This window comes from Enorma phocaeensis, assembly GCF_016901575.1.
In the GTDB taxonomy this organism is placed as follows: domain Bacteria; phylum Actinomycetota; class Coriobacteriia; order Coriobacteriales; family Coriobacteriaceae; genus Limicola; species Limicola phocaeensis_A.
The window spans coordinates 1-55,692 of the sequence record NZ_JACJKQ010000005.1 but is presented as its reverse complement, the minus strand read 5'-3'; the positions used below and the strand labels follow the sequence as shown (position 1 = coordinate 55,692).

At 64.8% G+C, this 55,692-nt stretch carries 53 protein-coding genes and 1 pseudogene (1 of these 54 only partly in view); 19 read left to right on the top strand and 35 right to left on the bottom strand.

Annotation, left to right across the window (positions count from 1 at the left end; translation table 11 throughout):
- Together H6A15_RS05100 and H6A15_RS05095 are read right to left on the bottom strand one after the other, a co-directional pair.
- A protein-coding gene (locus H6A15_RS05100; protein WP_204672676.1) for a flavodoxin crosses the window boundary here: on the bottom strand, positions 1-360 show its 5' portion. 108 nt of this gene lie to the left of the window's left edge; the window shows 360 of its 468 coding nt (coding positions 1-360); its start codon is at positions 358-360; its stop codon lies off the left edge, out of view.
- A gap of 99 nt (positions 361-459) precedes the next feature.
- Positions 460-1,635 carry an iron-containing alcohol dehydrogenase gene (locus H6A15_RS05095; RefSeq protein WP_204672675.1) on the bottom strand — a complete coding sequence of 392 codons (1,176 nt, stop codon included), beginning with the start codon at positions 1,633-1,635 and terminating at the stop codon, positions 460-462.
- A 267-nt stretch (positions 1,636-1,902) separates the two neighbouring features.
- On the opposite strand from H6A15_RS05095, the gene H6A15_RS05090 reads away from it, so the two are divergent.
- Complete coding sequence (locus H6A15_RS05090) at positions 1,903-2,544, top strand: TetR family transcriptional regulator (RefSeq protein WP_204672674.1); 642 nt, start codon at positions 1,903-1,905, stop codon at positions 2,542-2,544.
- A 10-nt stretch (positions 2,545-2,554) separates the two neighbouring features.
- The gene (locus H6A15_RS05085) at positions 2,555-3,427 is read left to right on the top strand and encodes a LysR family transcriptional regulator (RefSeq protein ID WP_204672673.1); all 873 of its coding nucleotides are present in this window, start codon (positions 2,555-2,557) and stop codon (positions 3,425-3,427) included.
- Positions 3,428-3,616: 189 nt separating this feature from the next.
- Here H6A15_RS05085 and H6A15_RS05080 read toward each other — a convergent pair whose 3' ends face one another.
- From H6A15_RS05080 to H6A15_RS05060, 5 genes are all read right to left on the bottom strand, one after another.
- Positions 3,617-5,014, bottom strand: a complete 1,398-nt coding sequence (locus tag H6A15_RS05080; RefSeq protein WP_204672672.1) for a 6-phospho-beta-glucosidase — start codon at positions 5,012-5,014, stop codon at positions 3,617-3,619.
- A 261-nt stretch (positions 5,015-5,275) separates the two neighbouring features.
- Positions 5,276-5,617 (bottom strand): PTS lactose/cellobiose transporter subunit IIA, encoded by a 342-nt coding sequence (locus tag H6A15_RS05075; protein ID WP_204672671.1) that lies wholly within the window; start codon positions 5,615-5,617, stop codon positions 5,276-5,278.
- Between the two features lie 137 nt (positions 5,618-5,754).
- Positions 5,755-6,054, bottom strand: coding sequence for a PTS sugar transporter subunit IIB (locus H6A15_RS05070; protein ID WP_204672670.1), 300 nt, complete (start codon positions 6,052-6,054; stop codon positions 5,755-5,757).
- 191 nt (positions 6,055-6,245) lie between these two features.
- Positions 6,246-7,622 (bottom strand): PTS sugar transporter subunit IIC, encoded by a 1,377-nt coding sequence (locus tag H6A15_RS05065; protein WP_204672669.1) that lies wholly within the window; start codon positions 7,620-7,622, stop codon positions 6,246-6,248.
- 194 nt (positions 7,623-7,816) lie between these two features.
- On the bottom strand, positions 7,817-9,223 hold the full coding sequence (locus H6A15_RS05060) for a glycoside hydrolase family 1 protein (protein WP_204672668.1): 1,407 nt from the start codon (positions 9,221-9,223) through the stop codon (positions 7,817-7,819).
- A 371-nt stretch (positions 9,224-9,594) separates the two neighbouring features.
- On the opposite strand from H6A15_RS05060, the gene H6A15_RS05055 reads away from it, so the two are divergent.
- The gene (locus H6A15_RS05055) at positions 9,595-10,350 is read left to right on the top strand and encodes a GntR family transcriptional regulator (protein ID WP_204672667.1); all 756 of its coding nucleotides are present in this window, start codon (positions 9,595-9,597) and stop codon (positions 10,348-10,350) included.
- A 75-nt stretch (positions 10,351-10,425) separates the two neighbouring features.
- Here the strand turns inward: H6A15_RS05055 and H6A15_RS05050 are convergent, their stop codons facing one another.
- The 4 genes from H6A15_RS05050 to dnaK form a co-directional block, all read right to left on the bottom strand.
- Entirely contained in the window at positions 10,426-10,839 is a 414-nt protein-coding gene (locus H6A15_RS05050; protein ID WP_204672666.1) for a heat shock protein transcriptional repressor HspR, read from the bottom strand.
- 128 nt (positions 10,840-10,967) lie between these two features.
- Positions 10,968-11,927, bottom strand: coding sequence for a DnaJ C-terminal domain-containing protein (locus H6A15_RS05045; RefSeq protein ID WP_204672665.1), 960 nt, complete (start codon positions 11,925-11,927; stop codon positions 10,968-10,970).
- Between the two features lie 136 nt (positions 11,928-12,063).
- Entirely contained in the window at positions 12,064-12,864 is an 801-nt protein-coding gene (locus H6A15_RS05040; RefSeq protein ID WP_289545061.1) for a nucleotide exchange factor GrpE, read from the bottom strand.
- Positions 12,865-12,935: 71 nt separating this feature from the next.
- Positions 12,936-14,831, bottom strand: a complete 1,896-nt coding sequence (gene dnaK, locus H6A15_RS05035) for a molecular chaperone DnaK (protein ID WP_204672663.1) — start codon at positions 14,829-14,831, stop codon at positions 12,936-12,938.
- Between the two features lie 530 nt (positions 14,832-15,361).
- Between dnaK and H6A15_RS05030 the strand changes: the two genes are divergently transcribed.
- A complete protein-coding gene (locus H6A15_RS05030; RefSeq protein WP_143757918.1) occupies positions 15,362-15,592 on the top strand; it encodes a 4Fe-4S binding protein in 231 nt (76 codons plus the stop codon).
- A gap of 176 nt (positions 15,593-15,768) precedes the next feature.
- Here H6A15_RS05030 and H6A15_RS05025 read toward each other — a convergent pair whose 3' ends face one another.
- The 5 genes from H6A15_RS05025 to H6A15_RS05005 all read right to left on the bottom strand — a co-directional run bounded on the left by H6A15_RS05025 (position 15,769) and on the right by H6A15_RS05005 (position 20,669).
- Entirely contained in the window at positions 15,769-16,344 is a 576-nt protein-coding gene (locus tag H6A15_RS05025; protein ID WP_204672662.1) for a transcription repressor NadR, read from the bottom strand.
- A gap of 57 nt (positions 16,345-16,401) precedes the next feature.
- Positions 16,402-17,259, bottom strand: a complete 858-nt coding sequence (gene nadC / locus H6A15_RS05020; protein ID WP_204672661.1) for a carboxylating nicotinate-nucleotide diphosphorylase — start codon at positions 17,257-17,259, stop codon at positions 16,402-16,404.
- Positions 17,256-18,737 (bottom strand): L-aspartate oxidase, encoded by a 1,482-nt coding sequence (locus tag H6A15_RS05015; RefSeq protein WP_239462364.1) that lies wholly within the window; start codon positions 18,735-18,737, stop codon positions 17,256-17,258. The genes nadC and H6A15_RS05015 overlap by 4 nt, the downstream gene beginning before the upstream one ends.
- Before the next feature lie 5 nt (positions 18,738-18,742).
- Positions 18,743-19,735, bottom strand: a complete 993-nt coding sequence (gene nadA, locus H6A15_RS05010) for a quinolinate synthase NadA (RefSeq protein ID WP_239462363.1) — start codon at positions 19,733-19,735, stop codon at positions 18,743-18,745.
- A 349-nt stretch (positions 19,736-20,084) separates the two neighbouring features.
- Positions 20,085-20,669, bottom strand: coding sequence for a hypothetical protein (locus H6A15_RS05005; RefSeq protein WP_204672660.1), 585 nt, complete (start codon positions 20,667-20,669; stop codon positions 20,085-20,087).
- A gap of 208 nt (positions 20,670-20,877) precedes the next feature.
- Between H6A15_RS05005 and trxA the strand changes: the two genes are divergently transcribed.
- From trxA to hypE, 7 genes are all read left to right on the top strand, one after another.
- A complete protein-coding gene (gene trxA / locus H6A15_RS05000) occupies positions 20,878-21,198 on the top strand; it encodes a thioredoxin (protein ID WP_204672659.1) in 321 nt (106 codons plus the stop codon).
- Between the two features lie 304 nt (positions 21,199-21,502).
- Complete coding sequence (locus tag H6A15_RS04995) at positions 21,503-21,751, top strand: hypothetical protein (RefSeq protein ID WP_204672658.1); 249 nt, start codon at positions 21,503-21,505, stop codon at positions 21,749-21,751.
- Between the two features lie 3 nt (positions 21,752-21,754).
- Positions 21,755-22,195 carry a nickel-responsive transcriptional regulator NikR gene (gene nikR, locus H6A15_RS04990; RefSeq protein ID WP_204672657.1) on the top strand — a complete coding sequence of 147 codons (441 nt, stop codon included), beginning with the start codon at positions 21,755-21,757 and terminating at the stop codon, positions 22,193-22,195.
- 8 nt (positions 22,196-22,203) lie between these two features.
- The gene (locus H6A15_RS04985) at positions 22,204-24,885 is read left to right on the top strand and encodes a carbamoyltransferase HypF (RefSeq protein ID WP_204672656.1); all 2,682 of its coding nucleotides are present in this window, start codon (positions 22,204-22,206) and stop codon (positions 24,883-24,885) included.
- Between the two features lie 112 nt (positions 24,886-24,997).
- The gene (locus H6A15_RS04980) at positions 24,998-25,333 is read left to right on the top strand and encodes a HypC/HybG/HupF family hydrogenase formation chaperone (RefSeq protein WP_204672655.1); all 336 of its coding nucleotides are present in this window, start codon (positions 24,998-25,000) and stop codon (positions 25,331-25,333) included.
- On the top strand, positions 25,330-26,499 hold the full coding sequence (gene hypD, locus H6A15_RS04975; protein ID WP_204672654.1) for a hydrogenase formation protein HypD: 1,170 nt from the start codon (positions 25,330-25,332) through the stop codon (positions 26,497-26,499). Before H6A15_RS04980 ends, hypD begins: the two co-directional genes overlap by 4 nt.
- A gap of 52 nt (positions 26,500-26,551) precedes the next feature.
- Positions 26,552-27,577, top strand: coding sequence for a hydrogenase expression/formation protein HypE (gene hypE / locus H6A15_RS04970; RefSeq protein WP_204672653.1), 1,026 nt, complete (start codon positions 26,552-26,554; stop codon positions 27,575-27,577).
- A gap of 150 nt (positions 27,578-27,727) precedes the next feature.
- Here the strand turns inward: hypE and H6A15_RS04965 are convergent, their stop codons facing one another.
- A complete protein-coding gene (locus H6A15_RS04965) occupies positions 27,728-27,973 on the bottom strand; it encodes a hypothetical protein (protein WP_204672652.1) in 246 nt (81 codons plus the stop codon).
- Positions 27,974-28,108: 135 nt separating this feature from the next.
- A complete protein-coding gene (locus tag H6A15_RS04960) occupies positions 28,109-28,837 on the bottom strand; it encodes an AEC family transporter (RefSeq protein WP_204672651.1) in 729 nt (242 codons plus the stop codon).
- 252 nt (positions 28,838-29,089) lie between these two features.
- Between H6A15_RS04960 and H6A15_RS10720 the strand changes: the two are divergent.
- Positions 29,090-29,263 (top strand): annotated as a pseudogene (locus tag H6A15_RS10720) (HTH domain-containing protein); the annotation flags it as partial.
- A gap of 128 nt (positions 29,264-29,391) precedes the next feature.
- On the opposite strand, the gene H6A15_RS04950 reads toward H6A15_RS10720, so the two are convergent.
- Positions 29,392-29,583, bottom strand: coding sequence for a hypothetical protein (locus H6A15_RS04950; protein WP_204672650.1), 192 nt, complete (start codon positions 29,581-29,583; stop codon positions 29,392-29,394).
- 87 nt (positions 29,584-29,670) lie between these two features.
- Between H6A15_RS04950 and H6A15_RS04945 the strand changes: the two genes are divergently transcribed.
- Positions 29,671-30,099 carry a PTS sugar transporter subunit IIA gene (locus H6A15_RS04945; RefSeq protein WP_204672649.1) on the top strand — a complete coding sequence of 143 codons (429 nt, stop codon included), beginning with the start codon at positions 29,671-29,673 and terminating at the stop codon, positions 30,097-30,099.
- Between the two features lie 391 nt (positions 30,100-30,490).
- Positions 30,491-31,150: an HAD family hydrolase gene (locus H6A15_RS04940; protein WP_204672648.1), complete on the top strand. Its 660-nt coding sequence runs from the start codon at positions 30,491-30,493 to the stop codon at positions 31,148-31,150.
- Positions 31,151-31,289: 139 nt separating this feature from the next.
- On the opposite strand, the gene H6A15_RS04935 is transcribed toward H6A15_RS04940, so the two are convergent.
- Entirely contained in the window at positions 31,290-33,872 is a 2,583-nt protein-coding gene (locus H6A15_RS04935) for an acyltransferase family protein (protein ID WP_239462362.1), read from the bottom strand.
- A gap of 272 nt (positions 33,873-34,144) precedes the next feature.
- Here H6A15_RS04935 and H6A15_RS04930 point away from each other — a divergent pair, with 272 nt between their 5' ends.
- Complete coding sequence (locus tag H6A15_RS04930; protein WP_239462361.1) at positions 34,145-35,125, top strand: ribokinase; 981 nt, start codon at positions 34,145-34,147, stop codon at positions 35,123-35,125.
- 181 nt (positions 35,126-35,306) lie between these two features.
- Here the strand turns inward: H6A15_RS04930 and H6A15_RS04925 are convergent, their stop codons facing one another.
- The 11 genes from H6A15_RS04925 to H6A15_RS10555 all read right to left on the bottom strand — a co-directional run bounded on the left by H6A15_RS04925 (position 35,307) and on the right by H6A15_RS10555 (position 46,338).
- Positions 35,307-35,861: a hypothetical protein gene (locus H6A15_RS04925; protein ID WP_204672647.1), complete on the bottom strand. Its 555-nt coding sequence runs from the start codon at positions 35,859-35,861 to the stop codon at positions 35,307-35,309.
- Positions 35,862-35,918: 57 nt separating this feature from the next.
- Positions 35,919-36,599: an orotate phosphoribosyltransferase gene (gene pyrE, locus H6A15_RS04920; protein WP_204672646.1), complete on the bottom strand. Its 681-nt coding sequence runs from the start codon at positions 36,597-36,599 to the stop codon at positions 35,919-35,921.
- 112 nt (positions 36,600-36,711) lie between these two features.
- Positions 36,712-37,950: an Nramp family divalent metal transporter gene (locus H6A15_RS04915; protein ID WP_204672645.1), complete on the bottom strand. Its 1,239-nt coding sequence runs from the start codon at positions 37,948-37,950 to the stop codon at positions 36,712-36,714.
- Positions 37,951-37,963: 13 nt separating this feature from the next.
- Entirely contained in the window at positions 37,964-39,871 is a 1,908-nt protein-coding gene (locus H6A15_RS04910) for a magnesium transporter MgtE N-terminal domain-containing protein (RefSeq protein ID WP_204672644.1), read from the bottom strand.
- A 383-nt stretch (positions 39,872-40,254) separates the two neighbouring features.
- Entirely contained in the window at positions 40,255-41,661 is a 1,407-nt protein-coding gene (locus tag H6A15_RS04905) for a polysaccharide deacetylase family protein (RefSeq protein ID WP_204672643.1), read from the bottom strand.
- Positions 41,662-41,721: 60 nt separating this feature from the next.
- Positions 41,722-42,483: a PRC-barrel domain containing protein gene (locus tag H6A15_RS04900; protein ID WP_204672642.1), complete on the bottom strand. Its 762-nt coding sequence runs from the start codon at positions 42,481-42,483 to the stop codon at positions 41,722-41,724.
- Positions 42,483-42,866 carry a YtxH domain-containing protein gene (locus H6A15_RS04895; RefSeq protein ID WP_204672641.1) on the bottom strand — a complete coding sequence of 128 codons (384 nt, stop codon included), beginning with the start codon at positions 42,864-42,866 and terminating at the stop codon, positions 42,483-42,485. Before H6A15_RS04895 ends, H6A15_RS04900 begins: the two co-directional genes overlap by 1 nt.
- A gap of 138 nt (positions 42,867-43,004) precedes the next feature.
- A complete protein-coding gene (locus H6A15_RS04890) occupies positions 43,005-43,673 on the bottom strand; it encodes a cyanophycin synthetase family protein (protein WP_204672640.1) in 669 nt (222 codons plus the stop codon).
- A 22-nt stretch (positions 43,674-43,695) separates the two neighbouring features.
- On the bottom strand, positions 43,696-45,102 hold the full coding sequence (locus H6A15_RS04885) for a hemolysin family protein (protein ID WP_204672639.1): 1,407 nt from the start codon (positions 45,100-45,102) through the stop codon (positions 43,696-43,698).
- A gap of 109 nt (positions 45,103-45,211) precedes the next feature.
- Entirely contained in the window at positions 45,212-46,129 is a 918-nt protein-coding gene (trhA, locus tag H6A15_RS04880; RefSeq protein ID WP_239462360.1) for a PAQR family membrane homeostasis protein TrhA, read from the bottom strand.
- 74 nt (positions 46,130-46,203) lie between these two features.
- Complete coding sequence (locus H6A15_RS10555; RefSeq protein ID WP_275060833.1) at positions 46,204-46,338, bottom strand: hypothetical protein; 135 nt, start codon at positions 46,336-46,338, stop codon at positions 46,204-46,206.
- Between H6A15_RS10555 and H6A15_RS10550 the strand changes: the two genes are divergently transcribed.
- Entirely contained in the window at positions 46,337-46,465 is a 129-nt protein-coding gene (locus H6A15_RS10550; RefSeq protein WP_275060832.1) for a hypothetical protein, read from the top strand. The two genes, H6A15_RS10555 and H6A15_RS10550, sit on opposite strands and share 2 nt — an antisense overlap.
- A 249-nt stretch (positions 46,466-46,714) precedes the next feature.
- Here the strand turns inward: H6A15_RS10550 and H6A15_RS04875 are convergent, their stop codons facing one another.
- The 4 genes from H6A15_RS04875 to H6A15_RS04860 all read right to left on the bottom strand — a co-directional run bounded on the left by H6A15_RS04875 (position 46,715) and on the right by H6A15_RS04860 (position 51,412).
- Entirely contained in the window at positions 46,715-47,902 is a 1,188-nt protein-coding gene (locus H6A15_RS04875; RefSeq protein WP_204672638.1) for a DUF362 domain-containing protein, read from the bottom strand.
- Positions 47,903-48,027: 125 nt separating this feature from the next.
- Entirely contained in the window at positions 48,028-49,218 is a 1,191-nt protein-coding gene (locus H6A15_RS04870) for an ABC transporter permease (protein ID WP_204672637.1), read from the bottom strand.
- Entirely contained in the window at positions 49,205-50,452 is a 1,248-nt protein-coding gene (locus H6A15_RS04865; protein ID WP_204672636.1) for an ABC transporter permease, read from the bottom strand. The genes H6A15_RS04870 and H6A15_RS04865 overlap by 14 nt, the downstream gene beginning before the upstream one ends.
- Before the next feature lie 3 nt (positions 50,453-50,455).
- The gene (locus tag H6A15_RS04860; RefSeq protein ID WP_204672635.1) at positions 50,456-51,412 is read right to left on the bottom strand and encodes an ABC transporter ATP-binding protein; all 957 of its coding nucleotides are present in this window, start codon (positions 51,410-51,412) and stop codon (positions 50,456-50,458) included.
- Positions 51,413-51,736: 324 nt separating this feature from the next.
- Between H6A15_RS04860 and H6A15_RS04855 the strand changes: the two genes are divergently transcribed.
- From H6A15_RS04855 to H6A15_RS04845, 3 genes are all read left to right on the top strand, one after another.
- Positions 51,737-52,885, top strand: a complete 1,149-nt coding sequence (locus H6A15_RS04855) for a sensor histidine kinase (protein WP_204672634.1) — start codon at positions 51,737-51,739, stop codon at positions 52,883-52,885.
- A 63-nt stretch (positions 52,886-52,948) separates the two neighbouring features.
- Complete coding sequence (locus tag H6A15_RS04850; RefSeq protein WP_204672633.1) at positions 52,949-53,635, top strand: response regulator transcription factor; 687 nt, start codon at positions 52,949-52,951, stop codon at positions 53,633-53,635.
- Positions 53,636-53,758: 123 nt separating this feature from the next.
- Positions 53,759-55,360: a UDP-N-acetylmuramoyl-L-alanyl-D-glutamate--2,6-diaminopimelate ligase gene (locus H6A15_RS04845; protein WP_342635818.1), complete on the top strand. Its 1,602-nt coding sequence runs from the start codon at positions 53,759-53,761 to the stop codon at positions 55,358-55,360.
- The last annotated feature ends 332 nt before the right edge of the window (positions 55,361-55,692 follow it).

Below are 55,692 nucleotides of genomic sequence, written 5' to 3'. Positions count from 1 at the left end.
GCCGATGCCGCTTCCGCCTGACGTGGCAAACGGAATCACCGTCTTGCCCGCAAGCCCCGCCTGCTCGATAAACGTGTCAACGATTCGAGGCTCCACGTACCACCAGATGGGAAAGCCCAGCAGTATCGCATCGTATCCCGAGACATCGGGCACCGGCGTCGCCAGAGCCGGTCGACATGCGGCGTCCGCCATCTCGATCGAGCTTCGACTGCTCTTGTTTTGCCAATTCAAGTCCGCACGCGTATAGGGTTGCTTGGGCTCGATCTCAAAGAGGTCTGCCCCGACCGCTTCTGCCACCTCGCGTGCAATGCGGCGCGTCACGCCGCTCGCCGAGAAATACGCGACCAATACCTTGCCCATATCTTGCTCCTCTCATGTAAGCCGGGACGAGACCTGACCCCGCCCCGGCAACATCCTTGCTCTGCTGCCGGCAAGTGCCTGCACGCCCGCGCGGGCCGCCTATAGGCTCTCGCGCAGCACCTCGAGAATCTCGCTTCGGCTCAGCACGTGGTAGCCGCCCTGCATAACCAGCGTGCTGTCTGCAATGGCTTCAAGCATGTCCTCGGTAGCGCCAAGCTCGGAGATGCTCATGACGCATCCGATCTCGCGCATCCAGGCCTCCATGGCGTCCAGGCCCGCCGCCGCAAGCTGGTCGGCCGTCTTGCCCTCGGGGTCCACGCCCCACACGTTGGTTGCGAAGCGCGCGAACTTCTCGACGCCGTAGGGCATGACCAGGCGGTAATACGGCAGCGCCACAGCTGAGAGCGTCATACCATGCGTGGCATCGGTATGTGCACCCACGGCCTGGCCGAGCATATGGACCTCCCAGTCGGTGGCCTTGCCGCAGGCGACGAGCGTATTGAGCGCCCAGGTCGCGCACCACATGATGTTGGAGCGCGCCTCGTAGTTCTCGGGGTCGCGCACGGCGATGCGGCTTGCGCGCACGAGCGAGCACATGAGGCCCTCGGACAGATAGTCGCTCGTGTTGTCGTCTGTGCCGGAGAAGTACTGCTCGGTGATGTGGTTCATGATGTCGAAGATGCCCGCCACCATCTGATAGCGCGGCAGCGTGAAGGTGAACCGGGGGTTGAGCACCGCAAACTTAGGAAATACGTCCGGATTCGAGAATACGTGGCCCACCTTCATCTTGGCGTCGTGGTTGGTGGTGACCGAGCCGCAGTTCATCTCAGAGCCCGTTCCCACCATGGTGAGCACGGCGCCCACCGGCACGACCTCGCAGGTAGGCTCGTCAAAATCGACCCAGTACTTCTGCCAAGGGTCGGTGTCCTCGGGCAGATGCACCGAGACGGCGACGCCCTTTGCATAGTCGATGACCGAGCCGCCGCCCACGGCAAGGATGAAGTCCACATGGTTCTCACGCGCGATCGCGACGCCTTCGCGCAGCTTCTCGATCGTGGGATTAGGCATGACGCCCGCGTCTTCCACCACGGTCTTGCCCGCCGCTTTGAGCGCCTCTGTGACCTGATCGTAGATGCCGTTGCGCTTGATGGAGCCGCCGCCGTAGACCAGCTGCACCGTCTGGCCATAGCCCGCCAGCTCATCTGCCAGCATGTCCATGGCGTCCTCGCCAAACAAGAGCTTTGTAGGGTTGTGATAGGTGAAGTTGCCGAGCATTGCATTCCTTTCTCGCGTTGGTGCGGGCGGGCGCCACGGCAGTTGAGCGACGTATCCATCTGACGCCCGCCCACGTCGAGCAATGGCGTCCCATGCGGCTGCCAGCGATGGCTATCGGTCGCAGGCAATCCGCATGAGCAAACGCTCTATTGCTTGCCTATAGATTACGCAACGTCACGTAACTTGTAAAGAGTTTAGTAACGTCTTTTCTCTTATTTTTCTTATAAGTTGCTTTATAATCTTTGTCGTATCTACGGAGGACGTGTTATGGCAGAATTCATTCGCGCGCGAAGCGCCGAGCAAAAGGAACAGCGGCTCGCGGAGATCAAGCAGGCGGCGAGCCGGCAGTTCCGCTCCCACCCCTATCACGAGGTCACGCTCACCACCATCGCGGACGAGCTGGGATGGTCGCGCGCCAACTTATATAAATATGTCACCACCAAGGAGGAGATCTTCCTGCTGCTTGCAGGCGACGAAATGGACTCCTACTTTGAAGCGCTGCTCGCCGCGCTACCCGAAGGCTGCGGACTCGCACCCGACACCGTGGCAGAGGTGTGGGCCGGCATCGCCAACGCCCACCAAGAGTACTTCCGCCTCGGCGACATCCTCTCCACCATCATCGAGACCAACGTCACCGTCGAGCGCCTGGCGGAGTTCAAGCGCGCATACTATGGTCACGTCAACCGCATGGTGGAGCGCCTGCCGCGCATTTTGAACATGAAGTCGGAAGATGTCGACCGCCTGCTCATGGCGGTGTACTACCACGCGGTCGGCTTTGTAAGCGGCTGCCGGCGCAACCCCCTCATCGCCCAGGCGCTCGAGCTTGCCGGCATCGAGCGGCCCGAGATCGATTTCCGCATCGAGATGCGCGACTTCATCAGCATGTGCCTCGAACACTACGTGCGATAGGGCGAATTCCATGGAGCTCCGCCACCTGCAATACTTCCTCATGATCGCCCGCGAAGGCACCATCTCGGGCGCCGCTCAGGTCCTGCACCTCTCGCAGCCGTCGCTCTCGCGCCAGATGCAAGACCTCGAGCAAGAGCTGGGGTGCAAGCTCTTCGACCGCGGACGCAGGCATATCGAGCTTACCGAGGCGGGCATGCGCCTGCGCAAGCGCGCCGAGGAGATCGTCGATTTGGTGGGGCGCACCGAGGCGGAGTTCCACCTCTCTGCCGACACGCTCGCGGGCGAGGTCCGCATCGGCGGCGGGGAGACGCCCGCCATGGGCATGATCGCCGACATCATCGCCGAGCTGCAGGCGACCTATCCCCTCATGCGCTTTGCCCTCTATAGCGGCAACGCGCCAGATGTCTCAGAGCGCCTCGAAACCGGTCGCATCGACTTTGGCGTATTCATCGGCAACGCCGACCTCAACCGATATGAGAGCCTGCAGCTGCCGGCTCGCGACCGCTGGGGCGCCTTCATGCGCGTAGACGACCCGCTTGCCTCGCAAGAGGTCGTCCACCCCCGAGACCTCGTCGACAAGCCGCTCGTCTTCTCGGCGCAGGCGGGCCGCGAGATGCAGATCTGGCTCAAGCGCGACCTCGCCGACCTCGACGTGGTGGCGACCTACAACCTGCTCTACAATGCCTCGCTGCTTGCACGGCGCGGCATTGGCTACGTGGTGAGCCTCGAGGGCATTGTGGACACCTCGCCCGAAAGCGGCCTGGCATTTCGCCCCCTCCAGCCCGAGATCACGGCGGACATCCACATCGCGTGGAAGCGGTACCAGACCTTCTCGCCCGCGGCAGAGGTCTTTCTTCAGCGCATCCGCGAGCTCTGGGGCTAGGCTTCGCGAGCCCGGGCAGGCATCGCCAAAACTTTGAGGCGCATTTCGATCTTTTTGAGCTTTTTGCTTAAGCTTGAAATGCATGTTAACCATATGTGACAAATCGAACGGCACCGCGCGCAAACGCGCCCGCCGCCGAAGCCGGCAGCGGGCGCGTCCCGTTTGGGCGAGTGCGGCCGGATGCCTGCGCTACGCCAGGGCGCAGACCTTGGACGTGAGCGCCTTGGCCTCGCGCTCGTCCTTGGGCGTGCCGTCGGCGTTAAAGAACTGCGGCAGATAGTCCTTGTGGGCCTCCATGAGCTCGTCGACCACCTCGTTGGCCACGGCATCCGAATCGCAGAGCTTGTTGGCCACGAGCGCGGCGACCACCAGGTCCTTGTTGCCGGTCACGGCAGCCTCGGCGACCATGCGCTCGAAGGTCTTGATCATCTGGATGGTGCCGTTGATTGCTACGGGGAGCTCGCCGATCGCGATGGGCTTCGGCCCATCGGCGGTGATGACGGCGGCGCACTCGATGGCGCTCTCCTCGGGCAGGCTGCTCACCGCGCCGCGGTTGCGCACGTCGACATACTGGATATCGCCGCGGTCGTTGTAGATGGAATCGATCACGGAGCACGCCGCGTCGGAGTAATGGGCGCCGCCGCGCTCCTCGAGCTGCTTGGGCTTCACGTGCAGCTCGGCGTCCTTGTACAGGTCGAAGAGCTCGGCCTCGACCTGCTTGACCACCTCGGCGCGCACGCCATGGGCCTCGTAGTCGGCCGTGAGCTGCTTGAGCTCCTCGCGCGTGGAGAAGTAGTAGTTCAGGTACGACACTGGAATGGCATGCAGGCCGCGGATGAGGCGGTTGGACCACGGGATGGCCATGATGTTCTTCATGGTTCCCAGCTCCTCGACAGGAAGCTCGCAGTAGCGCTCGAGCACCTCATCGAAGCAGCTCTTGCCGTCGATGAACACGTCGGTCACGAAGAAGTGATGGTTGAGGCCGGAGAGCTCCATGCGCACGCGGTCGGGGTCGACGTCCATCCACTTGGCGATGCCGAAGCGCATCGAGATGGGGCAGTTGCACAGGCCGATGATCTTGTCCCAGTCCGTGTAGCGCAGCACCGCCTCGGTCACGATGCCCACCGGGTTGGTGAAGTTGACGAGCCACGCGTCGGGGCACAGCTCCTGCATGTCGCGAATGATGTCGAAGATCACCGGAATGGTGCGCAGCGCCTTGAACATGCCGGCGGCGCCGTTGGTCTCCTGGCCGATAAGGCCGTGCTTGAGGGCGATGCGCTCGTCCTTGATGCGGGCGTCGAGCTGGCCCACGCGGAACTGCGTGGTGACAAAGTCGGCACCGGCGAGCGCCTCGCGACGGTCAAGGGTGAGATGCACCTCCATGGGCAGTCCGGCAGCCTTGACCATGCGCTGGGCAAGGCCGCCCACGATCTTGAGCTTCTCCTCGCCCTCAGGAACGTCTACAAGCCACAGCTCGCGCACCGGCAGCTCGTCGTAGCGCTTGATGAAGCCCTCGACCAGCTCAGGGGTATAGCTCGAGCCGCCGCCGATCGTGGCGATCTTGACGGTGCGCTTGGTATCGGTCATGTCGTCATCCTCTCTTTCTCCTTGGACCTGTCGCCCGTGGTGGGGGCACGGGTCCCAGATCCTCGGTCGATGGTATTCAAAAAGGGCATCGTCGTCTCCGGCGATGCCCTTCCTGTGCTGTGCGTATTCGGTTCCAATGTTTTTGCCCTCGCACCGGGCGAAACACGACCCCAAAGGGGTACCTGGGAAAGCACGAGCAACGCCCGAACGCCCTCCCGCGCGGGCGCCCGCCGAGGCGGGCACCCGCAGACGCAATCGGCCTTAGGCCAGCTTGGCCTTGAGGTCCAGCAGCTCACGATAGGTGTCGATGAAGTTGAGCGCCATGAGCTTGCAGGTCTCGGTGCCGGCCATCTGGTCCTCGGCGTGCAGCAGGATGAGGGGGGCCTCACCGTTGCGCTCGCCGGCGGCGTCCGCCTGCAGCAGCTTCATGTGCACGTCGTGGCCGCCGTTGTAGGCCTCGTCGCCTTCCTTGATGAGCGCCTCGGCCTCGTCGAACGCGCCCTCCTTGGCCTTCGCGATCGCGTTGATGTAGCAGCTCTTGGCAGTGCCCACATACCCGATGATCTCGAAGCAGGTCATCTGCAGCTCTTCCATCTCGTCCATCGGACATACCTCCTTGCGGCAGCAAAAGGGGCTGGGCGCGCCATGCCGGACGCAAAGCGGCGTCCCGCCCTTCTCAGTGTTCGGTGCCCTGCGGACGTGGTGCCCGCTCGGGCGTGCGTGGTGTGGGAGACGAACCCTTAGGCCAGCGCAGCCTTGACGTCGTCGAGGATCTTGGCGGCGTTCATGCGGCCATAGTCGGCCATGGGGATGACCATGACGGGCTTGGCGCCGTCGACGGCCTTCTCGAAGTCACCCTTGGCATAGCCGATCTGCGGGCCAAGCAGGATGATGTCGGCCTCGCCGATGTGATCCATGGCCTCATTCATGGGGCGAGCCTCGATGGCGGTGTCCTCACCGCGAGCGGCGACCTCCTTCTGCATCTTCTGGACGAGAAGGCTCGTGGACATACCGGCGTTGCAGCAAAGCATGATCTTCATTTCGAGTCCTTTCCGGCCGGGATTGCCGGCCTAGCACGCGGGCGCACGGCCATGGGGACGCTCGCCCTGAGATTTTGCGGCGCCGCGACGCTTGACGGGGCGGCGCCCCGGGTGCGGCCGGTTGTCCGACCGCACCCAAACAACCTAGCGGTTGGTATTCCCTCGTGGGTTACGCTATCAGCATAAACCCGTTACTCGGACATCTCGAACTGCTTGCGCTGAGCGGTCTCGGAAGCCTTCATGAACGGCAGGTAGATGACGACGAAGAGGGCGAGCAGGACGACCTGCAGGACAGCGGCGCGCCAGTCGCCGCCGGTGGACAGGAAGCCGGAGGCGATGATCGGGGTGGTCCAGGGCACCTGGATGCAGGTCGGGTTGACCAGGCCGATCACGGTCGCGCCGTAGGAGATCAGGATGCCGAGGGCGGTGTTGAGCACGAACGGGACCATCAGCGGGATGTTGAAGACGATGGGGTAACCATAGATGACAGGCTCGTTGATGTTGAAGATCGAGGGCAGAATGCCGAGCTTGGCGATCTCCTTGGAGGGCTGCCACTTGCCCCAGATGAACGTAGCGATGAGCAGGGCCAGGGTGCAGCCGGAGCCGCCCATGAGCGCGTACACGTTGATAACGTTCATGTTGAGGTACAGGTCGGGGCGAGCGATGACCGCGTCGATGCCGCCGGTGGTGTAGACCTCCATGGCCTCCACGAGCACGATGGTGAGAACGGGCTCAACGAGCACGCCGTTGATCGTGGACTGGTGAATACCGAGGGTGAACAGGAAGACGCCGAGCGAGTAGATGAACACGAGGCCGGCGGGGTTGGTGGTAAGGGCACGCAGCGGGGTCTGAATCCAGGTGTTGATGAGCGCGGTGATGTCGGTCTGGAAGCCGGCGAACAGGATCATCGAAACGAGGCCGAAGGCGCCGAGGGAGATCAGCATCGGGATCAAGACGTTGAAGGACTTCTCAACCGCGGGGGGCACGCCCTCGGGCATCTTGATGCGCAGCTGGTCGACGCTGGAGACCTTGATGAACAGCGTCGGCGCGAGCAGGCCGATGATGATGGCCGTGAACATGCCGTTGGTGCCGGTGTAGTTGGTGATGAAGGCGCTCGTCACCTCAGCGGTCGTGACCTCGTCGGTCAGCAGCGGAGAAGAGGCGGCGAGGCTCGCCGTCACGGACTGCGGCATCATGATGAAGAACACCGCGAGCGACACGACAACGCAGGAAATGGGGTTGTCGAAGCGCTTGTTGGTGGCCAGGCTATAGCCGACCATGCCGCAGAGCAGGATTGCCGAGATGGAGAGCGCACCCTGCGAGAGCGCGTTGCCCCAGTACTGGGCGGTCGCCAGCAGGTCGGCGTTCGGGAACAAGCCGAGGCTCGCCGGGTCCGTGCTCCACAGACCCTTGAACACCACGTTGTTCAACAGTGCCGCGATACCGGCGAGGATGAAGACCGGCATGATGGTGGCGAAGCCATCGCGCAGGCTGCGTAGGTGCACCTGGTTACCGATCTTGGCGGATACTTCCGCGAACTTATCGAGGAAGCTCTGTCCATTAGCCATGTTTTCCACTCCTTACGTAAAACATGCCTACCTCGAGTGCGCCCCCTTCCAAGCGGCACACCCCTTGCTATCCCGGCGGCATCCCCGCCCCCTGTCCGCGGCGCTGCAGAAAGCGAACGGAGACGCTGCCAGGCAGATGGTCGACGGCCCCCCACAGGCCGTCGTCCCATTCCCTAAAAGGGCGAATGCGGTGGCTACTTCACCACGTGCGAGGTCGCGACCTCGGTGAGCCAGGCCGCCGACTTCTTGGGACGGCGCTCATAGTTCTCCATGAGGTCGACCTCCACGAAGCCGTACCGGTTCTTGAAGGCGTTGGACCAGGACCAGTTATCGATGAGGCCCCAGTAGTGATATCCCACGCAGTTGGCGCCATCCTGGATGGCCTTGGCGATCCAGGTGAGATGGTCGCGCACGAAGTCGATGCGGTAATCGTCCTGCACCTGCTGGGTCTCGGGATCCTTGTTGAGGTACTCGCGCTCGATGCCGATGCCGTTCTCGGAGACGTACCACTCGAGCTCGGGGTACTCCTTCTTGCACTTCATGCCGAAGTCGTAGATGCCCTTGGGATAGATCTCCCAGCCGCGGCTCTCGTTCATGACGCGCTCGGGCCAGATGTAGGGCTCGGCGAACAGCGGGTTGCCCCACTCGTCGTGGCTCTTGCTCGGCGCCTGGACGCGGCTCGGCTGGTAGTAGTTGCAGCCGAGCCAGTCGACCACGCCCTCGGAGAGCACGGCGTCGTCATAGGGGCGAATGGGCAGCACGATGCCCAGGTCGTTGGTAAGGGTATCGATGACGTCCTGCGGCAGATGGCCCTTGGTCACGAGGTCGAGCCACCAGCGGTTGGTGAGGCCGTCGTTCATGCGCAGGGCCTCGAGGTCGGCCGGCGTGGGGTCGTCCTTGGTGTAGGAGGGGCTGAAGTTGCAGATCATGCCGATGCGCGCGTCGTCGAGCATGCGGCCCTCGGAGACGGCCTGGCGATACTTGGCAACGGCGAGCGCGTGCGCGATCGAGATGTTGTACTGGGTGGTGCAGGCCTCCTGGAAGCTGTGATGCTGCGGATACCAGATGGGATGCCAGTAGCGGTTCTCGGGCTCGACGATGGGCTCGTTGAAGGTGAACCAGCAGCGAACCTCCTTGCCGAACTCGCAGAAGGCCTTGTAGGCGTAGTTTGCGTAGGCCTCGCACACCTCGCGGTTCTCCCAGCCGCCGCGGCGGAAGAGATAGGTGGGCATATCGAAGTGATACAGGTTCACGAAGACCTCGAGGCCAGCCTCCTTGGAGGCGGCGAACAGCTCGTGATACCACGCGGCGCCCTCGGGGTTGATGTTGCCGTCCTGGTCGAGCAGGCGGCTCCACTGGATGGAGGTGCGGTAGTTGTTCATGCCGAGGCTCTTGAGCAGGGCAAGGTCCTCTTTGTACAGGCGCATGAAGTTGTTGCCCACATAGGAGCCCACGCGGTTATAGAACGCGTCGATATCCTCGATCGACCAGGTATCCCACAGGTTCTCCAGCTTGCCGCCGACGTTCCAGCCGCCCTCCGTCTGCGGGCCGGACATTGCCGCCCCGAAGAAGAAGTCCTTGGGCAATGTCAACTCTGCCATGGCGCCTCCCGTTCTTGTCACGCGCACCGCGTGCGCCGGTATGTCTTCGCGCGATAGTTAGTTTTATGTACCGCGCTTTTATCTAAAGTATAGCGCTCTAATTTCTTTTTTGAATATACCTTTTTGCGTAAGAACAGGCATACTTTGGGAGATAATAAGGCTAGCGGATGGAGATAGGCGCTGTACCAGCGCAAATGGTAACCAACTCGCAGAGACTCCCCCGCCGGGGTGTTTCTACAATCGGCGAACGTTTGCCTCGACTGCCGTTCATCCCCAAAAAGCTACCGTTCACGGGGCGTCGCCCTATGCGCCTTTTGGAACCCGGCGGTATCGCCGCGCATCTGTAGGCCTCGATGGGAGAGGGGGTTGTCATGTTGAAATACCAAGCAATTGCTGCTGATATCCAACGCAGCATAGAGGACGGCTCCCTCAAACCCAACGACAAGCTCCCCACGGTAGTCGAACTCTGCCAGATATATGACGTCAGCAAGATCACGGTGAAGCGCGCCTTCGACATCTTGGTCGAGAAGGGCCTCATCGCCAGCCGCCGCGGATCGGGTACCTTTGTAAAGAGCTCTCAAGACATGTCCGACCCTCGGGGAACGGGCGCCTACATCAAAGGCGATGCGCGAACGCTGGGCTTCACCCGCTCAGACCGTGCGCGCGGCTTTACCGTCGAGCATCAGGATGAGGGCGCGATCACCTCTGTGGTCTATGACTTCTCCATCGTGACCCCGCCCGAAAAGGTGGCGCGCCACCTGGGCATCCAGCCAGACGACTTCACCTACCACCATTGCCGCGTGCGCTGCCTCGACGAGCACCCCATCGTCATCGAAAGCACCTATATGCCGCTCGACCTGATCCCAGGCCTCAAAAAGAGCCAGCTGTACAAGTCGGTCTATAGCTATATCCAAGAGACCCTTGGCTACAAGATCTCGAGCTTCCACCGCATCATCCGCGCGGTGGCGGCGACCGAGGAGGAAGCCGAGCGCCTGCAAACCGCGCCGGGCGCTCCCCTGCTCGAGCTGGAGCAGATCGGCTTTTTCGACGACGGCACCGCATTCGAGTATTCCGTGTCGCGCAGCGTGGGCGACCGTGCCGAGCTCCGCGACGTCAACGTGCTGTAACGGCGTGGGGGCCGGCAGCATGCATACGCTGCCGGCCCCCACGTGAAAGCAACCGTTACATAGGTCAAGCCTTGCCTACAGGCCGCCTCCACCGAGCAGGCCTCGGAGCACCTGTTCTGGATCGGCAGAGCCGCCCCGCGGGACAAGCGCGGTGATCTTCTTTTGCACCTTGAGCTCGTGGACTTCGTCCTCAAGCTCGCGTACGCGGGCGCGGAGCTGTTCCATCTCGGCGTCGCGCTTCTCGGCGCGCTCCTTCATGTCGAGGATGCGCACCACGCCGGCAAGGTTGATGCCTTCGTCCGTAAGCTGGTTGATGAGCTCGAGCCGCTCGATATCGGCGCGCGAGTACAGGCGGGTGTTGCCGCCCGAGCGCTTCGGGTTCACCAGACCCTTGGACTCATAGACGCGCAGGGTCTGCGGGTGCATGCCCGTCAGCTCTGCAGCAACGCTGATCATATAGAGCGGTTTGTCCCGATCAGACTGGCTCATCGCTACCCAACTCCTCACTCTTCCCAAAGAGGGGCTCCTGCCGAGGTGCGGCAGACGTCCGAAGACGACGCCCCCACGTGCCGCAAGGCGGCTGCCCCATGCGGGACAAGCCGCCTCGCCAACTTAGCCTATACCTTCGCGCGATAGCGGTCCACGCTCGCTCGGTAATCGCGCGTGTCCGCCGAGCGCAGCCTCTCGAACGCCTCCTGTTCGGCGACCGAAAGCTGGGTGGGCACGCGGACCTCGACGGTCACCAGCAGCGCGCCTGTGCGCCCGCGACGCTTCACGTCGGGGGCTCCCAGGTCCTTGAAGCGGAAGGTCTTGCCGGTCTGCGTGCCCGCCGGCACCTTAAGACGCACCGTCGCGCCGCCTGGCGTCGGAACGTCCACCTGGCATCCCAGCGCCGCCTCGTACACCGAGATGGGCAGCGTCATCTGGACGTCGGCGCCTTTGCGCTTGAACAGCGGATGCTCCGCCACATGCGTGGTCACCACCAGATCGCCGCGCTCGCCGCCGTTCATGCCGTATTCGCCGCGACGCTTGTAGCGCAGCTTGCCGCCGTCGACGGCACCAGCCGGCACCGAGACGGTGATGGTCTGCTGCTCGCCGGTCGAGGGAATGCGGTAGGTGACCTTGTGGGTCACGCCGCGGAACGCGTCCTCGGCGGAGACGTCGACGGTGAGCGACAGGTCGCCGCCCTTGCGCGGCCGGCTCGCCGCGCGGGCGCCTCCGCCCATGCCGCCGAAATTCGTCGCCCAGTCAGAACCAAAGGCCCCGTCTCCGTTGAAGATGCTGCTAAAGATATCGCTCCATCCGCCGGGTGCGCCGGCGCCCCCCGCATAGGTATAGGCGCCGCCCGGACCGCCCGCGCCCGGCATGCCGCCGAACATGAGCAGCTGGTCGTACTCCTTGCGCTTCTTGGGATCGGAAAGCGTCTCGTACGCCTCGCTGATCTCCTTGAACTTCTGCTCGTCGCCGCCCGCATCGGGATGATACTTCTGCGCCAGCTTGCGGAAGGCCGTCTTGATCTCCTTGTCGGAGGCGTCGCGCTTCACGCCAAGGACGTCGTAAAAGTTCTTTTGTGCCATCGCCTGCCTCCTCTCTTGAGTATTTCGCCACCTTGGGGGCGGCGAATCCGTGCGAGGCGCCGCACGGCGCCGCGCCTCGCCGGCATGTGCTCAACCTAAAAAGGGCCCCGGGGAAAGACCCGGAGCCCCGTTCGCGTTACTCCTGCGTCGCCTCAGACGAATCGTCGGCGGGGGCTTCCTTTGGCTCCGCCTCGCCCTCGGCCTTCTCCTCAGGCGCGGGCCGCTTGGCGCCGCCGTAGGTCACCGTGACCATGGCCGAGCGCAACACGCGGTCTGCCATGCGGTAACCCTTCTGGTACACGTCGTGCACCGTCTCATCGTACTGCTCGGCGTCCTCCACGCGACCGACGGCCTGATGCTCAAGCGGGTCGAAAGCCTCGCCCTTGGGGTCGATCGGCTCTACGCCCTCATGCGAGAACACGTCGAGCATCTTGGTATGGACCGCATCCACGCCGTCAACGAACTGCGAGAACGCCTCGTCCATCTCCTGCGAGCGAGCGTGATCGATGGCGCGCTCCATGTCGTCGAGCACGGGCAGCAGCGCGGTCACGAGCTTCTCGGTCGCACGGCTCTGCTCGGCGAGGCGCTCGGCAGCGGTGCGGCGGCGGAAATTCTCCCAATCAGCCTGCAGGCGAGCCATGCGGTCGACCGCGTCGCGAGCGCGTCCCTCGGCGGCCTCTTTTGCCTCGACCGCGCCGGCGAGCTCGCGCTGGGCGTCCGCCGCCTTCTGCTCTGCCTGCTCATACTTGAGCTTGAAATCGTTCTCCGCCGCCTCTTCGCCTGCGCGGATGGCCGCCTCGATCATCTCCTCTTCGGTCAAAGCCTGCTCGCGCTCGGCCTGCTCGACCGTCTGGGCTTCATCGACCTCGGGCTTTACGTCGTCTGTGGTCTGGGCCGCGTCCGTTGCCTCGTCGGCGGCCTCTACGGGAATCTTCACGTCCTTCTCCTCAGAGTCAGCGGAGGCGGCAGCGGCGGCCGCCTCCGTGCGAGTATTCCGGGCGGGCATGATTACTTCGCCTGATCGTCGTCGACGACCTCGTAGTCGGCATCGACCACGTCGTCGTCGGCGTTGCCGGACGGGGTCTCAGTGGCCTGCTGGGCATCGCTGTAGACGATCTGCGCCAGCTTGTAGGCAACCTCCTGCAGCCTGTCGCCGGCGGCCTTGATGGCATCGACGTCGGTGCCGTCGAGCGCCTTCTTGGCGTCGGCGATCGCGGACTCGGCGTCGCTCTTCACGTCGCCGGGCACCTTGTCTCCCAGGTCGGACAGGGTCTGCTCGGTGGAGTAGCACAGGCTGTCGGTCTGGTTGCGAACCTCGACCTCCTCCTTCTGACGCTTGTCCTCCTCGGCATGGGCCTCGGCGTCCTTGACCATGCGGTCGACTTCCTCGTCGGAGAGGGCGGTGGAGCCGGAGATGGTGATCTGCTGCTCCTTGCCGGTGCCCTTGTCCTTGGCGGAAACCTTCACGATGCCGTTGGCGTCGATGTCGAAGGTGACCTCGATCTGAGGCACGCCGCGACGGGCTGCCGGGATGCCGGTGAGCTGGAACTTACCGAGCGACTTGTTGTCGCGCGCCAGCTCGCGCTCGCCCTGCAGGACGTTGATCTCGACGGAAGTCTGGTTGTCGGCGGCCGTGGAGTAGATCTCGGTCTTGGAGGTCGGGATCGTGGTGTTGCGGTCGATCATCTTGGTCATGATGCCGCCCATGGTCTCGACGCCGAGCGACAGCGGGGTCACGTCGAGCAGCAGGATGTCCGAAGGGCCGTCGCCAGACAGGATCGCGCCCTGCACGGCGGCGCCGGCGGCGACGACCTCGTCCGGGTTCACGGACATGTTGGGCTGCTTGCCCGTCATCTTCTTCACGAGATCCTGGACGGCGGGCATACGGGTGGAGCCGCCGACGAGGATGACCTCGGTCAGGTCGGAGAGGCGCAGATTGGCGTCACGCAGCGCGTTGGTCACAGGGGCCTTGCAGCGCTCGAGCAGGTCATGGGTGATGCGCTCGAACTCGGTGCGGGTCAGCGTGTAGTCGAGGTGCTTGGGGCCGGTGGCGTCAGCGGTGATGAAAGGCAGGTTGATGGTGGCCTGCTGGGCGGCGGAGAGCTCCTTCTTGGCGTTCTCGGCTGCCTCCTTCAGGCGCTGCAGCGCCATGGCGTCCTTGCGCAGGTCGATGCCGTTGTCGGCCTGGAACTTGTCAGCGAGCCAGTCGATGACGCGCTGGTCCCAGTCGTCGCCGCCCAGGTGGTTGTCGCCCGAGGTGGACAGCACCTCGAAGACGCCGTCGGCAAGGTCGAGGATCGACACGTCGAAGGTGCCGCCGCCCAGGTCGAAGACGAGGATGCGCTGGTCAGCGCCCTGCTTGTCGAGACCGTAGGCAAGGGCGGCCGCAGTCGGCTCGTTCACGATACGCTTCACGTTGAGGCCAGCGATCTTGCCGGCGTCCTTGGTTGCCTGGCGCTGGGCGTCGTTGAAGTATGCCGGGACGGTGATGACGGCGTCGGTGACGGTCTCGCCGAGGTACTTCTCGGCGTCGGTCTTCATCTTCTGGAGAATCATGGCGCTGACCTGCTCAGGCGTGAAGTCCTGGCCGTCGATGCTGGCGACGGCGCGGCCGCCCTGGCCCTCCTTGACGGCATACGGGACGGTCTTGATCTCGGAGGAGACCTCGGAGAACTTGCGGCCCATGAAGCGCTTGATGGAGAAGACGGTGTTCTTGGGGTTGGTCACGGCCTGGTTCTTGGCGGCCTTGCCCACGACGCGATCACCGTCGGCACGGAATCCGACCACGGACGGGGTGGTGCGGTCGCCCTCGGCGTTCACGATGACCGTGGGATTGCCGCCCTCGAACACGGCCATGGCGGAGTTGGTGGTACCGAGGTCGATACCCAAAATCTTGTTGCTCATGGATAATCCCTTCCTTCGCCGCCGGGCTTCCTTTCGCGCGCGCCCGGCACGTCTGTCGTTGTTCGCTCTCTATCATATCCCCTTGAGCGCCAAGATATACAAAATCTAAGTCATTTCATATAAGATTTTTTGTTTTCTGGACATGCAGGTTATTTGCCTGCACAAAACGCGGGCGCTGAGCACCGCAAACACGGCAATCGCAGAAGCGATCGCACCTCCCCTACATGACGACCGGACGCGTCCCGCACGGGCTCCAAGGCGTCCGTTCTGCAACAGAAGTTAACCGGAGAAGGCAGCACTTCAAAAGGCGATGCCAGACGACGCGGAGGCCCACGCCAGGGCGCACAACCAGAGATGGTGCGCGTAACACGCGGAGTGGAGGCACGTCCACGCCCCATCGCCCTGTTATGCTGCGCAAACGGCATAACCGCAGATGGTAAACCGCGGCTGACTCGGCGAACGGTATGAAAAGGTGGGCACAAGGGCTTGCAATGAGGTCGTCTCGGGGTATATTGAAGCCACACGACTCGATGTCACATCGCCTACGGCATCGGGCACGAACAGAGGAGGAAACTATGGCACATCCTGTTATCGATGCCGATGAGTGCATCGCCTGTGGCGTCTGCGTTGACGACTGCCCCCAGGGCGTTCTTGAGGTCCAGGACGTCGCGACCGTAGTCGACGAGGATTCCTGCATCGCCTGCGGCGTTTGCCAGGAGTCTTGCCCGGCTGGCGCGATCACCGAGATCGCCGAGGACTAGCATCCCGCGCCATCACGCACTTTGGGGCTCCCCTCGGGGAGCCCCTTTTTGTTTGAGAAGCCACTCGAAAACGTGACCACACGCTTGAGAAAGCCGCCTGAAGTCAACGCCGCGTGAAACGGCCTGCCCACGAGACAGCGAGCCCATATCGGCGCGCCGCCATGCGCCACGTCGCCCTACGAAGACGCAGCGCCCCGCGCAGCAGCCGGCACCATGGCGTCTCGTTCATAAGGCAGCACCGGCGCCAGATAGCCACGTGCGCGCAGGGCGTCCTCGACCTCGTCGAGGACCTCGGTGGAATCCGCTGCGATGCGATGATAGTGATACCCGCTCGTCACGGTCATGAGTGGGGAGCTCTTGCCGGTCCGGATCCCCTCGAGATAGCGCTCGACGTCTCGGCGGCTGCGCACGTGCAGCGGCGCCGTGATCTTGCCGTACACGCGATGGCTCACCGTCACATCAAGCACCTCGCCGCCCAAGTCGACCACACAGGTCAGCTCGTCTTCAAGCTCGTCGGCGGTGTGTAGAACCTTGAACAGGCGTACGGGGCGTGAAGTCTCCTCGCCCTCATGCAGCACGTAGCCGCGATTGGTCGCCGCAATGTCATGGCCGTCCGCGCGCAGCAATGCGACATCCTGCACAACGACCTGCCGGCTCACGCCGACAGACCGCGCGAGCGCGCCCCCCGAGAGCGGCTTGGCAGATGCACGCAGCGCCCCCAGGATAACGTCCCTGCGTTCGACCCCTGTCATGTGCCCAACCTCCCGCAACGAACCATTCCCTCACCATGCGACGCCGAAGGCCGACGCTCACGCGTCCAGCATGCGCAGGTGCTTGAGCGACACATCGAGGATCGGGGCCGAATGCGTAAGCGCTCCCGATGAGATGTAGTCGACCCCGAGGTCGGCGAGGGCCCGAATGTTCTCGGCGTCCACGTTACCCGAGACCTCGGTCTTCGCCCGACCCGCAATCAGCTTGATCGCCGCCGCCATTTCGTCGTGCTCCATATTATCGAACATGATGATATCCGCGCCCTCCTCAAGCGCCTCGCGCACCATGTCCATGCCTTCGCATTCCACCTCGACCATGCAGGTGAACGGCGCCCGTTCCCGCGCCGCACGCACGGCCGCGCCGACGCCGCCCGCAGCGTCGATATGGTTGTCTTTGAGCATCACGGCGGTCGAGAGGTTGAAGCGATGGTTCTGCCCTCCGCCCAGACGCACCGCCTCGCGCTCGAAGACCCTGAGGCCGGGCGTCGTCTTGCGCGTGTCGACCAGCACCGTATCGGTGCCGTCAAGCGCGGACGCCATGCGGCGCGTATAGGTCGCGATGCCGCTCATGCGCTGCAAGAAGTTCAGCGCCACGCGCTCACCCGAAAGCAGGGCGCGCGCGTCGCCCCGCACCATGGCGAGCAGCTGCCCCGCTTTGACCTCGTCGCCATCATGCACCTTAGGACATACCTCTGAAGAGGGGTCGAGCAGCTCGAAGGTGCGCGCGAAGACGTCGAGCCCCGCAATGACGCCGTCTGCCTTGGCGATCAGCTGCACCTCGGCGGCGCGCGCCTCGGGACACACCGCCTGGGTGCTCACGTCCTCGTATGTGATGTCTTCCTGCAACGCCCGCAAGATGATGTCGTCCCCCACGAGCTTCATCGTCACTGGATTCATCTGGCACACTCCTTCTTTCGTGCCGCAGGCGGCACTTCCACGGCGCCGCCGGCCCCGTCGAAGTCGATAGCCGGGTACGTCGCCTCCGCCTCGCCCGACGGCTTCCCCACGTCGTCACCGACCGCGTCGCGCGCCAGGGCATCGATGCCCGAGCGGTACCCGCCGCACGGCCGGTGCCTGCCATCGAGCGGCGGCTCACCCGTCGGCTCGACGGAAAGGCTCTCCCCCGTCGTGATCCTATACGCGGCGCGTCGCGAGAACACGAGCGCCTCGAGCAGGCTGTTGCTTGCCAGGCGGTTCTTTCCGTGCACACCCGTGCAGCTCGTCTCGCCCACGGCATACAGCCCCGGTACCGTCGTCGCCGAATCAAGGTCGACGTGGATGCCTCCCATAAAGTAATGCTGGGCAGGCACCACGGGGATCGGCTCGCGGCAGATGTCATAGCCCGCCTCGAGACAATGCTGGTAGATGTTGGCGAAATGCCCCCGGATCACGTCGTCGGGGACGTTCTCGAAAGAAAGGCGGACGTATGGCATGCCATCGAGCTCCATCTGGCGATAGATCGCCGCGGTCACCACGTCGCGCGGCTGGAGCTCGTCGCAGAACCGCTCGCCTGCGCGGTTGAGCAAGACAGCGCCCTCGCCGCGGCAGGACTCGGAGATGAGAAACGCCCTTCCTGAGGCTTCGGGGCCCTCGTAGAGGCTTGTCGGATGTATCTGCACGTAATCCATGTGCTCGAGCTGCGCGCCATGAGCCGCCGCGATCGAGCAGGCGTCGCCCGTCAGCTGAGGGAAGTTGGTCGAGCGTTCGTACAGGCCGCCGATGCCGCCCGTCGCCAGCACGGTGGCGCGCGCACGTATGCGCACGGCGTCGGACGCAACGCCGCCGAGTTCATCGGCCTTGCGCGTCGACTCTTCCTCGCTGACCGGCACGGCGACCACGCCCCCGCACGCAGCAGGCGTGGCAGGGCCCGATTCGCCAGGAGCGGGCGCCTCGTCAATCAAGTCGGCGCAGGCAAGATGCTCGAACATCCTCACCCATGGAAGCTCGCGCACGCGCTCGAGCAGCTTCGAGGTGATCTCCCGGCCGGTGACGTCGGCGTGGTAGCAGATGCGCGGGCGACGATGCGCCCCCTCGCGCGTGAACGCCAGGGAGCCGTCCTGCTCGCGCTCGAAGTCGACGCCGAGCGCGACGAGGTCGTTGATGGCGCTCCTGCTAGAGCGCAGCAGGACGTCGACGCTCTCGCGCCGATTCTCATAATGACCCGCGCGCATGGTGTCCTCGACATAGACGTCGTAATCGTCCGCCTCGGGAAGCACGCAGATTCCGCCCTGGGCGAGCATGGAGTCGCATTCCTCGAATGACCCCTTTGAAAGCATGACGGTGCGCGTCCCCTCCGGCAGCGAGAGTGCCGTGTAGAGACCCGCCGCGCCGCAGCCTACGATGACCACGTCGCAGGACATCTCCCGCTTGTCCATCTCCCTCACCCCTTGTTCGACGCGAGCGCGAGCATGCGGTCGAGCGTGGCGGCCGCAGCGTCGGCGTGGGCCGGCATGGGGACCTCGCCCACGCCGTCGCGCAGGCACGCCACCACCTGGCCGAGCGTCACCTTGTCCATCTCGGGGCACCGGGAAGACGAGGTGAAGTGGAACTTCTTGCCCGGGGCGCAGCGGCGCTCGAGCTCCGCCTGGACGCCCGACATCGTCACGACGATGAATTCTTGGGCCGCGCTGTTCTGCGCCGCCTCGATGATCTCTGCCGTGGAGCCGATCACGTCGGCGAGCTCGAGCACCTCTGAGGTGCACTCGGGATGGGCGAGCACCGGCGCATTTGGGTGGGCGCGCATGAGGTCGCGCACCTCTCGGGCTCCGATCTGCGCGTGGAAGGGACACCTGCCGTCGTTCAAGATCACGTGCTTCTCGGGCACCTGCTGGGCGACGTAGCGGCCCAGATGCTCGTCCGGAATAAAGAGCACGTGGTGCTGGGACAGCCCGCGGACGATACGCACGGCGTTGGAGGAGGTCACGCACACGTCGCTCCAACTCTTGATCTCCGCCGTCGAGTTGACATAGCAGACCACGGCGAGGTCGTCGCCATAGCGCTCGCGCGCCTCGAGAACCGTTGCGCGCGAAACCATGTGGGCCATGGGGCAATCGGCCGACGGATCGGGCACGAGCACGCGCTTGTCGGGATTCAAGAGCTTCATGCTCTCCGCCATAAACGACACCCCCGCGATCACAAGCGTGCGCTGCGGCACCGTCGTGGCAAGCCGAGCCAGGGCAAACGAGTCGCCGACGTAGTCCGCCGCCCGCTGGACTTCGGGGCGCGTGTAGTAATGGGCGAGCACCACCGCGTCGTAGGCCCGCTTGAGCCCATCCAGCTCGGAGAGCAGCGAGCGGCAACGCTCGTCAGAAAGGCCGGGCGCCTCCCCCGGAGCCCGGCGCGATTCCTCGCCCATATCAGTCAATGCATCCATATGACACCGTCCTTGCGTTTCGGGCGCCTGCCGCCCGCAAGACAACGGGTGACAGTATGGCACCTGGAATGACAGCTGACAAGACAGCTGACAAGACAGTTCATGACATCGACAGGGAGCAGCGACGCCGAACACGCGAACCTATGAGATGGGGCATTGCGTTGCTGGACATGAGCCGATGTGAGCCGTTGACCGCAGACCGGCAGAAACGGCCCGTCGCGTGCGGACACGAGCGCAAACCCCCGAGGGAAACGGCTGCGTGCTCGAAAGACTGTCCTCCGTGAGTGGGCACGAGCCCGAGCAGTGCCAGGCCGTGTGCGAGGCCTGTGGCGGGACGTTTGCAGCAAGGCTAGTAGGGGGCACCTTGGGGAGGCAGCTGCTTGAGATATGCCCACATGCGCTGCTTTGCCCGCGGGTCGGACAGCGACGCCTCGAAGCCATCAAGCGCAAGCACCCGGCGACCGAGCACCGACACCACCAGCCCCGGCTGGAGCATCGCCGCGTTGAAGTCCTCGATGACGGCCAGGGCGTCCGCGTAGGCCTCGCGCATCGCATGCGCGGCGACATCGTCCAGCAGCACGACCGCCTCGGGATCGAGCGCCTCGACAGCCTCGCGGAACACCTCTGCGGGGAGCAGCTCGAACTGAGGGGCGGCGGCAAAGCCCGGCTCCGCCTCACCCGCAACGGCAGCCAGCCCGCAAAAATCCTCAGGCGCATATCCCAGGCGCTCGAGGGCGGCGCGCAACGCGGTCCCGTCAGCACCGGCCAGCAGAGACCCGCCGGCGCGCTCGTCGGCGTTGAGCTCGCCTTTCACGAGAACGATCGACGAAAAGGCGTTTCCCTGGGCAACGACTCCACGCTTTGCCAGGCTCTCTAGCTCTTGCCTGGTCGCGCTCACGATCGCCTCGCTCCTGTCGTGCGATGTCACATACATGTAGGCCCCCTTCTCGTTGTGGCCATTGTACGCCGGGACACATCGACACGCCGCGAGCGGCGTGACTTGGCCGCCGCGAGCGGGGCGGGGCGGCCGCAGCGCTTGTGGGCGAACAATGGTCACCGCAGCAGTGCAAGCGCCGGGTCGAGTTGGGTATAACGTCACCGAAGTGACATTCCCGGTACTGCCGATACCCATAGGAGGAACCATGGCAACCATCACCGAAGTCAACGCAGCCACGTTCGACTCCCTGCTCACCGAAGAGCTCCCCGTCCTCATTGACTTCTGGGCACCTTGGTGCGGACCCTGCCGCACGCTCTCGCCGATCGTCGACGAGCTTGCCGACGACCTCGCCGGCAGGATCAAGGTTGCCAAGTGCAACGTTGATGACAACCAAGACATCGCCATGAAGTATGGCGTCATGTCCATCCCCACGCTCGTCATGCTCAAGGGCGGCAAAGAGGCCATGCGCACCGTCGGTGCGATGCCGAAGGCCCGTCTCATGGCAGAGCTTGAAAAGGCGCTGTAGGCCAGCATCCCGATGCCCCCGAGCGCCAGCGCCGAGCCAAGGTTCGCGCCCCGGCACTCCGGCAAACGACATCTGCCCCCTTCCTTGACGGCGGCCCCACGGGGTCGCCGTTTGCTGTATAGGACGCTCGCCCGCTCGCACCTGCCCGCCTTGCACCAACCGCCTGCCGCGCGAGGGTCCCGTCGCGAAACTTTGCCGCCCGCCTTGACGGTCCGCCGAGAAGCCCGTGCGATGAGGTAGTACACTTAGGCCCAATCAGCACAGCGAAGACGCCGAGGGCGTCTCATCACACCAAGGAGGCACCATGCACGACGTGGGAATGAACATGGGCCAGCTCGCCATGAGCGTCAAGCAGGTCGACGACGCCATCGCCCTTGCGCGCGACTGGAGCCACAGCCTGCTCCACGCCACGGAGAATTTCGACATGGAGCGCATCGGGGGCAAGCTCGAGGCCGCCATGGAGGCGCTCGACGAGGCGCGCCGGGCGCTCGATGGTTACGAGGACGCTATCGAGGCGGACCACAACTCCGTCGGCTCCGTTCGACTGGTGTAGAACATGGGCTCCTGCAACGCAGGGGACCTCGTGAGGTTCTCCATCGCCATGCCCGAGGACCTTCTCAGGGCTTTCGACGCGCAGATTTCCCGGCGCAGCGACACCGCCAACCGGTCCGAAGCCATCCGCGACCTCATTCGCTCGTCGCTCGTGCGCGACGAGCTCCGCACGCCCGAGGCGCAGGTGATCGGCTCGCTCACCATGATCTACGACCACCACACCGGGGACCTCACCCGCAAGCTCGACGAAGTCCAGCATGATTACACGCACGAGATCGTCTCGACCATGCACGTGCATCTCGACCATAGCAACTGCCTTGAGATCCTTGCCCTGCGCGGCCAGGGATCGCGCGTCTACGAGCTCGCCGACAAGCTCTTGGGGCTGCGCGGCGTAAAGCACGGAGAGCTCACCTGCGCCGCCACCGACACGAGCCTCGAGCTGTAAGCCGCACGATGAGAGACGCGCGCATCCACATCACAGGCATCGTCCAGGGCGTGGGCATGCGCCCGTTCGTGTATCGCGAGGCGGTGGAGCGCGGCGTCGCGGGCTGGGTGCTCAACGCCGGAGACGGGGTGCATATCGAGGCCCATGTCGCCGACGACCGCGCGCTCGACGCCTTTGTCGCCGCCCTTCGCGACGACGCGCCGGCAGCGGCACGCATCGAGGACGTGCTGGTGGAGCAGCTTGCCCCGCGAGGCGATGCCGGCAAGCATGCGGGCGGCACCCCTGCCGACGCGACAACGAAGCCGTTCGATGGCGACCGGCAGGCGCGCCCCCTCTTTCGCATCATCGCCTCCGACGAAAGCACCGAGCGCACCACCCTCGTCTCACCGGACATCGCCACCTGCGCCGACTGCCTGCACGAGCTCTTCGACCCCGCAGACCGACGGTATCATTACCCGTTTATCAACTGCACGAACTGCGGGCCGCGCTTCACCATCATCCGGTCGCTGCCCTACGATCGCCCTGCGACCTCCATGGATGCCTTTCCCATGTGCGACGCCTGCGCGGCCGAATACGCCGATCCCCTTGACCGGCGCTTCCACGCGCAGCCCGACGCCTGCTTTGAGTGCGGGCCGCACATCACCTGGCGCGAGAAGTCGGGCGAAAACCAAGCGCCTGCCGCAGGGCGGACGCTCGAAGAAAGCGATGCCATCATCGGCCGTTGCGCCGAACTCATCGCCCAAGGCGGCGTCGTGGCGATCAAGGGCTTGGGAGGCTTTCACCTGGCCTGCGACGCCGGCAACGACGATGCCGTGCGCGAGCTGCGCCGCCGCAAGCGCCGCAGCAACAAGCCGCTCGCCGTCATGGTCGGCGGCATCGATGACGCCGAGGAGCTCTGCCACGTGGGGCGCGCCGAGCGCGAGCTGCTCGAGGGCACCGTCCGGCCCATCGTCCTGCTGCGCAGAAGGGCCCTCGACGCCCCTCGCGTGGGAAGGACCGCCGCCCCCTCCCCCGGGGGCCCCTTAGAGGAGTGTGCCGATGCCGACCGGGCATGCGCCGCCGGCAGGGTGCGCGCCGCCAACGGGGCGTGCAGCGACCGCAGGGCGCACGTCGCCCCCGCGGTCGCCTTCGACCTTCCGGAGCTGGGCGTCATGCTTCCCTATACGCCGCTTCAACATCTGCTGCTCGCAGCCTGCGCGAGCCGGGGCGTCCGTACCCTCGTCATGACGAGCGGCAACGTGAGCGAGGAGCCCATCGAGACCGATGACGCCCTTGCCTGGAAACACCTGGTAGAAGGAGGTCTCGCCGACGCCCTGCTGGGCAACGACCGCGCGATCCTCTCGCGCTATGACGACTCGGTGGCACGCGTGATGGACAAGCTCGTCGCACCGGTGCGTCGGGCGCGCGGCTTTGCCCCGCGGCCGCTCGAGCTGCCCGGCGTCCCGCTCGGTACCGCCGACGGAGGCCTGCCATCGATTCTCGCCTGCGGCCCCGAGCAAAAGGCGACGCTCGCCCTCACGCGCGAGCGTCCAGACGGCACCGCCTCGTGCTTCGTCTCCCAACATATCGGCGACATCGAGAACGCCGCGACGTTCGACGCGTGGCAAGGCGCCCTCCACCGCTTTGAAGACCTCTTCGACCTGCAGCCGTCCGCCTTCGCCTGCGACCTGCACCCAACCTATCTCGCCAGCCAATGGGCTCGCTCCGAGGCGGCATCCCACGCCCTTCCAATCATCGAAGTGCAGCATCACCACGCGCATGTCGCATCCGTCATGGCGGAGTCCGTCGCCACGGGAGCGCTTGCTCCCGAAGAGCGCGTGCTGGGCATTGCCTTCGACGGCACCGGCGCGGGAACAGACGGCACCATCTGGGGCGGAGAGCTGCTGCTCGCAGACCTCCAGGGCTTCAGCCGCCTCGCGCATCTTACCCCCTGGCCGCTCCCCGGCGGCGCCACGAGCGTGCGCGACGCCCGGCGAAACGCCTTCTCGCTGCTCATGCGCTGCGGACTGCTCGAGCACCCGGGCGCATCCCTGCTGCTCGGCACCATGACCGACCAGGAGCGCTCCATCACCTCGACCATGATCGAGCGCGGCATCAACAGCCCGCAGAACAGCAGCATGGGGCGCCTCCTTGACGCCGTGGCGGCGCTGCTGGGCGTATGCGGCATCGCGACCTACGAGGGCGAGCCCGCCATTGAGCTTGAGGCGGCGGCATGGCGCGGGGCATCCTGCGAGCCGGGCGAAGGCTATCGCTTTGACCTGCATGTCGTGCCCACAAAGACGCCCGACGAGCCGACGCGTCGGCGCAGGGCGCTTGTGAACGAGGCGGCTGCCCCCCGATGCATAGAGATCGACCCCGCGCCCATGCTCGACGCCGCCCTCTCAGACCTTGCCCGCGGCGAGGCGCGCGAGGTCATCGCCCGTCGCGTGCACCATGCCGTCGCGCGCCTGACATCGTCGCTGGCCCGAGACATAGCCGCCCGCGAGCAGGTCTCCCATGCTGTGCTTTCCGGCGGCGTCTTCATGAATCGCATGCTCCTGCAAGAGACCGCGACGCTCCTGCGCGCCGAGGGGCTGCGGCCGCTCGTGCCGCAGCTCGTCCCCACAAACGACGGCTGCATATCCTTTGGCCAGGCGGCCGTCGCCCGCGCACGGCTCGCCGCCACGCGCGGACAGGAGATTGCCCGCTAGGATCCCCGGGCATTTGCCCACATGGTGTGCGAGCGGTACTATCGTTGGGAAAAATGATGCGGGCGGCGGCGCAGATCGCAGCGCACGCCCGCCACAAGAAGAAGGATCGCTCATGTGCCTTGCCGTTCCAGGAACGATCGTCGCCCTGCGCGATGACGCAACCGCCACCGTCGACATGCTGGGCGTGCAGCGCGACATCTCGGTCGCACTTACCCCAGACGCCAAGGTGGGCGACTATGTGCTTGTCCATGCCGGATTTGGCATTCAGGTGATCGACCCCGAGGAGGCGCGCCTCACGCTTGAGATCTTCCAGGAGATCCCCGAGCTGGTGGGCGAAGAGCTCGAGGGCGTCGTGCCCTTTGGAAGCGCGGCAGAAGCCGTAGCGGACGGCGGCGTCCCTCAAGCAGAGCCCGCCCAGGCCGCCGCCCAGGCCGGAGCCCTGGCATGACGGACAGGGGCTCTCACGGCACGGGGCCGCACTCGAGCCGACATCGCGGCGCCTGCGACACGCAGGACATCTCGCCGCGCGCCATAGACCTTGGCGCCTTCCGCGACCCCGCCCTTGCGCGCGAGCTCATCGACCGCATCGCATCGGTCGTGGGAGACCGTGAGCTCAACCTCATGGAGGTCTGCGGGACCCACACCATGAGCATCGGCCGCTATGGCTTCCGCTCGATCATGCCCCCCGGGCTCCATCTGCTTTCCGGCCCGGGCTGCCCGGTCTGCGTGACCGCCAATCGGGACATCGACCATATCATCGCCCTTGCAAAGCTGGACGGCGTGGTCATAGCGACCTTTGGCGACATGATGCGCGTGCCCGGCTCGACGAGTTCGCTCGCCGCGCAGAAGGCGGCGGGGCACGACGTGCGCATCGTGTACTCTCCGCTCGACGCCGTGCGACTCGCCCAGGACAACCCCGGACTCGACGTCATCTTTGTCGGCGTAGGCTTTGAAACCACCACGCCCACCATTGCGGCAACCATCTTGGACGCGGCGGCGCGAGGCCTTGCCAACTTCTCGGTCATGAGCGCGCACAAGATGACCCCTCCCGCCCTGCGCGCCATTGCCGACGACCCCGAGACCCGTATCGACGGCTTCATATTGCCGGGGCACGTTTCCACCATCACGGGGCTCGCCCCCTATCGGTTCTTGGTCGACGAGTTCTCTATCCCCGGCGTGGTCACCGGCTTTGAGCCCGTGGACATTCTGGAGAGCATCCTGCTGCTGGCAGAGATGGCGCGCGGCGGGAAGCCGGCGATAGAGAACGCCTATCGCCGCGGCGTCAACGCCGAGGGAAATCCCGTGGCACGCGCCATGGTCGACCGCGTTTTTGAGACCTGCGACGCCACCTGGCGCGGGCTCGGCACGCTGCCGTCGTCGGGGCTCGCCATCCGTGACGAATACGCCCGCTTCGATGCGCGCCGGCGCTTCGACGTCGAGATCGAGCCCACACAGGAGCAGCGCGGCTGCCGCTGCGGAGACGTCTTGCGCGGGGCGATCGCGCCTACCTCTTGCCCGCTTTTCGGGCGCGCCTGCACACCCGAGCACCCGATAGGCCCCTGCATGGTCTCGAGCGAAGGCAGCTGCGCGGCATACTTCCGCTATCGCGCATAGACCGGACGCATCCAGGGCACAGCGCACATGCGCGACGACAAAGGAGACGCACATGGTAACCGACAACACCGTTCTTCTGGGCCACGGCTCGGGCGGGCAGATGATGAAGCGCCTTATCGACGAGGTCTTTCTTGAGGCGTTTGGCTCGCCTGAGCTGCTTGTCGGCAACGACTCCGGCGTCGCCGAGCTCGCCCCCACCGGCCGCATCGCCATGTCCACCGACAGCTTCGTGGTGACTCCGCGGTTCTTCCCCGGCGGCGACATCGGCCGCCTAGCGGTGTGCGGCACAGTAAACGACGTCGCGACTTCGGGGGCGCACGTCCGTTATCTCTCGTGCGGCTTCATCCTTGAAGAGGGCTTCCCCATGGGCGACCTCTTGCGCATCTGCTCCAGCATGGCGAAGACCGCCGAGGAGGCGGGCGTTCGCATCATCACGGGAGACACCAAGGTGGTCGAACGCGGCGGGGTCGACGGCGTCTATATCAACACGGCGGGCGTGGGCGAGGTGCCCGAGGGCGTGGAACTCTCTGGCGGCGCGTGCCGACCGGGAGACGTCGTCCTCGTCTCGGGAACGCTGGGCGACCACGGCATTGCGGTCATGAGCCAGCGCGAAGGCCTTGCGTTCTCGACCACCATCGAGAGCGACGCGGCGCCCCTCAACCATCTCATCGCCGCCGTCCTCACCGCCGCTCCCCGCACGCGCTGCTTCCGCGACCCAACGCGCGGCGGCCTCGCGAGCACGCTGAACGAGTTTGCCGCGGCGAGCAATGTGGAGATCGAGGTCGACGAGGACGCCGTCCCTGTGCTGCCGCAGGTTCAAGCGGCATGCGAGATGCTTGGCTACGACCCCCTGCAGGTCGCCAACGAGGGCAAGATGGTCGCCGTCGTGCCGGCTGACGAGGCGGACGCAGCACTTGAGGCGATGCGCGCAAGCCGCTATGGCGAGAACGCCGCGATCATCGGACGCGTGAGCGAGCTTGCTCCCGCGGCAAGGCCGCGCGTGCTCGTGCGCACCCCCTGGGGCTCTACGCGCATCCTCGACATGCTCGTAGGCGAGCAGCTGCCGAGGATCTGCTAGCAGGCGCCAAGCAGCACCGAAACCACGGGGATGGTGAGGATCGATCGATCCGGTCTCGTTTGGCGTCTGGCTGCGCGAAGACGGCGGCCCGCCCCCATTGACCGGTTCATCACCTTGCTGAGCGAATCGGTCGCCTGAGCCTGGCGGCTGCTACTCCCCCTGCTGCTGGCGCAGGCGCGCGAGGGGCTCGATGCGATGCATATGCTTCGCCTCGGCATCGGGCAGTTCGACATCCGATTGCGCCGACGCCACCGCCGCGGCCGTCGCCGGCCGCAGGGAGATCTGCAGACCAGTGAGAGAATCAGGGACGTAAGGGTGGTACGCGCCCGACATGCGATCGCGTCTCCGATAGCCCCATGTATCGTTCAACCAGTACTCGGTCTCGTAGAAGCCCATCATAACCTCGCGTTTAAAGCATAGATAGACAAGGTTATTGGATAACCTTGTATAAATGAACGCGATAGACAAGCTTGTTGGCAGGCACGCCAAACAAAAAGCCGAGCTGCCCCTCCGCGCGACACGTCCGCGCGCCTACATGCCAAGGGCAACCAGGGGAACCGTCGCAATAGAGCCGGCGATGCTCAGAAACGTCACCTGCATCATAGGCGATGCATCCATGCCGCTCTGCACGCAATAGAGCGTTCCGTTCGTTGCGACGGGCATGGCGCATTCCAAAACGATAACGGCAGTCGCAAGGCTCTCCGCGCCGAGCAGGCGCAGCGCCAACAAACTCGCAAGGGGAATACCGAGCAGGCGAAATGCCACCGCCACATAGGAATGAGGATTGCTGACCATCTCGAGAGGGTCGTACTGGGCAAGCGAGGAGCCGACGATCAGCAGCGCGGCAGGCGTCGACATCTGCCCCACCACCGACATCGCGCTGCCGACGATCCCCAGGTCGCTCACCCCCACAAGAGCCAACACCAGCGTCGCCACGCCCGCGACGATCGTCGGGGTCTTCAGGCTCGCCAGCACCGAGGCAAGCCGACGAGCACGCCCGGCGCGAGGCCTCGTCCCGGCATCCGCCGCCCGAGCGAGACCGCGCGTGCGAAACATGCCCGCGCCGACGGTAAACATAAAGACGTTGCCGAGAACGCTTGCGATCACCGCATACAGCAGCGCGATGTCGAGCACGAGGGTGGTAAGCCTCCGATCGAACTCGCCGCCGAGAATACCGAGGCGGTGCAGGACATACCCCAAGAGAATCGGAAGGGAGACCACCCCCATCTGTGAGATGATCCCGCCCATGTCGAGCGACATGGCCTATCGCGCCCTCACGAGCTCGTGGAGGCGCAGCCAGCAGAATGCCACGAGCACAACGGTTACGCCAAGCTGCAAAAACAGCGGCTCCATACCCGTGCTCGATGCCCCCACCATGGCACCGCGCCCCAGGGACACCAAGGATGCTTGTATCGCTGTAGATACGCCGGACCGCGCTGACAGGCGCGCACGACCAGGCGGCCGCCACAGGGCAGGGCGTCGGCCTCTGGCACGGACGGACGAGGGACAGGCATGGCATCTGCGAAGCAGGACCGCATCAATCGGTTGGTCTACATCCTTGAGCGCGCGAATTCATGGGTGTCTTCAGCCGTGCTCGCAAAGATGCTCAATACGAGCGAGCGCACGGTGCGCAACTACATCGCAGAGATTAATCGGGGCGGCGGGCAGCGTGTCGCCTCGTCGAAAGAGGGATACCGGCTTGAGCGCAGCCGCACGGCAACGCCCGAGGACGAATCCCGTTCTTTGCCCGCCAACACGCATCCGGCAGGGGGCGCCCAGGCGCCGCAGAAGAGCGTCCGCGACACCCGCCGCGACTACGCGCTCTCCAACCTGCTGCTCCACATCCTGGTGATCATCATCCGCTTGAAGTCCAACAACGAGCTCGGCGACCATGACGACTCCATCGACGCCACCGGACTGTTGGGAGACTTCGCCCAGCGCGACGAGATCAGGCGCTGCGCCGACGAGTTCTCGCGATACTTCGAGGATGCCTTCGGGTGCCCCATCCCCGAAGCCAACGAAAGATCCGGACCAAGGTCGCGGGGGTATTGGAGGCAAAACGCCGCGGCCAGGCGCACCGGCTCCTCAGGCACGTGCTGCAGCCCGAGCTGTTCGCCCGCAACGTCCAACTCCAGGGCGGCCCGGACGCCTATATCGACTACCTCGGGTCGCTCTGCATTGCCGGCGAGTTCGCCGACGAGGACTTCATACGCGACGTCCACCTGCGCGAGCGCATCTCGTCGACCGCCTTTACCGAGCGCCTTGCCATCCCGCATTCGATCGACACCTATGCCGCTCGCTCCTTTATCGCGGTGCTCCACAATGACACATCCATACCTTGGGGCCGCCACGACGTGAACTTCGTGCTGCTCATTGGCATCGCACGCGAGGACATGGGGTATTTCCGCGACGTGCTCGACATCATCATCGAGCTCTTCTCGTCGGTCGACGACACCATGCGCCTCATGCAGACGGACACCTTTGAAGAATTCCTGCGTGCCTTCACCCACGACCTGGGCTAGGCGCCGCTCCGTCTCAGGGACCCTATCGAGGCCGCCGGGTACCCTCGACGGCCTTCGCGATGCTCCAGAAACAATTCGTTTCGCTTTTCCGACATTTTTGCCCTGCCCCTCGAGTAGGCAGCCATGTGGCGTCGATAAAACCCCAGGTGGAAGCATTGCGCTGTTTCTGTCTACTTAGCAGGTGCCCGCAAAATGTAGGAAAAGCGAAGTGATTTTTCTTGTGCTGTCGACAACGCCGAGCTTAATGCATAAAGAGGCGCCTTCAACCATCCGTATTGAATCAAGCAGCATGCCTGCGGTATGGCGCACGGATGGGAGGACCCTGACGTGGCGCCCCACGCGCAAAGGTGAGACAATAGGCGCGCCGTGCCACAGAACTACGAGGAGCCCTATGTCCTTCACCCATGTCATCTTTGACCTCGACGGAACGCTGCTCGACACCCTTGCGGACCTAGCGCTCTCATGCAACCACGTATGTGCTGGCCACGGCTGGCCCACGTTCGAGATCGACGCCTACCGCTATAAGGTCGGCAACGGCATGCCCAAGCTCATGGAGCGGATCATCCCTGCCGAGTTCGCAGGCGACGACGCCGTATTCTCGCAGGTATTTGCCGAGTTCTCGGCCTACTACGCCGCCCATAAAGAGGATCACACGCACCCCTACCCGGGCGTGCTCGACATGCTGGACGACATGCTCGCCGCCGGGCTCACCCTTGCGGTTCTTTCAAACAAGGACCACGGCGCCGTGGCGCCGCTTGTCCAGAGCTACTTCGGTGACAGGTTCGCGCTCGCCCAAGGACGCGTCGACGCCTTCCCGCCCAAACCCGCCGCACCGATTACGTTGCACGTTATGGAACAGCTGGGGGCAGACCCGTCCACGACGCTCTATGTGGGCGACAGCAACGTAGACGTGCAGACCGGCCACAACGCGGGACTTGTCGTAGCGGGAGCAGCATGGGGCTTCCGCGGAAGCGGCGAGCTCGAGGCGGCGGGAGCGGATTACATCGCCCACAGCGCAAGCGAGGTCGTGGACATCGTCCGGTCTTCGTAGCCCCGCCTCCACACGCGCCGGCAAGACGAGACCATGCGCCACCCAACGTGCTCATAGAACAGAACCACATCGCAAGCGGGAAGGCCCTCGATAAAAAACGGCGGCATCCCGCAGGATGCCGCCGTCGATCATGAGCGCGCTATACCGCAGAGCCCTCTTCTTTGGGATTGAGCGCATGCGGGGCAAAGCCAGACGACAGGGACTGAGCGAGCTTTTCGGCCGCGCTGCGCGCCGCCTGAGGCTGCGGGTCGTCCACATGGTCCTCAGGATGAACGGGCAGGTCGTCTTTCACCGCGTTATAGATCAGGTTGATGTACTCCTGCGCGCCCTGGCTATTCAGGTGCGTGCCGTCGCCGTCAAAGAGGTCGTTGCGACCAGCGCTGTACCCATACCAGTCAACGACAGACGCGTTCTGATAACGTTCGGGCGCACGCCCGATCGCCTCGTTGGTGGCGCCGACCCATGGCTGCGGGCTGCGCGTGTTCACAAACACCGCCTTGCGCTTATCACCCACAAGGGACATGAGCTCATCGATCTGCTCGTCGGTCACAAGGCCGTTTGTGCCGAGCGCGAACACGGCGACCTTGCCCGCCAGGTTCTGGTCGACATAGCTGCGATACGCCTCGATGCCGGCCGAGAACTGGCGGCTCTTCGCTGCATCGATATGTCCGTGGGGGAAGGTCGAGCCAAACGTATCCACAGCGCGCAGCGATACCGAGTCACCGATCATGACGATGTCGTAGGAGCCTGCGGGGAAATCGCCGTCGCCCGTATCCTTCTCGCCGTCGGCAGCGGGCGTGCCCTCCCCCGAGGGCTGCTCGGCGCCACCCTGGGTCCCCACGGCACCGCCCTGGGTGAGCAGGGCCGCGCCCTCGTCGCTCAAGGCGGAGGTATTGGGCACGAAGATGAGACCGCCCGCTGCAACGAGCGCCACCGCCGCTGCGGCGGCCACGGGCACGGGCCGCGTCCGCACGAGGGCAGGGACGCTCACCTTGCCGGCACGGACACGGGCTATGACCTTGCCGAGGGCGCCCTTGCGGAACGGGGTCTCGATAAAGCGATACGAGAACTCCGCCGCGGCGAGCACCACGAGCACCTGGATGATCATGAGCCACCACGGCGTGTCGTTGACGTCGGCGACCGGGTTCATGAGCAGCAGCAGCGGGTAGTGCCACAGATAGATGCTGTAGGAGCGCTTGCCCAGCCACACAAGCGGGGCAAACGAGAACGCCCGCGCAACCATGCCCTCGGGCTGCACCGCGGCCATGATGAGCATGACCGTGAACACGGAGCACAGAAGCGTGCCACCCTGATACTGGAAGGCGGTGTAGCCATTGGTGAAGACCACCATGAGGACGAGCCCCGCAAGGCCGGTCAGGCCGATGATGTCGACCGCGTGGCGAGACAGGGCGGCAAGCGCTCCCGAAGCGGGGGCCTTCTCGCGCACCGCAGACGAGCCGTCTGTCGGAAGCGAAGCCTCGACGGCGCCGTCGGCTGCAGCCGCCTTCTCGTCCTTGCCGGGAAGCAGTCTCGAGAGCCCCAAGAGCCTCGCGAGCTCGCGCGGGTGCATGGAGCCTTCGGGGATAAACGCCAGCCACGCGCCCAGGAGCAGCGAGAACACGCGGGTATCGGTGCCATAGTACAGGCGGCTCGGATCCACGGCGGGGTTGTACAGCAGCGCCATGGCCAACGCGGAGACCGCGGCGAGCCCAAGCACCACACGCCTGAGCGGGCGCTTCTTGATCCCTAGGTGCAGCAGCAAGAACAGCACCGGGGGCCACACCAGATAGAACTGCTCCTCGATGGCGAGAGACCAAAAGTGCGTGAGCGGAGACGGGTCGCCGAGCGCGTCGAAATAGGACACGTTCTGGATGATCTGCCACCAGTTGTTGAAGAACAGCAGCGACGGCAGAATGTCCGGACGCATCTTGGTGAGCATCACATGGTTGAAGATGGTGCAGAGCGCGCAGGTGACCAAGACCACCGTCACGATGGCAGGAACGAGTCGCCGCACGCGACGCAGCCAAAAGTTCTTCAGGTCGATGCGCCCCGTCTGCGAGAACTCGTTGAGAAGCAGCCGCGTGATGAGGTAGCCCGACAGCACGAAGAAGATGGTGACGCCCAGAAGGCCGCCCTGCGCCCAGGTGAGATTGAGGTGATAGAGCACCACCGCGATCACGGCAAAGGTGCGAATGCCGTCAAGCGCAGGAATGTAGCGCGAACGCGGCCGAGCGTTTGATACCGCCTGGGCCGCACCCATCCCCGGGCCAGCCGGCCCGCGGGCTCCGCCCTGGGCCGCCCGCGCCTGACGCGACGCTCCCGCAGGAGCGGAGGCGCGGCGCCCGCTCGAAGCGTCCGCGGCGACCCTCCGCCGCGCGGCGCCCGCCTGCGGCGCAGCGCCACGGGGGCCTCCCGTCCGAGGCCGCGCGTCCCCGGCGTGGCGTCGGGCCTCCTGTGCAGAGGCGTGCTCGGGCCGCTGCGCGACGCGCGCACCCGCCTGGGCCCGGTTGTTCGAGATCGCTTCGGGCGCGCCCTGTGAAGAGGAGGCGGCAGGGCGGGCTGCCGGACGGGGCGAAGGATCCGCCTGGACGCCCTGTTCACCCTCCGCCGGCATCGGCACCCGCCAGGAGCCGGTCACGCCCGGGCGTGCGGCGGCACCGGGAACGGAACGCTGGCGCGCGGAGGTGTTCGTGGCGTCGTTCATATCAAAAGGAGTGCTCATGCTGCATCCAATAAGCTGCGTTTCAGTGGTTCCATAGACGTTTCTTATTGTACCTGTGGGCGCCCGCGTTGCGAAGGAGCGCTGGAAGGAGCAGTAGGCTAGACCCTGGACGCAAGGCCATCACCAGCGCCTTTGCGTGCTAGGCATGCCCCAGCACACAGATGCCCCTTCAGGCCGAGATAAGTCCTCCATATCTGTCAGCATCTTGTCGACCTCCGATGCCGAGCCGGTTGGGTACCATGAAAATCGAAGGACCATCCAAGGAGGCCTCTATGGACGAGCAAGACAAAGAGATGCTGCGCGACGGGCGCACCGTCGTCGTGTTTGGCAGCATAAACCAAGACCTCTCCGTAGCCTGTGAACGCGTGCCGCGCACGGGCGAGACCCTCCATGGCCATGACTTCATCTCGGGAGCCGGCGGCAAAGGCGCCAACCAGGCGGTCGCGGCGGCGCGCATGGGCGCCGTGGTGCATATGGTGGGCGCTGTCGGTGCCGACGTCTTCGGCGATGCCCTTGTCGCCGGGCTCGAGGGCGACGGCATCGGCTGCGCATGCGTCGAGCGCCGTGAGGACACCTCGACCGGAGTCGCCATCATCCTTCGAAGCGACGGGGACAATCGCATCGTGCTGTCGGCGGGAGCCAACACCGCCCTTTCTCCGGCACAGGCATGCAGAGCCGTCGACGCGCTCTTTGAACGCGGCGACGCCTGCGTGGGCAGCGTCTTCTTGGCGCAGGGCGAATGCGACCTCGATGCGACCGCCGCCGCCATCGAGCACGCGCATCGTCGCGGCATGTACACCATCTTCAATCCGGCGCCCGCCTGCAGCCTGCCAGCACCGACCTGGCGCGAGGTCGACCTGGTATGTCTCAACGAGACCGAATGCGAGCAGGTTTGCGGCATCGCCCCTGTCGATGAGGCGAGCTCCAGGCGCGCGCTCGAAGCCCTCTGCCGCATGACGGGCGGAGCGGCCGTCATCACCCTCGGAGATCGCGGATCCGCCATGCTCTCGGAAGAAGGGTTCGCGCAGCTTCCCGCGCGCTCCGTCGAGGTCGTCGACACCACCGCAGCCGGAGACACCTACCTCGGGGCGTTCGCCGCCATGCGCTCGCTGGGCTTCCCGCTTATCGACGCCGCCTGCGAGGCAACCTGCGCCTCTGCGCTCGCGGTGTCGCGCCTGGGGGCGCAGGCATCGATTCCAACATCCGACGAGGTCACCGAATGGATCATCGAGCAGTGGCAGAACGGCTGCTAAGGGACGCGGCGGCACAGGCAGACGCACCCTGATGCCTGCCCGCTGCAATCCCGCGGCAGCTCTGAGACCTTGGCCGCCTACATATGAGCGCGCCGCCCGAGAAACACCCGGGCGGCGCGCAATCCCATGCCGCCTGAGAGGCGGCACCCCTGTCGCATTCGACGCGACGACGAGCAGGGCCCTACGACATCATCGCGTTGAGGATCGCCGTCTCGGCGCCGTCGCTTTCGGACCAGACGCCCTCGTCATCGCTCTCGTAGGGCACCTCGATGGTAACCGTCTTGGGCTCGGTGTCCTGCGTCACCTGCATGAGCAGCTCGCCCGCCATCGTGTAGAGCCCCTGCTCGTCTGCCTGGGCGGCAAGGTCGAGCGAGCTCAGCTTGTCGGCAAACTGCGTCTGGAACCCGGAGAGGATATCGCCGAGAGACTTCATGGTGAGGTCCACCTTGGCCGTCGCGGTCCTGTCCTCGACCGTGATATCGCCGATCGAGTAATCGAAGCCATCGAGATAGGACTTCGCGAATTCCTTTGCGTCGATGCCGAGCGTCGCAAAGTCCTCACCCGAGGCTTCGGAGATCTCGTCCATGAGGTCGTCCCCGCCCTGCTTGATCTCGTCGAGCTGCTCGGTGAGATCTTGGCGGATCAGGTCTTCCACCGACGGCCCCCCGCAGCCGGGCAGCACCACCAAACACAAGGCGGCAAGCATCATAATCGGAACCAGCAGGATCTTCTTCATGGGTCCTCCCCCCGATCGCATGGGCCGCACGAGCCGTCTCGTCGGCCCCATGTCACACTACTTCACGCCGTAGAGCTCGTAATATGCATCGAGCGCCGCGCGAGTCTCGTCGTCGATCACCACGCGACCGGCGACCTCGCGACCATACAGGTGCTCGACGACCTCGTCCATGCTCACGATGGAGGCAACCGGGAAGCCGTAGCGCTCGGTGATCTCCTGTTGGGCGGTCACCTTGCCGCCCTTGCCCACCTCCATGCGGTTGAGCGACACGATGAGACCCTTGATCTCGACGTTTGCCGCACCGGTCACGATGGGATAGGTCTCATCGATGGACTTGCCCGACGTGGTGACGTCCTCGACCATCACCACGCGGTCGCCGTCGGAGAGCTCGTACCCAAGCAGATTGCCCGCGTCTGCGCCGTGGTCTTTGACCTCCTTGCGGTTCGAGCAGTAGCGGACCTCCTTGCCATAGAGGTCGTGCATGGCGATTGCCGTGACGACCGAAAGCGGGATGCCCTTATAGGCAGGCCCGAACAGCACGTCGAAATCCAGGCCGAAGTTGTCATGGATGGCGCGCGCATAGTACTCGCCGAGCTTCTTGAGCTGCAGGCCCGTCACATAGGCGCCCGCGTTCATGAAAAACGGTGACTTGCGCCCGCTCTTGAGCGTGAACTCGCCAAACTTGAGCACGTCGGACTCGACCATGAACTCGATGAACTCCTGCTTGTATGCCTCCATGGGAACTCCTATCTCCCCGCTGTATGTCCTTGCCGACAAGCATAGCAGAGCGCGTGGCGCGAACCCACCCGCCGGGCGCTCCGAAGCGCGAAACGGGCCGAGGCAGAAACCGTTAAAACCCAAGCATCTGAAGCGCGAACATGCATATGGTGAGCACGGTGATGAGCACGATGGTCACCCAGGTGAGCACGTTCCACAGCCGCCCGTTGCGATATTCGCCCATGATGCGGCGGTCGCGCGCCACGAGCACCAAAAACACGAGCAGCACGGGCAAAAGCACGCCGTTGATCACCTGCGCGCTCATCATGATTTCAAAAAGGTCTACACCGGGCAGGATGACCAAGATGCCGGAAAGCATGATGACGCCCGTTATGATGCCGCGATAGGTGGGCGCCTCTTCCCAGGTGCGGTCGGCGCCGCGCTCCCACCCAAATGCCTCACAGATCGCCGACGAGGTGACGCCCGGCAGCACACAGGCGGCGAGAAAGCTCGCCGCAACAAGGCCGGCAGAAAACAGGATGGTCGAGAACTCCCCCGCGATGGGCTCGAGCGCCAGCGCCGCGTCCGCGGCGTCGGAGACCTCGATGCCTGCCGGGTGGAGCACGGTGCCCGTGGTAACGATGATGAACCAGGCGATGGCGCAGGCGATGACCGACCCCGTCACGGTATCGATGCGCTGAAGCACGATGCCCGACTCGTCGACGTTTTTATCCACCACGTTGTTCTGGGCGAGAAAAATCATCCATGGGGCGATGGTGGTGCCGATCGTCGCGACAAGCAGCGACACATACTCGGGCTCGGCGACGGCGTGCGGCGAGACGGTCGCGGCGACAACCTGGCCCCACGAGGGCCCGGCAAGAAAAGCCGCGACCACATAGGTCACAAACACGCAGCTCACCACCAGGAGTACCTTTTCGATGCGCTTGAAGCTCCCAGACATGGTGAGCAGCCAGATGACGAGGGCCATGAGCGGCACCGAGATGGTCTTAGGCACGCCAAAGAGCGCCAGGCCGCTCGCGATGCCCGCAAACTCGGAAATGGTCACGGCGGTGTTGGCGATCAGGAGCGCCCCCATGGCAAAGGCGCTCAGGCGCACGCCGAAGCGCTCGCGGATGAGCGAGGCGAACCCCTTGCCGGTCACGCAGCCACAGCGTGCCGCGGTCTCTTGGACCACGATGAGCAGCAGCGCCATGATGGGCAGGATCCATAGGGTCTGATACCCATAGCTCGCCCCCGCGCTCGAATACGTGGCGATGCCGCCCGCGTCGTTACCTGACAACGCCGCCAAAAGCCCAGGCCCCATGGCCCCCAGCACGGCGGCGGCCGTGAGTTTGGAATGATCCCCCTTCATGCCTGCTCACGCCTTAGGCAAGCAGCCAGAAGATGGCGAGCGTGGAGGCCGCCGAATACAGGACGCAGGCGATGAGCAGCGCCGAGACGTTGAGGGCCGTCCCCGAGGTGTTGCGGTCGTGCTCGTCGCGCCAAAAGAGAATCTTGAGATATATCACCGAAGCGGCGCAGCTCACGAACGTCACCGCGGCGGCGCAGGCGAAGCACGCGGAGAGCGCCCAGGCCGAAAGGGCCGAGGCGTCGGCCAGCCCCGTGTCCTGCCAGGGCAGGGCAAGCGGGCTGATCTGCGAAAGCACCTCGTCGGGATAGGCGGCCCCCAAGACCAGCTGGCCGCACAGATAGATCACGACGGCACTGATGAGGCCGACCAGCGTTGTCTGCACGAAAAATCCCAGGTAGGGACCGTCCTCGTCATCGGATTCGTCGTACTCGAGATAGAAGTTCCGCACGAAGGACACCGCTCGGCTCGATGCGATGAGCACGGCGGGCATCACGCACATGGGATAGATGAAGTAGGAGCCGAAGCCCCCCATCCACTGCAGGACCGCAGCCACGATGCCCGAGGCGACAGCCCATACAAGCAGCCAGTACTGCCGGTGGGCAAACCATGACAACACGTGGAGCGACTCGCCGCTCGTCGCGCCCTCGCCAGAGCTCATGCCCGCGATCTGGAGGTCTTCCTGGTGCTCCTCGCTCATGACCTCCATGGCGTCGTCCACCGTGACGATGCCCAGGATATGACGGTTCTCGTCGCACACCGGCATGGCGGCAAGGTTGTACTTCGACATCTCCTCGGCGACGTCTTCCTGGTCGACGTCGGGCGCCACCCACACCACGTCTCGGTAGGCAAGGCTGTCCAGGCGGGCGTCGTGGTCGGCGACGATGAGCGTGCGCAGCGAGAGCACGCCCGTGAGGGCGCCGGTGGGATCGGTGGTGTAGACGTAGTAGACGCTCTCGAAGTCCTCGTCGAGCTTGCGGAGGCCCTCGATGGCATCGGCGACGGTCGCCGTCGCCGGCAGGGCCACAAACTCCGAGGTCATGATGCGGCCGGCGGTATCTTCCTCGTATCCAAGCAGGTTGCGGATGGCACGCTCCTCCTTGACGCCCATGAGGCGCAGGAGCTTCTCGGCCTTTTCGTAGTCGAGCTCCTCGATGAGGGCGACGGCGTCATCGGGGTCCATGAGTGCCAGCATCGACGACGCGTCGCGGTCGCTCATGCCCTCGAGCACCTCGGCGACAAGCTCGTCGTCGTCGAACTCGCTGATGGCCTCTGCCGCCTGGGCGGTGTCGAGCTGGGCAAAGACCTCGCCGCGCAGGCGCGGGTCAAGCTGCTCGATGATGTCGGCGATGTCGGCAGGGTGCAGCTCGTCAAGCGTCTTGTGCGATACCGAGAGCTTGATCTGCTGGGTGCTGCGCTCGAGCAGGTCCATGTACGACCAGGCGATGATGTGCTCGGGCAGGGGTTTGCCCACGAGCTTCGCGATGCGCGACGCCACGCGCTCGAGAGCAGGATGCAGGGCGCGCAGCAAGCCGCGGGCACCGACCTCGGCGCCAAGCAGACGCAGCTGGTTCTCGCCCGAGGCGGAGAGTTTAAGGTCGTTTACGCGGACGACCTTGAGGCCCTGCGTGTCGACGATCTGCTTGTTCATGATGTCGCGCGCCAGCAGCACCTCGTCGGGCTGCAGGTAGGAGAAGCGGACATCGGTCTGAGGGGTCTTCAGGTAAACGCCCGTGTTGTCAAAGTGGTCGACGTATTTTCGCCACGAGATCATGAACGGGGTCTTGGCGGGACCCTGAAAGGCGAGCGAGGTCACATGGGGAAAGACCTCGCCGGTTGCGATGCCCAAGTCGTTGACGACGCCGAGCTCTTCCCCGTTCGAATCGATGACGGGCAGCTTGAGCATCTCAGATAGATAGTTCATGGTGCTCCTTCGACACCCAGGCGATGCGCGCCTGAGCGGGACGATCTTGTTGGAACGCGCGTCAGGCCGCGGCACCCGTGCCCGCCTGCGCACCGGAGAACCCCGTGCGCGCGCCCCGAGAGCACCCGCAGGGGTCAGCTACTGTGAGGTCGAGGTTTCGATTTCACCTTGCATCCTTTTGCTGATAGGCCCTACAAAAAAGCGGTCGCCTCGCGACAACCGCCCATACTATAACAGGTGCGGGCGCGCACGGCACCCGCCATTTTGAACCTATGCCCCGCCGATGGGCCCACATATGGCGCGCCGCCGCGGCCCGCGAGACACGAGGCCCCCATGGGCGCCGCGCGCACATGACCGGCATGCGGCGCCCGCGCGGCCGTGCGTCACGCGCCCTCGCCTGTGGACGCGTCGTCTGCCAACGTGGGCAGCACGGCGTCCTCGGGCATCGTGACCTTTGAAAGGTCGAGTGCCTCGGAGAGGCTCTCATCCGACGCAACCAACTCGGAGAGCGTCACCAGCTTGTAGCCCATGCCCTGCAGCTGGTCGATAAGCGCCGGCAAGGCCTCGACGGTCTGTGCGCCGACCTCGGCGTTGTCGGTAAGCAGAACGATGTTACCGTTTCGCACCGAGTCGCAGACGTCTTGGACCACCTGGTCGGCGCCGGGAAGCAGCCAGTCGCCCGAGTCAACGTTCCACGAGACCACCGCGCTCACCAAATCCATGGCCTCCGCCCAGCTCTCCTCCGAAAACGCCGCATAGGGGGCTCGCAGCAGGCTCACCTCCTGGCCCGTCGCCGCGCTGAGCGCATCGAAGCCGCGCGTGATCTGGACTCGAAGCTCCTCGCCCGAAAGCTCGGTGAGGTCCGTGTCGCTATAGGAGTTGCTCCCCAGCTCGCAGCCCGCATCGGAGATGGCCTTCGCCGCCGCCGGGTTCGCCTCGACGGCGTCACCCGAGAGGAAGAACGTCGCCTTGACTCCCTTTTCCTCGAGGATCTGTACGATCTGCTCGGTGTATTCGCTCGGCCCCTCATCGAAGGTGAGCGCGATATAGCTCCCCTGATCGGGCGTAACCGACGACGAGACGACCTCGCAATTCACGACCTCCTGCACGACTCCGCGATCGGCCACGATGCCCGACACCTTGCCCGTCCACACTTCGGACCTGCCGGGAATGCCCCAGGTCTTCACGCATTGGATGGCGCCCGTGCCGCTCACCGTGAGCGTCGGCTCGATAGTCGTCGCCTGGACGTCGTGGTCCTCATAGGTATCCGGGCCGTCCTCGACCGTGACCTCTTCTCCGCCGGTGAGAGAAGTCGTCGACAGGGCGTCGAGCTCCACCGCGTCCCCGTTGAGGGTGACCGAGTAGCGTGCGCCGCCCTCACGCTCGAGCACCGAGTCGTCCACCGCCAAAAGGTCTCCCGCCTGGGTGGTCTCGTCAAGGCCTTGATCGGCTATGAGCTGCTCTATGGTCGCGTTGATGCGCACCGAGGCCGGCTCGCCGTTCAGCGTGATGTCGACCGAGCGGTTCATGTACCAGATGATGCTGGCGACAAAGAACAAGAAGGCGCATGCCACGGCAATGACGGCATATGGCTTGCGAGAATTGTTGCCGCCCGCGTGAAAGCCCTGGCGGCGCCGGCCGAAGCCTTGCGAATGATTGAGGTACATGGCTCCACGGCGGCGCGTCGCCCTCTGGCGGGCGCCCGGAAGCTGATAGCCTGTGCTGCCCCTGCCGCGACGCATGTGCGGCCTGGACTTGTTACCCGAGTAGGAGGTGGTGTAGTTAGGCAACGGTTCTCCTCCTCATGATCTTGCGACGGCGCGCCGACGGGGAGGCCTCGTCGGACGCGCCTATTTCTTACTTGTCTTTTTGGGCGCAGGACCCGCGGCCTTCTTGAACTCGTCCTTAAAGGCGGAGAACATGCCACGCGTCTTGCCAAGCTGCTTGCCCAGGGCGCGGCTCCCCTTGTCGACGGCGGCCGACCCCTTCTCGTCGAACTTCTGGGCGCCCTTCTTCACCTTGTCGCCGATCACCACGCTCGCCTCGGCCGCCTTGGCGGCCATGCCGCCCGACACCTCGAGCGAGGCGGCCTCGTCGGCGACCACCATGGCGCCCTCTCGATAGCCGCGCAGGTAGCTGGCGGGCATCTCGATGTTGCCCAGCAACGCGGTCGCGGTGACACCGGCCGTGATGAAGAAGCTCTTCACCTTGCCGGTCTTGGGGTTGAAGTCTGCGTCCTCGCAGTATCCCAACTTCTTGCCCGACGTGGTGACCACGTCCATGCCGCACCAGATGATGCAGGCATCCAGGTCGATTCCCAACCGCTTGGCAGCGGCCTTGTCATAGGAGCCCTTGTCGTCGGCGACGACGAACACGCCCTCGTATACCGAAAGCGCGTCGAAGGCGACGAAGCGGTCGGGCTGCTTGATCATGCCCACCACATCGGGCGGGGTGACCATGAAGCCGACCATGCGCATGCCGTCGGCGGTGAACACCGGAAAATGGATACGTCCCAGCTTGCGAGGGTCGCGCGGCGTGCCGTCTTTACGCGTCTGCTTGTCTTTGGGCACGGCGCGGTACACCTTGAGCCCTTGGAAGTCGTGTGCGCGCATTAGACCTCGACAGAGGCGGCAGCGTCCTTCACGGGATCGGCGAACTCGACCTCGACGTCCACGGCGGGCGTCACGTTGCCGCCGGACACGGCCTCGTTGAGGGTCTCGCGGAGCTGGTCCATGCGCTCGCGGGCAAGGTCGACCTTGGCGCGAAGCTCATCGGTCTTGGCGTCGACCATGGGGCCGAAGTCGCTGACGGCGGCGCGAGCCTGCTCTGCGCCCTGCTCGTACATGTCGCGAGCGTTATCCCATGCATCGTTGGCCATATCGGCTGCCATGGCGCGGGTCTCGGCGCCCGAGCGCGGGGCTACCAGGATTCCGACGATGGTGCCGGCGGCGGCACCGAGCGCGGCGCCCACGACAAAGCTAAAAGTCTTGCCCATGTCTATTCCCTCCCGTGTGAGGATTGACGTTAAGGATGGTTCCACATTATACCCGGAAGACGCAGCGACACGCCCACGCCCCTGCAAACGGCGGAATCGGCGCGGGGAGCCAACCGCATCGGGGATTCACGTGCAGCATTACTCCATATGTCCTGCGGCCGCGCCACCAAAGACCGGTCGCGGAGCATCGCCGTCCGGCTCGTCCGCCTGGGCGGCGCCCACAGCGGCGCCCTCGACGTCGATCCGCGCCTGCGCAGGCTCCGTGGGCTCCCCCATGGGCCCTGCCTCCTCTGCGGGCACATCCTCGGACGAGGCTTCTTCGTCGCCTTCGCCACGCAGCGACAGCACCAGCCTGCGCAGGGCATCCACCGTGCCTGGCAGATCGGGCGCCTGAACGTCCGAGTGCAAGAACGCCCAATCCATCATGAAGGTGGCCGAAGACAGCGAGCCGATGGTGAGCGCGTCATCGGGGCAGGACAGCTCGATCTCATAGACACGAGGATCGTTTTCGATGGCACGCGTGCGACCGCAGGAGATATCGCCCGCAAGCCCCGTCTCGTTCATGATCTCGACGGTAAGGTGCTCCAACAGGTGGGCGATCTCGGTGTCGCCCATGCAGTCTTGAAACTCGCGGCCGGCGTCTCCCAGGCACACGTGCTTGGCGATGGCCGGCGCCAGGTAGTACACCCGCGCCGTCGCCTCGATGTCTTCCGAGGTGCGAAGCGGCATATCCGGATTCACCAGCACCCGCGCGCGGGCCTTGTCCTCGTCAACCGTGATCTTCAAGATGTTGAACAGCTCTGCCATGACTCTCCGTTCCTCGCCTGGCCTATTTGTCGGCGCGTGCGTCCTGGGCGTCCTTGCGGGCGCTCTCGCGGCGGGCGCCCTCTTTGCGGTCGTCCTTTGCGGCATCCGCCACGTCGGGAGCCGCCTCGGGGCGCTCCTGCTCGACAGGCGCGATGACACGAATCAGCGAGATGCGCTGTCCGCGCATGGACTGCACCTTGAACTTGTACCCCTCGGCTTCGATTATCTCTCCGATATTAGGAACGCCGTCGCAGACTTCCAAAATCCAGCCGGCGATGGTCTCGTAGTCGTCCGAAAGCTCGATGGGCCAGCCCATCTCGACAGCATCGTCGCAGGAAAAGCGTCCGTCGACAAGCCATTCGCGGCGCGAGAGGCGCGTGAGGTACTTGTTGTCGGGGTCGAACTCGTCCTCAATCTCGCCCACGATCTCCTCGACGATGTCCTCGATGGTGATCACGCCAGCGGTTCCGCCATACTCATCGACCACCACGACCATCTGCTCGTGAGCCGTCTGCATCTCGGAAAGCAGGGGGAGGATATCCTTCGTGTCGGGCACAAAGGTGGCGTCGCGCAGGCTCCCCTTCACCGCATGCTTGCCCTCGCTCGACAGCGCGAGCTCGATCAAATCCTTGATGTGCGCGATGCCCGTCACGCAGTCGGGATCCTCATGGTAGACAGGGATGCGCGAATAGCCCGTGCGGCGCATGACGTCGAGCACCTCTTCCACCGTATCGGTGTCCTCCGCCATGGTCACATCCACGCGCGGAACCATGACCTCGCGCGCAACGGCGTCGCCCAGGTCGAAGATCTCGTGGATCATGCGCTTCTCCTCGTCGAGCAGCGTATCCTGCTCCGAAACCATGTATTTGATCTCTTCTTCGGAGACGTTCTGGCGGTCGTCGGCGCTCTTGATGCCCAAGACGGCGCTGATGCCGTTGGCGCTTGCCTGGGTGAGCCACACGAGCGGCTTGGCGATGCGGCGGAACACCATGATGGTGCCGGCGACGGACTTTGCCATGCCCTCGGCGTCCGACAAGCCGATGCGCTTGGGAACGAGCTCGCCGATGACGATGGAGAGATACGACACGATGAGCGTGATCACGATGGGCGAGATCACGGGCGCCACCGCGGTGAGCGGCGCGACGCCAAAGGACTCGAGCCAGCTCGCAAGCGGGTCGGAGAGCGTGTTGGACGAAACCGTCGCCGAGAAGAAGCCCACGAGCGTGATGGCGACCTGGATGGTGGCCAGAAAGTCCGTGGAATCGGCGGCGAGCTCGAGCGCCTGGGCGGCGCGGCGGTCGCCCTCTTCGACATCATGTTCAAGCGAGGCGCGCTTCGCCGTGGTCAGGGCCATCTCCGACATGGAGAAGAACCCGTTGAGAAGGGTGAGCAGCAGCGTCGCGACGATGGAAAAAACGATCATGCCCATGGCAATGAATCAGACCTCCCGATCAGGGCTTGGAACGCGCGTGAGCGCGACCATACAAACAACGAAGGCTCCGCGGGACCGATGCGCGGCCGCGGGTGCGGGGTCTTGTCTATATCACGTACAAGATCACCGCCATGAACATGAAGACGCTGCCGGCGAGCACCCACAGGTGCCACACGCTGTGCATATAGCGAATCTTCTTCATGAGGTAGAACGCCGTGCCGATGGTATAGCAGATGCCGCCCACGGTGAGCAGGGCGAGCGCCACCGGATCGAGCGCGGCGATGAGCTGCGGAAGGCGGAAGACCACCAGCCACCCCATAACGAGGTAGATGAGGATCGTCACCCAGCGCGGCTGTCGCTGACGGCCGACGATCTCGAAGGAGATGCCCGCAAAGGCAAGCGCCCATACCAGCACGAAGAGCACGATGCCGCCATCGTTTGCCAGCGTGATGAGGCAAAACGGGGTGTAGCTGCCCGCGATGAGCAGATAGATGCAGCTGTGATCGATGGTGCGGAAGATGCGCTTGGCGGCGGGCACCGCGATGGCGTGATAAAGCGTCGAGGCGAGATACTCGAGGATGAGCGTGACGCCGAAGACGATCGCCGAGGCGATGTGCGTGGGCTCCGCCCCGCCAAGGGCTGCCTTCACTATGAGGAGCACGAGCCCCGCGATGGCAAGCAAGACCCCGATGCCATGGGTGATGGAGTTGGCGATCTCTTCGCCAAGCGTGTAGTGAGGCGGCTCTTTTGAGCTTCGCGGGCGCTCAGGGCGCTGAAGCTGCGGGCATCCACGGCGCCGCCTTGGGCAATTCATGCAAAGGCTGCCGTCGATAGCGAGCGCGGCATCGTCCGGCACATCAGGGCTCGCTATCGGCGAGATAACGTCTGAGGTCGAGACGGCGTCGCTAGAGATAGACTCGGCAGACGAGCAGGGGCCGTCAAGGCGGCTAGAATCGGCAGGCGCAGGTTCGACACCGGCGCCCGAGGTACTTCGAGCAGTTGAGCTGTCGCCAGATGCAGGCATGTGGGTTGGCATCCTCCAAAAATAGACTGCTCATAACTATAGCAGATTCCAAAGCCCTACATATGTCCGCCCCGTTAATCACCTGACGTGCCGCTCGCCTTGGGAATGTAAAACGTGCACCCCACCAAACTCTTGCCGCCGCCCACGCCCATCATAGGCGTAAGCAGCCATGCCGCCCGCCGGGCGACGCCGTGGAGGAGGAGTCCCATGTTCTTCAAAAGCAAAAGCCCCGTACCGTTCATCATCATCGCGGTGATTGTGATCATCATCGGCATCGTGCTCTATCTCACTACCGGACAGATCGAATGGAGCGCAAGCTGGAGCTTTGAGTTCTAAAGAACGGAGAGTTGCATACGTTGCTAGGCGGTTGCCGCCCCGGAGGTCAGCAGCTTTCGCGCCGCGTCCAGCGATGAGCCCCATGCCATTGAACGCGCTCGAGACGCTTGCCGGCGCATGCACTCGCAGACGACGGCGTCCTCGGGCTCGGTGCCAGAGGACGCCGTCGACATGAAAGGGCTGTCTCGGGGGCTCACGCCAGGTTCACCGCCGGTGGATGAAACGACCCCGTCCCCAAATGACCACTCGCTACTTGACCTCGATGAGTTCGTAGGAGCTCGTGCCCAGGCCGATCTTTTCGGCGTGCTCGATCATCGAGCGCCAGTTGGTGTCGGGATGCGTCATGTTGAAGTGGTCGTGCTCGCAGCGCTCGGGAACGCCTCCCTCGCTCTCCAGCTTCGCACGCATCTCGGTCAGCTCGGTATCGGGCATCGCGGGAGCCGCGAGCGCCATGTCGATGCACGCCTGGTCGATGGCGACCGGGTCAAAGCTTGCGAACATGCCGAGATCGGGCACGATGGGCGTATCGTTTTCGGCATGGCAGTCGCAGTTAGGCGAAATGTCGATGGCGAGCGAGATATGGAACTGCGGGCGATCCTGGACGATCGCCTTTGTATACTCGGCGATCTTATAGTTGAGGACGTCGACCGCGGCGTCGTAGTCGGGCTCGATCGCGTCCTGGTTGCATGCGCCGATGCAGCGCCCGCAGCCCACGCACCGGTCATGGTCGATAGACGCCACCGACACGGTCACGATCTTGCCGCCCTTAAGCTCGCGCTCACGGGTCTCGTCAAACGAGACGGCACCATGCGCGCAGATGCGCTCGCAGGCACGGCAGCCGATGCACGCCTCGCTCGTGACGCTCGGCTTGCCAGCGGCGTGCTGCTCCATCTTGCCCGCGCGGCTGCCGCCGCCCATGCCGAGGTTCTTCATGCAGCCGCCGAAGCCGGCCTGCTCATGGCCCTTGAAATGCGTGAGGCTGATCACGATGTCGGCATCCATGAGGGCGTGGCCGATCTTGGCCTCCTTCACGTATTCGCCGCCTTTGACCGGCACGAGCGTCTCGTCGGTGCCCTTGAGGCCGTCGGCGATGATCACGTGGCAGCCGGTGGCATAGGGCGTGAATCCGTTCTGATAGGCGCAATCGATGTGCTCGAGCGCGTTTTTACGGCTGCCGACATAGAGCGTGTTGCAGTCTGTGAGGAAGGGCTTGCCGCCAAGCTCCTTCACCACGTCGGCGACGGCGCGCGCATAGTTGGGGCGCAGAAAAGAAAGGTTGCCGAGCTCGCCGAAGTGGATCTTGATGGCGACAAACTTGTTCTCGAAGTCGATCTCGCCGATGCCCGCACGTCGAATGAGGCGCTTGAGCTTATCAAGCTGGCTTTCTCTGCCGTGAGTGCGCAGGTTGCAATAGTAGACGTTGGCCTTCGTAGGCATACAGCCCTCCCCTTGTGTGATGGACGTCAACGCGCGGGCCAGGCGATTGCCCGCGGCGCATAGCGCATGCCCATTATCTCCGATGTCGGCCCCGCGAGACTCCTTCCCTTGTCGAAAACCTGAGACTAGGCAGCCTCGCGGTCGCGCACGCGCCCCAAGGCCAGCGCCACCGAGACCACCGCCACCGCGAACAGCGCGGTCACGCCGGCACAGGCCGCCACGTCCGCCGCCACGTCGAGCGTGATCCGGGGCGCCTCGTACACCCGCACAATCCCCTGCACGCACCAGTACCCGGGCGTCAGGCGGGCGATGCTCTCGATCGCAGGCCCCATCTGGTCAATCGAGACCCAGGTTCCGGCCAAAAAGGTGAGCACCATGCTCGCGATGTTCGCGACGGCGTGCGCCACCTCGTGCGACACGCCCAGCTGCCACAGCAAAAAGCCAAATCCCGTGCCCACGAGCGCCAGCGCGAGAAGCGCCATCTGGATGAGCAGGACCGCCCCCATCGAAACGCCCGCGAGCGCGTCGCGATACACCATGAATCCGAGGGCCCCGTTGAGCGCCCAGACGAGCACGCCGCAGAACCCGATGGCCATGCCCGTCTGGCAGCGAAACGATCCATCCGAGACGCTCGACGCCCCCAGCCTGCGGCGCACGTCGGGATCGCGGAGGCTCGCCAGCCCCTGGGAGACGATCGCCGCGATGCCGCCAAAGAGCGGGTAGGTGGCGAACTGCACATAGACCAGGTAGTCGGTGGGCACCTCCGCCTCCTCCGGCTCGGCGCGCGACACCTCGACGCCCGAGGGCTGCACGTCGCCCAACCACGAGATCAGATCCGACGCAGGCGCATCGCTCGCCGCCGCCAAGGCATAGAGCTCCTGTGCCCAGCCGCGGACGCGCTCGTCCATGAGTGTTCCATCGGCCCCGCTATAGCTCACGATGGTCTCAAGGGCGGGGGCGTCCGTCCCCTCGCGGGCGGCGGCAAGCATGTCCTCTCCCCATCCCTCGGGGATGACGAGCACATAGGACGCAACGTCGCGGGCGGCGGCATCCTGCAGCGCATACGTAGAGTCCTCGAGCTCGACATAGGTGCTCTCCGAGCGCACGAAGGCCTCAAGCGCCTGCGACACCTCGCTGCCGTCGCGGTCGATCACGGCCGCGCGCGGCGACTCCTGCTGATACGCCTCGTCGCTCGGCACGGAGCCTCCCACGCTGGTACCCATGACCATGCCCATGGCCGACAGCGCCAGGACGTATATGGCGAACAGCGGCCAGCTGTTGCGAATGAGCCGAAGGGCGATTCTAAAGACTTGCATAGCGCTGCCTCCTCATGAAGAACGCGGACGCGCCAAAAAGCACCGCCGCCATGGCACCGAGCGTGGCAAGCGTTGCCGCAAAGGGCGCGAGCGAGTCGTAATAGGTGAGCGTGTAAAAGGCATTGGTTGCCTGGACCGCCGGATTTATGGTCTGGAGCCAGGGGAGATGCGCGGTGAGCCAGTCGGAAAGCGCCATGGCGGGGTCCCCGTACAGGCCGGCTGGCAGCGACAGCGCAAGGGTGCTCAGCGTCAGGCTGATGTCCTTCGCCGTCTGAGAGGGCCAGGGAAGCGACCAGATGAAGGCTCCGAAGGCGCACGACACGAGTGCGCATGCGGCGCAGGCCGCAAGCGCGAGCGCCTCCCGCCCCGCAAACGAGACCCCAGCGACGACCACCATGTAGGCCAGCGCAACGATCAGGCAGGCAAAGACGATCAGCCAGCTTGCGATCAGCGCCGCAAGCAGCTGGCGGGCGGGGCGAGCAGACGACACCTGCATGCGCATTCCCACCGGCGACATGTTGGCGCGCATGCGCTCCACCATGAGGGCGGCGACATTGGAGCCCATGATGCTCGAAAAGCCCAGGACCGCATAATAGAACCTGGTCGCCATTCTCGGCTCGACGCGCATGATGTCAAGCTGCTCGGTCGCCACGTCGTCGCCCGCCATGTCGCGGGCAAGCTGCATGGCGGCCTCGGGGGCAGACAGCGCCTCGGGGTCAGCCGCCGCAAGCTCCGACGCCGCCTGCGACGCCTGCACGTAGCGGTCCAGCACCGCCTGCACCACCGACTCCTCCGTTCCGTTCATGCTCGACGGGGGCACGGTAAGCTTCGGCATGCCATCGGCATCAGCGCCTACCACCATCTCCACCTCGCCGGCCAGCAGTCCCTGCCGCGCAGCCTCGTCATTCTCATAGCCTGTTAGCGCAAGGCCCAGCGGGGCATCCTCATCCTGCGAATCCGACGACTCCATGAGGCCGCCCGCGGCGTCGAGCACCTCTCCCCCATCGGAAGCAAGCCCTGCGAGCAGCTCCCGCAGCCCCGTCGCCTCGTCCGAGGCAAAGGCATCATCTGTCACCACGCCCAGCTCGATCGTGCCCAGATACCGGTTCGAGGTCATGTCGCCAAGCATCACCATGAGCAACGTCGCGAGCAAGATGGGAAACACCACCACCCAGATCACGACGGTGCTGTTCCGCAGCGTCGAGCGGATGTTGTATCCGATGAGCGTCAGCATGGCTCACCTCCCCGCCTCGGCGCCGTCGCGCAGCTCGCGGCCGGTGATCTCGAGAAAGACATCGTTCAGCGTGGGAGGCGCCGACCAGACGCGCCCGATCGCCACGCCGGCATCGGTGAGCTCGCGCAGCACGTCCATGAGGTTATGCGGGCTCGCCTCGCATACGCAGACGAGCACGTCATCTTCCACCTCGATCGTGATCGCATGGGGCAGGGCGCGCAGGCGCGCCAGCAGCTCATCGGGCATGCGGTCGACTTCGACCTGGATGCGCTCGCCCACCGAGATCATCCGCTTAAGCTCGTCGGCGGTGCCCTGGGCCAGCACGCGCCCATGGTCCATGATCACGATGCGCGAGCAGATCTGCTCGACCTCTTCCATGTAGTGGCTCGTATAGACCACCGTGGCGCCCTCGTCGCGCAGACGCTGGATGCCGCGCAGGATGGCGTTGCGGCTTTGCGGGTCGACCGCAACCGTGGGCTCGTCGAAGAAGATGAGCTCGGGGCGATGCGCGATGCCGCAGGCGATATTGAGACGACGCAGCAAGCCGCCCGAGAGCTTGCGCGGACGGAACCCGATAAAGTCTTCCAAGCCCACGAAGTCGATGGCCGCCTCCACGAGCGGCTGGCGAAGCTTGCGGTCCGGCACGTAGAGCGAGCAGAAGCAGTCGACGTTCTCGCGCACGGTCAGCTCGTTCATGACCGCAACCTGCTGCGGCACCACGCCGATCCTTCGCTTGAGGTCATAGCGCGCCGGCGTCATGGGCTCGCCGAACAGCTCGATGGAGCCCTTGTCGTAGGTGAGCAGCTGCAGCATGCAGTTGATGGCGGTCGTCTTGCCCGACCCGTTGGGACCGAGCAGGCCCAAGATCTCGCCCGGCGCGATGTGCAGGTCAAAATGGTCAAGGGCGACAAGTTCGCCATAGCGCTTGACCACGCTGTCCACGGATACGATGTCTGCCATGACAACCTCCTCTGAAGTCGGCGGCGAATCGGCATGCGCCTGGGCGTGCGGACGCGAACGGCCTTATGCCCGGACGCACGGGCGCGATCGCCTCGCCGCTCGGACGGGCGAGCAGCCCCTCTGTCGGTCACCATTGTCCCGGGCGCGCCGACGCCGCGGAAGTGAGATTTGTCACAGCCTGGCAGGCGGGGGGCGAGTCATTTGCCACATGAGGCCCCGCGGCCCGTGACAAATGTCACGATTCGGGAGCGGACCGGCGAGAAGCGGCCATCCTGACAGCCAACGGCGCGGTGCACCGATACAATCGAGAACATGGAACGACTCATGGACAAACTCGCACTCGTGCTGTGCTGCATGCCCTTGGCGGCGCTCGATGCCGAGGCGCCCTCCGTGGTGCCCCTGCTCGTCGCCGTCATCGCCGCCTGCCTTGGAGAGGTCGTTCCGCCGAGACGACGCGCGTGGCCATCCATCGCCTATGCGGTTGCCGCGGTGTTTGCACAGGCGCTGCTGCCCTTCTTGCCCCTTGCTGCCTACGACCTTGCCCGACCGAGCGGGCATGACGCCTCTGCCGCCGAACCCGCACGCAGCCTCCCGCGCCCCGCAGCCCGCGCCCTCATGTGCGCGGCGCCGATCGCCGCCGCTGCCACCGGCGGCTCGACGTCTCCTTTGGCCTGCGGGCTTTCTGCTGGGCTTTGCCTTGCCGCCGCGCTCATGGCGGCCCGCACCCGCGACGTCGAGGTGCAACGAAGCGCCAACCATCGCCAGCGAGACGCCCTCCGCGAGCAGGCGCTGTCTCTCGCGGAGAAGAACCGCGACCTCATGGACCGCCAGGACTACCAGGTTCGCGTGGCGGTTCTCGAGGAGCGCTCCCGCATCGCCCGGTCCATCCACGACAATGTGGGCCACTTGTTGACGCGCTCCATCCTGCAGACCCAGGCCCAGCAGGTGCTCCACGCGGAAGAGCCCGACACGTGCGAGGCGTTTTCCCAAATTGGGGCGACCCTGAACGAAGCGCTCGACACCGTGCGCGCAAGCGTGCATGACCTTCACGACGACAGCATCGACCTCGCCGCGCAGATGCGCGCGACGCTTGAGGGCGCGCCCTGTCCCGTCAGCTCCACCATACAGGTCGAAGCAGCCCCAGCCGCCGTTGCAAACTGCCTGGTCGCCGTAACGCGCGAGGCCCTCTCAAACGTCGCTCGCCACAGCGACGCCAGCCGCATCGAGCTATCGCTCGTCGAGCATCCGGGGTTCTGGAGGCTCTCGATTGCCGACAACGGCAGCTCCGAGCGCGCCGCGACGCCCCCGGCCAGCGCAGGCGACGCCGCGGCGTTTGCCACCTCCACGGGCCTTGGCCTTACGTCCATGGAGGAGCGCGTCCGCGCTCTTGGAGGCACCTTCTCCGCCGGGCCGCGCCCGAGCGAAGGCTTTGCCGTCTTTGCCTCCATCCCAAAGGACAATCGCTCCGGCTGACCTCGGCCGATGCGAGAAGCACGCACGCCGCCCCACGCGGCGCTCCGTCGAAAGGACCAGCTCATGAGAATCGTTATCGTGGACGACGACACCTTGATATGCGACTCGCTCGGCATCATCCTGGGCGCCCAGCCCGATATCGAAGTGAGCGGAAGCGGGCGCGACGGGAACGACGCGGTGCGACTCTACCGCGAGCTTTCGCCCGACGTGCTGCTGCTTGACATTCAGATGCCCGGACGCGACGGGCTCTCCGCAGCCGAAGAGATCCTCGCCAGCACCCCCGACGCACGCGTCGTGTTTCTCACCACGTTCTCAGACGACGAGTACATCGTGCGCGCCTTGCGAGCCGGGGCGCGCGGCTATCTGATCAAGCAGGACGCAGCCGCCATCGCGCCGGCGCTGCGGGCGGTGATGCGCGGGCAGAGCGTGCTCGAGGGCGAGGTGCTAGAGCGGCTCCCCTTTATTGGCGCCGTTCCCATCGAAGGCGGCAACGCCCGTGCCGCGGCCGCCCCGGGGGCGACATTGCCTCTCACCCCGGCACGCCCGAAATCGTTCGCGATGCTCACTGAGCGCGAATACGAGGTTGCCCGCCTTGTCGCCGAGGGCCTCGACAACAAGGAAATCGCAGCGACGGCCTATATGGGAGAAGGCACCGTGCGCAACCATATCAGCTCCATCCTTGCCAAGCTGCACCTGAAAAACCGCACGCAGATCGCGGTGGCATATTGGCGCGGCCAGCTTTTGGAATAGGCCTCTCGGGCGCTCTGGCAGGCCGCGTGCCGAAGGACTCCTCATGGGGGCCTGTTGAGCGAAGCTTCTCGCTCTCACATGACCGGTACAATGGTGGAAACACGCTACTAGAAGGAGCCCATCGTGTCTCATGTCATAAGCCCTCTTCCCGCCCTCACCCTGGGCGAGCTCGCAGATATCCTTTCCGGCCAGGACGTCGATGCCGTAGTCGAGCCCGCCGACGCGCGTGATGTCCGCCTCCGCGGCATGAGCATCGACTCGCGCACCGTGGAGCCGGGCAATCTCTTCGTGTGCAAGGGGGCGGCATTCCGGCCCGCTTTCCTTTCGAGCGCGGTCGAGCTCGGAGCAGTCGCCTTCATGTGCGAGGGCGCCTCGTCCCCCGCATGCCCGTCCCTGCCGGCAGCCCTTTCCCAGGCAGCACCCGACACCCCGGCACTCGTCGTATCGAACGTACGCCGCGCCATGGCGCTCGTCGCGCCAGCCATCTACGACCATCCCGAGCGCGAGCTAACCATCTGCGGCATCACCGGCACAAAGGGTAAGTCGACGGTCGCCTACATGCTCCGCTCCATCATGGCTGCCGCAGGTGTCGATGCGTCCATCTTGGGATCGATTGAAACCGACGACGGCATCCAGCGGTTCGAGAGCCATAACACCACTCCCGAGGCTCCCGACCTGTGGCGCCATCTGCACAACACCGTCGATGCGGGACGCCGCCACATGATCATGGAGGTCTCCAGCCAGGGCCTCAAATACGACCGCGTGCTGGGGCTGCCCCTCTCCATCGCCTGCTTCCTGAACATCGGCCGCGACCACATCTCGAGCGTCGAGCATCCCACCTTTGAAGACTACTTTGCAAGCAAGCTCCGCATCTTCGAGCAGTGTGATACCGCCGTCGTCAACCTAGGCTGCGACCACATCGAGCAGGTGCTTGCCTCAGCCCAATCTGCACGTCGCCTGATTACGCTGCGCGCCTCTCACGACCAGGCGGCAGCCGCTCCGGATGCCGCGGCCCCGCTGCCGACGCCAGACTTCCTTGCCGAGAACATCTCGAGCACCGCAGCAGGCCTGTCGTTCGACGTTGTCGAGCAAGGCGGCCGCCACCATGTGACGCTCGGCATGGCGGGCCTGTTCAACGTCGATAACGCGCTGGCGGCCATCGCCTGCGCGCGCCTCATGAGCATCTCCTATCCGGATATCTGCGCAGGCCTCGCCCATGTCCGCGTGCCGGGCCGGATGGAGCTCGTTCCCTCCGCCGACGGGCGCGTGCTCGCCATTGTCGACTACGCCCACAACGAGCTCTCGTTTGAAACGCTCTTCCGCTCTGTCACAAAAGAATATCCCGGGCGACGCATCATCGCAGTATTTGGAGCTCCCGGCGGCAAGGCGCAGGAACGTCGGCGCGTACTCCCCGAAACCGCCGGAAACTATGCCGACCTCATCATCTACACCGAAGAGGACCCCGCTCACGAGCGCGTTGAGGACATCTGCGCGGAGCTCGCCTCCAACACGCCCGAAGGCGTCGCCCACCTTGAGATCTACGACCGCGAACAAGCGGTGCGTCGCGCCATCGATGAGGGCCTCGCTGCACCCGAGGGCGCCGTCGTGCTCCTGCTTGCCAAGGGAGACGAGACCCGCCAGCATCGCGGCGACGACTATCCTGAGGTCAAAAGCGACCTCGCCATCGCCCGAGAGGTCCTCGGCGCGTCCTCACCCCAGGCGTAGGGCGACGAGCACGTTCTTCCCATCATGACTCTCCCGCCCCTCGCGACATGCAGCGGGGCTCGCTTCGATGCTCCGGCACTTCGTCGGCCCTGCTGCAAGCAGGAGGGTCGCGAACGCCGTTGACCCATGGATCAACGCCCCGACAATGCCGAAAACGCCATTGCTACAACAAAACCGAGCAACGGTGCGCCTCGATTTCACCGTTGCTCGGTTTTCTTACCTTTTTCGCTCGATTTTTGTAAAAAGACCGAGCAACGGTGAACGGCAGAGGATTCGCGCGGCGCGGCGGCGTCATAACGCCCCCCCCCTGAGGCTGTCTCTTATACACATCT

What these genes read in the sequence shown, in the direction of transcription:
- trhA (WP_239462360.1), bottom strand. Translation starts at nt 46,129, where the DNA reads ATGCCTGCATCTGGCGACAGCTCAACTGCTCGAAGTACCTCGGGCGCC.
- H6A15_RS05070 (WP_204672670.1), bottom strand. Translation starts at nt 6,054, where the DNA reads ATGAAGATCATGCTTTGCTGCAACGCCGGTATGTCCACGAGCCTTCTC.
- H6A15_RS05095 (WP_204672675.1), bottom strand. Translation starts at nt 1,635, where the DNA reads ATGCTCGGCAACTTCACCTATCACAACCCTACAAAGCTCTTGTTTGGC.
- H6A15_RS04900 (WP_204672642.1), bottom strand. Translation starts at nt 42,483, where the DNA reads ATGCGCGCACACGACTTCCAAGGGCTCAAGGTGTACCGCGCCGTGCCC.
- H6A15_RS05025 (WP_204672662.1), bottom strand. Translation starts at nt 16,344, where the DNA reads ATGACAGGGGTCGAACGCAGGGACGTTATCCTGGGGGCGCTGCGTGCA.
- H6A15_RS04980 (WP_204672655.1), top strand. Translation starts at nt 24,998, where the DNA reads ATGTGCCTTGCCGTTCCAGGAACGATCGTCGCCCTGCGCGATGACGCA.
- H6A15_RS04895 (WP_204672641.1), bottom strand. Translation starts at nt 42,866, where the DNA reads ATGGGCAAGACTTTTAGCTTTGTCGTGGGCGCCGCGCTCGGTGCCGCC.
- H6A15_RS05015 (WP_239462364.1), bottom strand. Translation starts at nt 18,737, where the DNA reads ATGGACAAGCGGGAGATGTCCTGCGACGTGGTCATCGTAGGCTGCGGC.
- hypD (WP_204672654.1), top strand. Translation starts at nt 25,330, where the DNA reads ATGACGGACAGGGGCTCTCACGGCACGGGGCCGCACTCGAGCCGACAT.
- H6A15_RS04960 (WP_204672651.1), bottom strand. Translation starts at nt 28,837, where the DNA reads ATGTCGCTCGACATGGGCGGGATCATCTCACAGATGGGGGTGGTCTCC.
- H6A15_RS04950 (WP_204672650.1), bottom strand. Translation starts at nt 29,583, where the DNA reads ATGGGGCACCCGAAGGCATCCTCGAAGTATCGCGAGAACTCGTCGGCG.
- H6A15_RS10555 (WP_275060833.1), bottom strand. Translation starts at nt 46,338, where the DNA reads ATGGGACTCCTCCTCCACGGCGTCGCCCGGCGGGCGGCATGGCTGCTT.
- H6A15_RS05080 (WP_204672672.1), bottom strand. Translation starts at nt 5,014, where the DNA reads ATGACCGATACCAAGCGCACCGTCAAGATCGCCACGATCGGCGGCGGC.
- H6A15_RS04865 (WP_204672636.1), bottom strand. Translation starts at nt 50,452, where the DNA reads ATGCTGACGCTCATCGGATACAACATCCGCTCGACGCTGCGGAACAGC.
- H6A15_RS04940 (WP_204672648.1), top strand. Translation starts at nt 30,491, where the DNA reads ATGTCCTTCACCCATGTCATCTTTGACCTCGACGGAACGCTGCTCGAC.
- H6A15_RS04890 (WP_204672640.1), bottom strand. Translation starts at nt 43,673, where the DNA reads ATGGCAGAGCTGTTCAACATCTTGAAGATCACGGTTGACGAGGACAAG.
- H6A15_RS05050 (WP_204672666.1), bottom strand. Translation starts at nt 10,839, where the DNA reads ATGAGCCAGTCTGATCGGGACAAACCGCTCTATATGATCAGCGTTGCT.
- H6A15_RS04855 (WP_204672634.1), top strand. Translation starts at nt 51,737, where the DNA reads ATGGACAAACTCGCACTCGTGCTGTGCTGCATGCCCTTGGCGGCGCTC.
- H6A15_RS05005 (WP_204672660.1), bottom strand. Translation starts at nt 20,669, where the DNA reads ATGTATGTGACATCGCACGACAGGAGCGAGGCGATCGTGAGCGCGACC.
- H6A15_RS05075 (WP_204672671.1), bottom strand. Translation starts at nt 5,617, where the DNA reads ATGGACGAGATGGAAGAGCTGCAGATGACCTGCTTCGAGATCATCGGG.
- H6A15_RS04985 (WP_204672656.1), top strand. Translation starts at nt 22,204, where the DNA reads ATGAGAGACGCGCGCATCCACATCACAGGCATCGTCCAGGGCGTGGGC.
- H6A15_RS05065 (WP_204672669.1), bottom strand. Translation starts at nt 7,622, where the DNA reads ATGGCTAATGGACAGAGCTTCCTCGATAAGTTCGCGGAAGTATCCGCC.
- H6A15_RS04850 (WP_204672633.1), top strand. Translation starts at nt 52,949, where the DNA reads ATGAGAATCGTTATCGTGGACGACGACACCTTGATATGCGACTCGCTC.
- pyrE (WP_204672646.1), bottom strand. Translation starts at nt 36,599, where the DNA reads ATGGAGGCATACAAGCAGGAGTTCATCGAGTTCATGGTCGAGTCCGAC.
- H6A15_RS04965 (WP_204672652.1), bottom strand. Translation starts at nt 27,973, where the DNA reads ATGGGCTTCTACGAGACCGAGTACTGGTTGAACGATACATGGGGCTAT.
- H6A15_RS05090 (WP_204672674.1), top strand. Translation starts at nt 1,903, where the DNA reads ATGGCAGAATTCATTCGCGCGCGAAGCGCCGAGCAAAAGGAACAGCGG.
- H6A15_RS05055 (WP_204672667.1), top strand. Translation starts at nt 9,595, where the DNA reads ATGTTGAAATACCAAGCAATTGCTGCTGATATCCAACGCAGCATAGAG.
- dnaK (WP_204672663.1), bottom strand. Translation starts at nt 14,831, where the DNA reads ATGAGCAACAAGATTTTGGGTATCGACCTCGGTACCACCAACTCCGCC.
- H6A15_RS04930 (WP_239462361.1), top strand. Translation starts at nt 34,145, where the DNA reads ATGGACGAGCAAGACAAAGAGATGCTGCGCGACGGGCGCACCGTCGTC.
- H6A15_RS04915 (WP_204672645.1), bottom strand. Translation starts at nt 37,950, where the DNA reads ATGAAGGGGGATCATTCCAAACTCACGGCCGCCGCCGTGCTGGGGGCC.
- H6A15_RS04870 (WP_204672637.1), bottom strand. Translation starts at nt 49,218, where the DNA reads ATGCAAGTCTTTAGAATCGCCCTTCGGCTCATTCGCAACAGCTGGCCG.
- H6A15_RS04875 (WP_204672638.1), bottom strand. Translation starts at nt 47,902, where the DNA reads ATGCCTACGAAGGCCAACGTCTACTATTGCAACCTGCGCACTCACGGC.
- H6A15_RS10550 (WP_275060832.1), top strand. Translation starts at nt 46,337, where the DNA reads ATGTTCTTCAAAAGCAAAAGCCCCGTACCGTTCATCATCATCGCGGTG.
- H6A15_RS04910 (WP_204672644.1), bottom strand. Translation starts at nt 39,871, where the DNA reads ATGAACTATCTATCTGAGATGCTCAAGCTGCCCGTCATCGATTCGAAC.
- nikR (WP_204672657.1), top strand. Translation starts at nt 21,755, where the DNA reads ATGGGCTCCTGCAACGCAGGGGACCTCGTGAGGTTCTCCATCGCCATG.
- H6A15_RS04995 (WP_204672658.1), top strand. Translation starts at nt 21,503, where the DNA reads ATGCACGACGTGGGAATGAACATGGGCCAGCTCGCCATGAGCGTCAAG.
- hypE (WP_204672653.1), top strand. Translation starts at nt 26,552, where the DNA reads ATGGTAACCGACAACACCGTTCTTCTGGGCCACGGCTCGGGCGGGCAG.
- H6A15_RS04925 (WP_204672647.1), bottom strand. Translation starts at nt 35,861, where the DNA reads ATGAAGAAGATCCTGCTGGTTCCGATTATGATGCTTGCCGCCTTGTGT.
- H6A15_RS05030 (WP_143757918.1), top strand. Translation starts at nt 15,362, where the DNA reads ATGTCACATCGCCTACGGCATCGGGCACGAACAGAGGAGGAAACTATG.
- nadC (WP_204672661.1), bottom strand. Translation starts at nt 17,259, where the DNA reads ATGAATCCAGTGACGATGAAGCTCGTGGGGGACGACATCATCTTGCGG.
- H6A15_RS05060 (WP_204672668.1), bottom strand. Translation starts at nt 9,223, where the DNA reads ATGGCAGAGTTGACATTGCCCAAGGACTTCTTCTTCGGGGCGGCAATG.
- H6A15_RS05045 (WP_204672665.1), bottom strand. Translation starts at nt 11,927, where the DNA reads ATGGCACAAAAGAACTTTTACGACGTCCTTGGCGTGAAGCGCGACGCC.
- H6A15_RS04935 (WP_239462362.1), bottom strand. Translation starts at nt 33,872, where the DNA reads ATGAGCACTCCTTTTGATATGAACGACGCCACGAACACCTCCGCGCGC.
- H6A15_RS05085 (WP_204672673.1), top strand. Translation starts at nt 2,555, where the DNA reads ATGGAGCTCCGCCACCTGCAATACTTCCTCATGATCGCCCGCGAAGGC.
- H6A15_RS04885 (WP_204672639.1), bottom strand. Translation starts at nt 45,102, where the DNA reads ATGGGCATGATCGTTTTTTCCATCGTCGCGACGCTGCTGCTCACCCTT.
- H6A15_RS04860 (WP_204672635.1), bottom strand. Translation starts at nt 51,412, where the DNA reads ATGGCAGACATCGTATCCGTGGACAGCGTGGTCAAGCGCTATGGCGAA.
- nadA (WP_239462363.1), bottom strand. Translation starts at nt 19,735, where the DNA reads ATGGATGCATTGACTGATATGGGCGAGGAATCGCGCCGGGCTCCGGGG.
- trxA (WP_204672659.1), top strand. Translation starts at nt 20,878, where the DNA reads ATGGCAACCATCACCGAAGTCAACGCAGCCACGTTCGACTCCCTGCTC.